Source organism: Chimaeribacter coloradensis, assembly GCF_002858715.1.
Lineage (GTDB): Bacteria > Pseudomonadota > Gammaproteobacteria > Enterobacterales > Enterobacteriaceae > Chimaeribacter > Chimaeribacter coloradensis.
Genome location: NZ_PJZH01000023.1, coordinates 1 through 54,040, shown reverse-complemented (window position 1 = coordinate 54,040; position 54,040 = coordinate 1). Strand labels below are relative to the sequence as shown.

65 protein-coding genes (1 of these 65 cut by a window edge) are annotated in these 54,040 nt (G+C 61.0%); 32 read left to right on the top strand and 33 right to left on the bottom strand.

Features of this window, described 5'->3' with window-relative positions; all coding sequences use genetic code 11:
- A protein-coding gene (locus CYR32_RS16995) for a PQQ-dependent sugar dehydrogenase (protein WP_241523851.1) crosses the window boundary here: on the top strand, positions 1–92 show its 3' end. It extends 1,009 nt beyond the left edge of the window; the window shows 92 of its 1,101 coding nt (coding positions 1,010–1,101); its start codon lies beyond the left edge, outside the window; the stop codon is at positions 90–92.
- Between the two features lie 260 nt (positions 93–352).
- Here CYR32_RS16995 and CYR32_RS16990 read toward each other — a convergent pair whose 3' ends face one another.
- The 4 genes from CYR32_RS16990 to CYR32_RS16975 form a co-directional block, all read right to left on the bottom strand.
- Positions 353–586, bottom strand: coding sequence for a hypothetical protein (locus CYR32_RS16990; RefSeq protein WP_101826336.1), 234 nt, complete (start codon positions 584–586; stop codon positions 353–355).
- A gap of 364 nt (positions 587–950) precedes the next feature.
- On the bottom strand, positions 951–1,658 hold the full coding sequence (locus tag CYR32_RS16985) for a phage antirepressor KilAC domain-containing protein (RefSeq protein ID WP_101826345.1): 708 nt from the start codon (positions 1,656–1,658) through the stop codon (positions 951–953).
- Between the two features lie 385 nt (positions 1,659–2,043).
- Positions 2,044–3,309 carry an MFS transporter gene (locus CYR32_RS16980; RefSeq protein ID WP_101826335.1) on the bottom strand — a complete coding sequence of 422 codons (1,266 nt, stop codon included), beginning with the start codon at positions 3,307–3,309 and terminating at the stop codon, positions 2,044–2,046.
- A complete protein-coding gene (locus CYR32_RS16975; protein WP_101826334.1) occupies positions 3,306–4,727 on the bottom strand; it encodes a M20 family metallopeptidase in 1,422 nt (473 codons plus the stop codon). The genes CYR32_RS16980 and CYR32_RS16975 overlap by 4 nt, the downstream gene beginning before the upstream one ends.
- 169 nt (positions 4,728–4,896) lie before the next feature.
- On the opposite strand from CYR32_RS16975, the gene CYR32_RS16970 reads away from it, so the two are divergent.
- Positions 4,897–5,823 carry a LysR family transcriptional regulator gene (locus CYR32_RS16970; RefSeq protein ID WP_101826333.1) on the top strand — a complete coding sequence of 309 codons (927 nt, stop codon included), beginning with the start codon at positions 4,897–4,899 and terminating at the stop codon, positions 5,821–5,823.
- Positions 5,824–5,826: 3 nt separating this feature from the next.
- On the opposite strand, the gene CYR32_RS16965 is transcribed toward CYR32_RS16970, so the two are convergent.
- Positions 5,827–6,480: an HAD family hydrolase gene (locus CYR32_RS16965; RefSeq protein ID WP_101826332.1), complete on the bottom strand. Its 654-nt coding sequence runs from the start codon at positions 6,478–6,480 to the stop codon at positions 5,827–5,829.
- A 109-nt stretch (positions 6,481–6,589) separates the two neighbouring features.
- The gene (locus CYR32_RS16960) at positions 6,590–6,934 is read right to left on the bottom strand and encodes a GlpM family protein (RefSeq protein ID WP_101826344.1); all 345 of its coding nucleotides are present in this window, start codon (positions 6,932–6,934) and stop codon (positions 6,590–6,592) included.
- A gap of 251 nt (positions 6,935–7,185) precedes the next feature.
- On the opposite strand from CYR32_RS16960, the gene CYR32_RS16955 reads away from it, so the two are divergent.
- Positions 7,186–8,406 (top strand): serine hydrolase, encoded by a 1,221-nt coding sequence (locus CYR32_RS16955; protein WP_101826331.1) that lies wholly within the window; start codon positions 7,186–7,188, stop codon positions 8,404–8,406.
- Positions 8,407–8,461: 55 nt separating this feature from the next.
- Here CYR32_RS16955 and CYR32_RS16950 read toward each other — a convergent pair whose 3' ends face one another.
- The 5 genes from CYR32_RS16950 to CYR32_RS16930 all read right to left on the bottom strand — a co-directional run bounded on the left by CYR32_RS16950 (position 8,462) and on the right by CYR32_RS16930 (position 14,399).
- Complete coding sequence (locus CYR32_RS16950) at positions 8,462–9,751, bottom strand: HAAAP family serine/threonine permease (RefSeq protein WP_101826330.1); 1,290 nt, start codon at positions 9,749–9,751, stop codon at positions 8,462–8,464.
- 453 nt (positions 9,752–10,204) lie between these two features.
- Positions 10,205–10,969 (bottom strand): DNA-binding transcriptional repressor DeoR, encoded by a 765-nt coding sequence (gene deoR, locus CYR32_RS16945; protein ID WP_101826329.1) that lies wholly within the window; start codon positions 10,967–10,969, stop codon positions 10,205–10,207.
- A 102-nt stretch (positions 10,970–11,071) separates the two neighbouring features.
- Positions 11,072–11,677, bottom strand: a complete 606-nt coding sequence (gene ybjG, locus CYR32_RS16940; protein ID WP_101826328.1) for an undecaprenyl-diphosphate phosphatase — start codon at positions 11,675–11,677, stop codon at positions 11,072–11,074.
- Positions 11,664–12,446, bottom strand: a complete 783-nt coding sequence (locus CYR32_RS16935; protein WP_101826327.1) for a phosphatase PAP2 family protein — start codon at positions 12,444–12,446, stop codon at positions 11,664–11,666. The genes ybjG and CYR32_RS16935 overlap by 14 nt, the downstream gene beginning before the upstream one ends.
- Positions 12,447–12,716: 270 nt before the next feature.
- Entirely contained in the window at positions 12,717–14,399 is a 1,683-nt protein-coding gene (locus CYR32_RS16930) for an aspartate:alanine antiporter (RefSeq protein WP_101826343.1), read from the bottom strand.
- A 331-nt stretch (positions 14,400–14,730) separates the two neighbouring features.
- Here CYR32_RS16930 and ybjM point away from each other — a divergent pair, with 331 nt between their 5' ends.
- Complete coding sequence (ybjM, locus tag CYR32_RS16925; protein ID WP_101826326.1) at positions 14,731–15,111, top strand: inner membrane protein YbjM; 381 nt, start codon at positions 14,731–14,733, stop codon at positions 15,109–15,111.
- A 75-nt stretch (positions 15,112–15,186) separates the two neighbouring features.
- Here ybjM and CYR32_RS16920 read toward each other — a convergent pair whose 3' ends face one another.
- Positions 15,187–15,450 (bottom strand): GrxA family glutaredoxin, encoded by a 264-nt coding sequence (locus CYR32_RS16920; RefSeq protein WP_101826325.1) that lies wholly within the window; start codon positions 15,448–15,450, stop codon positions 15,187–15,189.
- A gap of 251 nt (positions 15,451–15,701) precedes the next feature.
- Here CYR32_RS16920 and rimK point away from each other — a divergent pair, with 251 nt between their 5' ends.
- The 12 genes from rimK (at position 15,702) to CYR32_RS16860 (ending at position 25,707) form a co-directional block, all read left to right on the top strand.
- On the top strand, positions 15,702–16,604 hold the full coding sequence (rimK, locus tag CYR32_RS16915; protein WP_101826324.1) for a 30S ribosomal protein S6--L-glutamate ligase: 903 nt from the start codon (positions 15,702–15,704) through the stop codon (positions 16,602–16,604).
- 105 nt (positions 16,605–16,709) lie between these two features.
- A complete protein-coding gene (locus CYR32_RS16910; RefSeq protein ID WP_101826323.1) occupies positions 16,710–17,189 on the top strand; it encodes a YbjN domain-containing protein in 480 nt (159 codons plus the stop codon).
- A gap of 402 nt (positions 17,190–17,591) precedes the next feature.
- Positions 17,592–18,701, top strand: coding sequence for a spermidine/putrescine ABC transporter substrate-binding protein PotF (potF, locus tag CYR32_RS16905; protein ID WP_101826322.1), 1,110 nt, complete (start codon positions 17,592–17,594; stop codon positions 18,699–18,701).
- 176 nt (positions 18,702–18,877) lie between these two features.
- Positions 18,878–20,011, top strand: a complete 1,134-nt coding sequence (gene potG, locus CYR32_RS16900) for a putrescine ABC transporter ATP-binding subunit PotG (RefSeq protein WP_101826321.1) — start codon at positions 18,878–18,880, stop codon at positions 20,009–20,011.
- Between the two features lie 13 nt (positions 20,012–20,024).
- Positions 20,025–20,978 carry a putrescine ABC transporter permease PotH gene (gene potH / locus CYR32_RS16895; RefSeq protein ID WP_101826320.1) on the top strand — a complete coding sequence of 318 codons (954 nt, stop codon included), beginning with the start codon at positions 20,025–20,027 and terminating at the stop codon, positions 20,976–20,978.
- Entirely contained in the window at positions 20,975–21,820 is an 846-nt protein-coding gene (potI, locus tag CYR32_RS16890; protein ID WP_101826319.1) for a putrescine ABC transporter permease PotI, read from the top strand. The genes potH and potI overlap by 4 nt, the downstream gene beginning before the upstream one ends.
- 98 nt (positions 21,821–21,918) lie before the next feature.
- Complete coding sequence (locus CYR32_RS16885; protein WP_101826318.1) at positions 21,919–22,368, top strand: YbjO family protein; 450 nt, start codon at positions 21,919–21,921, stop codon at positions 22,366–22,368.
- An 83-nt stretch (positions 22,369–22,451) separates the two neighbouring features.
- A complete protein-coding gene (gene rlmC, locus CYR32_RS16880) occupies positions 22,452–23,579 on the top strand; it encodes a 23S rRNA (uracil(747)-C(5))-methyltransferase RlmC (RefSeq protein ID WP_101826317.1) in 1,128 nt (375 codons plus the stop codon).
- Between the two features lie 159 nt (positions 23,580–23,738).
- Positions 23,739–24,230 carry a type VI secretion system tube protein TssD gene (gene tssD, locus CYR32_RS16875; RefSeq protein WP_101826316.1) on the top strand — a complete coding sequence of 164 codons (492 nt, stop codon included), beginning with the start codon at positions 23,739–23,741 and terminating at the stop codon, positions 24,228–24,230.
- Between the two features lie 9 nt (positions 24,231–24,239).
- On the top strand, positions 24,240–24,599 hold the full coding sequence (locus CYR32_RS16870; protein WP_101826315.1) for a tlde1 domain-containing protein: 360 nt from the start codon (positions 24,240–24,242) through the stop codon (positions 24,597–24,599).
- Entirely contained in the window at positions 24,596–25,165 is a 570-nt protein-coding gene (locus CYR32_RS16865) for a hypothetical protein (protein WP_101826314.1), read from the top strand. The genes CYR32_RS16870 and CYR32_RS16865 overlap by 4 nt, the downstream gene beginning before the upstream one ends.
- Positions 25,156–25,707, top strand: coding sequence for a hypothetical protein (locus CYR32_RS16860; RefSeq protein ID WP_101826313.1), 552 nt, complete (start codon positions 25,156–25,158; stop codon positions 25,705–25,707). Before CYR32_RS16865 ends, CYR32_RS16860 begins: the two co-directional genes overlap by 10 nt.
- Before the next feature lie 38 nt (positions 25,708–25,745).
- Here CYR32_RS16860 and fliR read toward each other — a convergent pair whose 3' ends face one another.
- The 13 genes from fliR to fliF all read right to left on the bottom strand — a co-directional run bounded on the left by fliR (position 25,746) and on the right by fliF (position 36,748).
- Positions 25,746–26,528, bottom strand: a complete 783-nt coding sequence (gene fliR / locus CYR32_RS16855) for a flagellar biosynthetic protein FliR (RefSeq protein ID WP_101826312.1) — start codon at positions 26,526–26,528, stop codon at positions 25,746–25,748.
- 1 nt (position 26,529) lies between these two features.
- Complete coding sequence (gene fliQ / locus CYR32_RS16850) at positions 26,530–26,799, bottom strand: flagellar biosynthesis protein FliQ (RefSeq protein ID WP_101826311.1); 270 nt, start codon at positions 26,797–26,799, stop codon at positions 26,530–26,532.
- A 12-nt stretch (positions 26,800–26,811) separates the two neighbouring features.
- Positions 26,812–27,552: a flagellar type III secretion system pore protein FliP gene (gene fliP / locus CYR32_RS16845; protein WP_175578828.1), complete on the bottom strand. Its 741-nt coding sequence runs from the start codon at positions 27,550–27,552 to the stop codon at positions 26,812–26,814.
- Between the two features lie 14 nt (positions 27,553–27,566).
- Entirely contained in the window at positions 27,567–28,106 is a 540-nt protein-coding gene (gene fliO / locus CYR32_RS16840; RefSeq protein ID WP_420912849.1) for a flagellar biosynthetic protein FliO, read from the bottom strand.
- A gap of 17 nt (positions 28,107–28,123) precedes the next feature.
- On the bottom strand, positions 28,124–28,540 hold the full coding sequence (fliN, locus tag CYR32_RS16830) for a flagellar motor switch protein FliN (RefSeq protein ID WP_101826308.1): 417 nt from the start codon (positions 28,538–28,540) through the stop codon (positions 28,124–28,126).
- Positions 28,533–29,537: a flagellar motor switch protein FliM gene (gene fliM / locus CYR32_RS16825; RefSeq protein ID WP_101816003.1), complete on the bottom strand. Its 1,005-nt coding sequence runs from the start codon at positions 29,535–29,537 to the stop codon at positions 28,533–28,535. The genes fliN and fliM overlap by 8 nt, the downstream gene beginning before the upstream one ends.
- Positions 29,538–29,543: 6 nt before the next feature.
- On the bottom strand, positions 29,544–30,029 hold the full coding sequence (gene fliL / locus CYR32_RS16820; protein WP_101826307.1) for a flagellar basal body-associated protein FliL: 486 nt from the start codon (positions 30,027–30,029) through the stop codon (positions 29,544–29,546).
- Between the two features lie 156 nt (positions 30,030–30,185).
- Positions 30,186–31,511, bottom strand: coding sequence for a flagellar hook-length control protein FliK (locus CYR32_RS21910; RefSeq protein WP_241523849.1), 1,326 nt, complete (start codon positions 31,509–31,511; stop codon positions 30,186–30,188).
- Positions 31,508–31,954: a flagellar export protein FliJ gene (fliJ, locus tag CYR32_RS16810; protein ID WP_101826306.1), complete on the bottom strand. Its 447-nt coding sequence runs from the start codon at positions 31,952–31,954 to the stop codon at positions 31,508–31,510. Before fliJ ends, CYR32_RS21910 begins: the two co-directional genes overlap by 4 nt.
- A 31-nt stretch (positions 31,955–31,985) precedes the next feature.
- Positions 31,986–33,353, bottom strand: coding sequence for a flagellar protein export ATPase FliI (gene fliI, locus CYR32_RS16805; protein WP_101826305.1), 1,368 nt, complete (start codon positions 33,351–33,353; stop codon positions 31,986–31,988).
- A complete protein-coding gene (fliH, locus tag CYR32_RS16800; RefSeq protein WP_101826304.1) occupies positions 33,350–34,048 on the bottom strand; it encodes a flagellar assembly protein FliH in 699 nt (232 codons plus the stop codon). The genes fliI and fliH overlap by 4 nt, the downstream gene beginning before the upstream one ends.
- On the bottom strand, positions 34,041–35,033 hold the full coding sequence (gene fliG / locus CYR32_RS16795; RefSeq protein WP_101826303.1) for a flagellar motor switch protein FliG: 993 nt from the start codon (positions 35,031–35,033) through the stop codon (positions 34,041–34,043). Before fliG ends, fliH begins: the two co-directional genes overlap by 8 nt.
- Entirely contained in the window at positions 35,030–36,748 is a 1,719-nt protein-coding gene (gene fliF, locus CYR32_RS16790; protein WP_101826302.1) for a flagellar basal-body MS-ring/collar protein FliF, read from the bottom strand. The genes fliG and fliF overlap by 4 nt, the downstream gene beginning before the upstream one ends.
- Positions 36,749–37,044: 296 nt before the next feature.
- Between fliF and fliE the strand changes: the two genes are divergently transcribed.
- From fliE to CYR32_RS16765, 7 genes are all read left to right on the top strand, one after another.
- Positions 37,045–37,359: a flagellar hook-basal body complex protein FliE gene (gene fliE, locus CYR32_RS16785; protein WP_101826301.1), complete on the top strand. Its 315-nt coding sequence runs from the start codon at positions 37,045–37,047 to the stop codon at positions 37,357–37,359.
- Between the two features lie 292 nt (positions 37,360–37,651).
- Complete coding sequence (locus CYR32_RS21715; protein WP_165698265.1) at positions 37,652–37,807, top strand: hypothetical protein; 156 nt, start codon at positions 37,652–37,654, stop codon at positions 37,805–37,807.
- Positions 37,797–37,979: a hypothetical protein gene (locus tag CYR32_RS16780; protein WP_101826300.1), complete on the top strand. Its 183-nt coding sequence runs from the start codon at positions 37,797–37,799 to the stop codon at positions 37,977–37,979. Before CYR32_RS21715 ends, CYR32_RS16780 begins: the two co-directional genes overlap by 11 nt.
- Before the next feature lie 154 nt (positions 37,980–38,133).
- Positions 38,134–38,334, top strand: coding sequence for a hypothetical protein (locus CYR32_RS16775; protein ID WP_146000718.1), 201 nt, complete (start codon positions 38,134–38,136; stop codon positions 38,332–38,334).
- A 74-nt stretch (positions 38,335–38,408) separates the two neighbouring features.
- Positions 38,409–38,594 carry a hypothetical protein gene (locus tag CYR32_RS16770; RefSeq protein WP_101826298.1) on the top strand — a complete coding sequence of 62 codons (186 nt, stop codon included), beginning with the start codon at positions 38,409–38,411 and terminating at the stop codon, positions 38,592–38,594.
- Between the two features lie 175 nt (positions 38,595–38,769).
- Entirely contained in the window at positions 38,770–38,904 is a 135-nt protein-coding gene (locus tag CYR32_RS21905; protein ID WP_241523848.1) for a hypothetical protein, read from the top strand.
- Positions 38,905–39,023: 119 nt separating this feature from the next.
- Positions 39,024–39,227, top strand: a complete 204-nt coding sequence (locus CYR32_RS16765) for a hypothetical protein (RefSeq protein ID WP_241523847.1) — start codon at positions 39,024–39,026, stop codon at positions 39,225–39,227.
- A 54-nt stretch (positions 39,228–39,281) separates the two neighbouring features.
- On the opposite strand, the gene CYR32_RS16760 is transcribed toward CYR32_RS16765, so the two are convergent.
- Both CYR32_RS16760 and CYR32_RS16755 read right to left on the bottom strand, forming a co-directional pair.
- Positions 39,282–39,542 carry a biofilm/acid-resistance regulator YmgB/AriR gene (locus CYR32_RS16760; RefSeq protein WP_241523846.1) on the bottom strand — a complete coding sequence of 87 codons (261 nt, stop codon included), beginning with the start codon at positions 39,540–39,542 and terminating at the stop codon, positions 39,282–39,284.
- Positions 39,543–40,005: 463 nt separating this feature from the next.
- Positions 40,006–40,272: a sigma-S stabilization anti-adapter protein IraP gene (locus CYR32_RS16755; protein WP_101826296.1), complete on the bottom strand. Its 267-nt coding sequence runs from the start codon at positions 40,270–40,272 to the stop codon at positions 40,006–40,008.
- A 211-nt stretch (positions 40,273–40,483) separates the two neighbouring features.
- On the opposite strand from CYR32_RS16755, the gene CYR32_RS16750 reads away from it, so the two are divergent.
- Positions 40,484–40,708 (top strand): YgdI/YgdR family lipoprotein, encoded by a 225-nt coding sequence (locus CYR32_RS16750; RefSeq protein ID WP_101826295.1) that lies wholly within the window; start codon positions 40,484–40,486, stop codon positions 40,706–40,708.
- Positions 40,709–40,804: 96 nt separating this feature from the next.
- Here CYR32_RS16750 and CYR32_RS16745 read toward each other — a convergent pair whose 3' ends face one another.
- The 6 genes from CYR32_RS16745 to fliD all read right to left on the bottom strand — a co-directional run bounded on the left by CYR32_RS16745 (position 40,805) and on the right by fliD (position 47,021).
- Complete coding sequence (locus tag CYR32_RS16745) at positions 40,805–41,818, bottom strand: acyltransferase (RefSeq protein ID WP_165698264.1); 1,014 nt, start codon at positions 41,816–41,818, stop codon at positions 40,805–40,807.
- Between the two features lie 224 nt (positions 41,819–42,042).
- Positions 42,043–43,692, bottom strand: a complete 1,650-nt coding sequence (locus CYR32_RS16740; protein WP_101826293.1) for a glycosyltransferase family protein — start codon at positions 43,690–43,692, stop codon at positions 42,043–42,045.
- 160 nt (positions 43,693–43,852) lie between these two features.
- Positions 43,853–44,692 (bottom strand): helix-turn-helix transcriptional regulator, encoded by an 840-nt coding sequence (locus CYR32_RS16735; RefSeq protein ID WP_146000717.1) that lies wholly within the window; start codon positions 44,690–44,692, stop codon positions 43,853–43,855.
- A gap of 104 nt (positions 44,693–44,796) precedes the next feature.
- A complete protein-coding gene (fliT, locus tag CYR32_RS16730) occupies positions 44,797–45,165 on the bottom strand; it encodes a flagella biosynthesis regulatory protein FliT (protein WP_241523845.1) in 369 nt (122 codons plus the stop codon).
- Positions 45,162–45,572, bottom strand: coding sequence for a flagellar export chaperone FliS (gene fliS / locus CYR32_RS16725; RefSeq protein ID WP_101826291.1), 411 nt, complete (start codon positions 45,570–45,572; stop codon positions 45,162–45,164). Before fliS ends, fliT begins: the two co-directional genes overlap by 4 nt.
- A 9-nt stretch (positions 45,573–45,581) precedes the next feature.
- Entirely contained in the window at positions 45,582–47,021 is a 1,440-nt protein-coding gene (fliD, locus tag CYR32_RS16720; protein ID WP_101826290.1) for a flagellar filament capping protein FliD, read from the bottom strand.
- A 117-nt stretch (positions 47,022–47,138) separates the two neighbouring features.
- Here fliD and CYR32_RS21480 point away from each other — a divergent pair, with 117 nt between their 5' ends.
- The 8 genes from CYR32_RS21480 (at position 47,139) to tcyN (ending at position 53,594) form a co-directional block, all read left to right on the top strand.
- Positions 47,139–47,441 carry a hypothetical protein gene (locus CYR32_RS21480; RefSeq protein ID WP_146000716.1) on the top strand — a complete coding sequence of 101 codons (303 nt, stop codon included), beginning with the start codon at positions 47,139–47,141 and terminating at the stop codon, positions 47,439–47,441.
- A 109-nt stretch (positions 47,442–47,550) separates the two neighbouring features.
- The gene (locus CYR32_RS16715; RefSeq protein ID WP_101826289.1) at positions 47,551–48,375 is read left to right on the top strand and encodes a flagellin N-terminal helical domain-containing protein; all 825 of its coding nucleotides are present in this window, start codon (positions 47,551–47,553) and stop codon (positions 48,373–48,375) included.
- 281 nt (positions 48,376–48,656) lie between these two features.
- Positions 48,657–49,379 carry an RNA polymerase sigma factor FliA gene (locus CYR32_RS16710; RefSeq protein WP_072928539.1) on the top strand — a complete coding sequence of 241 codons (723 nt, stop codon included), beginning with the start codon at positions 48,657–48,659 and terminating at the stop codon, positions 49,377–49,379.
- A 75-nt stretch (positions 49,380–49,454) separates the two neighbouring features.
- Positions 49,455–49,967 carry a flagella biosynthesis regulatory protein FliZ gene (gene fliZ, locus CYR32_RS16705; protein ID WP_072928540.1) on the top strand — a complete coding sequence of 171 codons (513 nt, stop codon included), beginning with the start codon at positions 49,455–49,457 and terminating at the stop codon, positions 49,965–49,967.
- A 218-nt stretch (positions 49,968–50,185) separates the two neighbouring features.
- Positions 50,186–51,190 (top strand): D-cysteine desulfhydrase, encoded by a 1,005-nt coding sequence (locus CYR32_RS16700; protein WP_241523850.1) that lies wholly within the window; start codon positions 50,186–50,188, stop codon positions 51,188–51,190.
- A gap of 113 nt (positions 51,191–51,303) precedes the next feature.
- Positions 51,304–52,101: a cystine ABC transporter substrate-binding protein gene (gene tcyJ / locus CYR32_RS16695; protein ID WP_101826288.1), complete on the top strand. Its 798-nt coding sequence runs from the start codon at positions 51,304–51,306 to the stop codon at positions 52,099–52,101.
- A gap of 72 nt (positions 52,102–52,173) precedes the next feature.
- Entirely contained in the window at positions 52,174–52,836 is a 663-nt protein-coding gene (tcyL, locus tag CYR32_RS16690) for a cystine ABC transporter permease (protein ID WP_101826287.1), read from the top strand.
- Positions 52,837–52,838: 2 nt separating this feature from the next.
- Positions 52,839–53,594 carry an L-cystine ABC transporter ATP-binding protein TcyN gene (gene tcyN, locus CYR32_RS16685; RefSeq protein WP_101826286.1) on the top strand — a complete coding sequence of 252 codons (756 nt, stop codon included), beginning with the start codon at positions 52,839–52,841 and terminating at the stop codon, positions 53,592–53,594.
- Positions 53,595–54,040 lie beyond the last annotated feature (446 nt).

Below are 54,040 nucleotides of genomic sequence, written 5' to 3'. Positions count from 1 at the left end.
GTATCCGTGAGGTACGCCTGGGGCCGGACGGTTATCTCTATCTGTTAACCGATGCAGAGAACGGGAAATTGTTACGGGTCGGTGAGAAATAAAAAATAAAGGGCATCTATCCGGGATGCCCCCTCTTATTAACCGGGGTTATCCTTTTCCTGCGTTAATAAAAATAATAATTCAGGCGGCAATTTATAGGGGTAAAAATAACACCTTTCCGGATGCGTTTATCATTTTTTGGCCTCATTACTTTATTGGGGTTTCAATGCAAACCTATAACGCAAAGAGGGCCGTGGTGAGAGAAATAATCGCCATAAATAGGAAAGGCATTATTTCACGGCGTATTTTACGGTAAAAATAATCAGGACCGTAATTGTGGGTAGACCAGCAATTGCCAGCGCACCGGCACCGAGCCGTAGTGCTGGCGGTGGTTAAGCTCCGGCAGGCGCTGGCCGCTGCCGACGGCAATCTCATCCCCGCAGGAGGTGCAGCGGTAGATGCCGGGGTAGACCACGGTGGCACCCGGGTCGTAGATCATATCAAAGGCTGCAACACGGGACTGCCGCAAAAAATTTTCATATTTGTAGAGTGCCATAACAGAGCCTCGGGTTAACAGGCAACAGGACGGGACCCATAAAAAATAAAATAGGCGTAAAAACAAATAAACGGCGCAGGTAAGGAAGTGTGACTGCATTAACGTTTTAATTACGTGAAAATAACGCGGGGAATTAACAAGGAAAGGTGAATAATGCAGAAATATTGCTGGCTGGAAATAGATAAGCACCCAATTAACTCCCGCGGGGGATAAACGCGCATGGCTTATTTACAGCGCCATTAATCAATAGCGGGAAGGGGCGGGGAATAAAAGAGGGCATAAAGAAACAGGGCCGGCGGCGCGGAAAGGGGAGTCCGCGCCTGCCGGCCCTGTGCGGTTGCCTGTGTTGGTAAAGCCCTGCCGATCAGGCGGCGGCACCGCGCGCCGTCTGGGTCACTTTGTTTGCCCAGAGGTCAGCCACCCATTTCACGCCTTTCGACGTAAACAGCGCCTGCGAGAAGGCGTGGCTGTTTTCGCCGGTGCCGGAGTGCATCTCAAAACGGCCGGCATCAATGTGCTGCTGGTATGGCGTCAGGGCACCGGCCAGGCGGTACATGATCTGGCGCTCCAGCAGGAACTGGCGGAAATCGGTCTCTTTGACCTTCAGCAGCTTGCACACCTGGCGGAAGCCCAGCGTGCCCTCAACGGTGACATACCGGTCAAAAAAGTCTGCCTTCGGGGCGATGAGGGCGATCTGCTTTTCCATCGCCTGGCGGCGTTCGAACTCTTCCGCCCAGGCACGGGCTGCCACTGCCGGGTTGGTAAAGTCCGGCAGGTCGTGGGTCAGTTCACGTTCCTGCCAGCGATCCAGCACCACCGAGGTAAAGGCCGGCGACAGGCGGGCCACCACCATCAGTGAATCACGCTTGTTCAACAGGTACTCCTGAAAAGTTTCCCCATCGCGCTCATAATCCGCGGTGCGCAAAGGCTGCGACACACGCTGGGCCGTTTCCAGGCTTTTGATCAGGCGCTTTACCTCGCCATGCGAGGTTCCGGTCAGTTCAGCCAGTTCCCGGCTGCTCATTGAGACCGTTTGATGAAGGGCTTCAAAACCCGCTGCGGAAATCATCATCACTTTCACCACTCAATGTCAGAACGCTACGTCTCCCCACGGAGTTCAATAAATATACAGCATACCTGTGGATATATCCAGTGTTTTCTTTGCGCAACTAACAGTGCGAAAAATAAGCACATTTCCCGCAGCCCGCGCCACACAAGGGCTGGCGGTGATCAGTACTTTCCTGTCGCGGCGGAGACCAGGGGGTTATACAGGGGCGGCACAAGGTGTGCATAAGCTGGGGGCATTCGTAGTTACAACATACTTATTTCACCATGGATGCAGGAGGCGTTGCAGCCACCGGGAGGGGAAGGGCCGGGCAGGAAAAACTGCCCCTTGCGGGGCAGGAAACAGGCGGGAATATCGCCCTTGCGCGGCTGCGCGGCAGCGGGTCAGCGGGTCAGCGCGGCAGGCGTTGCGCCCGCAGCAGCGCCCAGGCGCTCAGCAGGCTGACCGCCATCAGGTAGTAGCTCGGGGCGAGCGGGGTGCCGGTCGAGGTGATCAGCAGCGTACAGATGAAAGGCGCAAAGCCGCCGAACACGGTCACCGCCACGTTATAGCTGATCGCCATGCCGCTGGCGCGGGTGGAGACCGGGAAGAGATCCGCCATCAGCGACGGCACCGTGGCAAAGTAAACCGACTTCAGCAGCGCCATCCAGCCTATCAGCAGGCAGAGCGACAGCGGCGACAGGTTGCGCGTCATCAGCCAGAAGCCGGGCCAGACGCTCACCAGCAGCAACAGCAGCGAGCCCCACATCAGCGGCAGGCGGCCGATGCGTTCCGCCCACAGCCCCATCAGCGGCGTCACCACCGTCAGGATGATCCCGGCAATCAGCGTCGCGCTGAAAGCGGCCTGACCCGGCAGGTGCAGGGTTTTGGTGGCGTAGGTCGGCACATAGTTCAGCAGGTAGTTCACCGCCGTTGACACCACCATCAGCCCGATGGCGATAAAGAAACGGCCCTTCTGCTCACGCGCCAGCGTCTTCACCGGCGAGGTGGTGCGCGGGGCGGCCTCCTGCGTCACCGGCTCATGCAGGTGGCGGCGGATGTACAGCCCCACAGGGCCGATCAGCAGGCCAAAGGCGAACGGCACCCGCCAGCCCCACGCCTGGATCTGCGCCTCGGTCAGCCAGGCGGCCAGCCCCAGCCCGAACAGGGAGGCGAGCAGGGTACTCGCCCCCTGGGTAGCGAACTGCCAGCTGGCGATAAAGGCACGCCGCTCCGGGAAGTGCTCGACCAGGAAGGCGGTGGAGCTGCCGAACTCACCTCCGGCGGAGAAGCCCTGGATCAGCCGCGCCAGCAGCACCAGCAGCGGGGCCGCCAGCCCGATGCTCTGGTAGGTCGGCATGACGACGATGATCAGCCCGCCCAGCATCATAAGGCTGATGGAGAGCAGCAGCGACGCCTTACGCCCGGCGCGGTCAGCATACGCGCCCAGCACCACCGCCCCCAGCGGGCGGATCAAGAAGGAGACGCCGAAACTGCCGAACGCCAGCAGCAGCGACACCGCCGGGTCAGCCGCCGGGAAAAAGGCGTGGGCGATGTAGGCGGCAAAAAAGCCGTAGACCGCGATGTCAAACCACTCCAGCGCATTGCCGATGCAGGTGGCAAACAGGGTTTTATAGAGGCTGGGGCGCGGGGTGCTGAGGGTCAGGGTAGCGCTCATGGCGTCGCCTCCTGTTCCAGTGCAGCAGCCCGGCGCAGCGGGTTTTCCGCCTCACCCAGCGCCCACAGCAGCTCCACCATGATCTGTAGCCCCTCGCGCGCCACCGGTTTCAGCAGGTGTTCATCGGCGGCGTGCTGGCCGCAGGCGGGGTAAGAGTGCGGGATCCAGAGCGTCGGCAGGCCGAGAATTTCTGCGAAGACCTCATTCGGCAGCGACCCGCCGAGGTTGGGCAGCAGGGCCGGTTTTTTGCCGCTGGCCTGCTGCATGATGCCGAGCGCCCAGCCCACCAGCGGGTCGGCCGGGTCGAGGCGGGTCGCCGGGGTGCCGCGGATCACCTCTACCTGCACATCCGGGAAGCCTGCGGCATCCAGGTGGGCGCGCAGGTGACCGGCCAGGTGCGTCCAGTCGGTCTCTACCACAAAACGCAACTGGCAGACGGCGGTGGCGTGCGCCGGGATGGCGTTCATCGGCTGTTGCGGGTTGCCGGTCAGGACACTGAGCACCTCCAGCGTGTTCCAGCCAAACAGCCGCTCGGCAGGCGTCAGCCCCGGTTCGCCCCAGTCAGCATCGATCGCCGGGTCGCCCGGCTGGCCGCCCGCCTCCAGCTCGCTGAGGATCGCCCGCAGCGCCGGGGTCAGGGCGGGCGGCTTCAGCGCCGCGACCTGCAGCGCACCGCGCGCATCCACCAGCGCGGCAATGGCGTTCGCCAGCCGGGTGCCGGGGTTGCTGAGCACGCCGCCCCAGTTGCCGGAGTGGTAGGCGCGTTCACGCGGTGCCACGCTCAGCCGGAAATTAACGCAGCCGCGCGAGCCGAGGAACAGCGTCGGCCGTTCGGCGCTCATGCGCGGCCCATCCGCGGCGATAAACAGATCGGCACGCAGCGCCTCCCGGTGGGTGCGGCAGAGGGCCGCCAGCCCCGGGGAGCTGATCTCTTCGCCCATCTCAAACAGCAGCTTACAGTTAAAGCCGAGCCGGCCGCCGCGCGCGGCGTAGACCTGCGCCAGCGCCGCCAGGTTGACGCTGTGCTGGCCTTTGTTGTCCGCGGTGCCGCGGCCATACCAGCGGTCGCCTTCCTCCACCAGCACCCAGGGCGTCAGGCCGCTGCGCCAGCCTTCGGCATCCCCGGTGACCACATCGCCGTGGCCGTAGCAGAGCAGGGTCGGCAGCGCCGGGTCTTCAATGCGGGCGGCGATCAGGAACGGCCGGTTGGCCGCTTCCGGGTTGTCGAGCCACGTCAGGGTGAAGCCCATCTCCGCCAGCGGCGGGGCGATCTCCTCCGTGAGATAGGCGGCGAGCACCGCGTCACGGTCATCCCGCTGGCTCTCGGTGGCGTAGGCCACCCGGCGGGCCAGGGTGTCGCGGAACGCGCCGCTGTCAAACCAGGCGAGCGCCTGGGCTACTGCTTGTTGTGCTGTCATCATGGTCCCTGTCTGCGTGAATTATTATGGGGGCGCTTTCTCTGTTGTGCCTCTCCATCTAAGCCAATCGCGAGGGTTGCCACAATAATAATAATTGCAAGCGCGCGTTGCTTTTACTATAAGGCTCGGGTGCCCGTTTTTGAGGCATGTACCATTTTGGGGCAAGCCTATGCACAGCACGGAAATCCGTTACTTTATCGCCGTGGCCAATACCGGCTCACTGGCGGCCGCCAGCCAGCAGCTTTTTGTGGCGGTCTCGGCCATCAGCCGCCAGATCCAGCGGCTGGAGGCGAAGGTCGGCGCGCCGCTGTTTGAGCGCCACGCACGCGGGATGGTATTGAACGATGCGGGGAAAATCCTGGAGAACCATGTGCGCAAAAGTATGCGCGATATGGACTACGCGGTGGCGGAGATCCAGGGGCTGCGGGCGGTGCGCCGCACGCTGATCCGGGTGGCCTGCACGGACGGCATGGCCTTCGACCTGCTGCCGGCGCTGTTGACCCGCTTCCGGGCGCAGACGCCGTCGGTGACCTTTCACCTGATGGTCAGCCCGGCGGTGGAGGTGTCGGAGGCGGTGCGCAGCGGCGGGGCGGATGTGGCGTTACAGTTCTGCCTGGCACCGGAGCGCGGCGTGGAGGTGGTGGCCGCCTTTCCGGCCCCGGTGCTGCTGGTGATGCGCCCGGACCACCCGCTGGCGCAGGGGGCGGTGGATCTCGCTGCCCTGCATCCCTATCCGCTGGCGCTGCCGGAGCCGGGCACCACCATCCGCCAGCTGTTCGATCTCTCCTGCCGCATGAGCGGCACCTTTCTGGAGCCGACGCTCAGCTGCAACAACTTCTCGGCGCTCTACCAGTTTATGCTGAACACGCCGCAGGCGATCACCGCCTGCAGCCACTTCTCGCTGCTGTTCCGCGCCCGGCAGGATGGCGTGCGGCTGCGCGATCTTCAGGTTGGCCAGCTCAGCCAGCGCACGCTGCAAATCCAGACGCAGGCGGGCACGCGCCAGTCGGCGGCGCTGAAGCTGTTTCTGGCCTTCCTGCGCGAGGAGGTCAGCCGGGAGAGTGACGCCTTCCGGCGTGATTTCAGCCTGGTGTAAGTTTCAGCGCTGCCAGGCGCGCACCTGCCAGCCGCTCTGGCTGGCCAGCGCATGCAGCTCCGGCGCGGGGTTGATCACGCTGGCGTGGTCGACCCGCTCCAGCAGCGCCCGGTCTGTGATCGAGTCACTGTAGCCGTGCAGCGCGCCAAACGGCTCGCCGTGCCAGCCCGCCAGCCAACTCTCCACCCGTTGGGCGTGGTCGTGGTGGGCGGTGGCCGGGCAGGGGGTGCCGGTAAAGCGGTCATCCTCGATGCCGGCGTCCGGGGCCAGCGCCTGCTGCGCCCCCAGCATCAGCGCAATCGGGTTCACCAGGTGGTTGCCGCTGGCAGACAGGATGATGATGTAGTCACCGCGTTCCCGGTGCCAGAGCAGCTGGCGGCGGGCGTCCGGGTAGATGCGCGGCAGGATGTCGCGCTGGATAAAGCGGTCAACCCAGCCGGAGACGGTACGGCGGCTCAGCCCGGCCAGCGGTGACAGTGTCACCAGCCGGTGATCCTCACCGGCCAGCGCCCCGCGCCGCGCCTTCTCCAGCAGGTCAGGCTGCCGGCGCACCAGCTCCGCCGGGGCGAACCCCTGGGAGACCAGCCAGCGCAGCCACAGGGCGGCGCTGTTTTCACACAGCAACGTCTCGTCAAGATCGAACAGGGCTAAGTCCATAGGTATCTCCGGGGTCAGCGTGGCTTCTCACAGCGTAGGCGGCATTCCCCGCTGCGTCAGGGAGCGCCAGACTAAATCAGAAAAGTGACACCCAGACGACAGCGCCGCGTCACGCCTGCCCGTGCCAGCGGTTCCAGCCCTGGATCAGCAGCCAGGCGGCCACCACCCAGCAGCCCACCGCCGCCGGCAGGGCCAGCGGCAGCCGCCAGAGCCCGACGAAAAACCACAGCGACACCAGATAGGCCAGGTAGGGGATCACCGCCCAGATGCCGAAAATGATGGTGGTGCGCAGCGCCTCAATCGATCGCTCACTGCCGACGATGTAGTGGGCAATCAGCGCAAAGGTGGGGAACAGCGGCACCAGCCCGGCGATGTAGTAATGTTTGCTCTTCGATAAGAGGCCGATCAGCACCACCACCAGCGCGCCGATGGCCGCTTTCAGAAACAATCCCATAACCTGTTCAATCCGCAGACAAAAGAGCCACACCATGCCGCAGCCGCCGGGCCGGGTCAATCCTCCTGCCGCTGCCCCGGCACAAGATCGCAGTAATTTGTGTTAATAAACGTGCGCAGGATGAAAACTTTACATAGAGAAGGTTTATCAGCGGGTAAAAAAAATGCTAGGTTTGCACCACACAGGTACAACACGATCTGATTGAAAGCGTGTGAATTTTCAATTGTCTGAATGGAAACGCTGATCCGCCGATGAACAACTCTCCCGTACTCTCCCTGCGCGCCGTCACCGGCTTCGGCACCGCGCTGCTGCTGCTGACCACCGCGCCCGCCGGTGCCGCGGATGCCCCGGTCGCCCCGCAAATCAACGCCAAAGCCTATGTGCTGATGGACTACAACAGCGGCAAGATCCTGGCCGAATCCAACCCCGACACCCGCCTCGACCCGGCCAGCCTGACGAAAATCATGTCCAGCTATGTGATTGGCCAGTCGATCAAGGCGAAGAAGATCACCCCGGATGACATGGTCACCGTGGGCAAAGATGCCTGGGCCACCGGCAACCCGGCGCTGCGCGGATCGTCGCTGATGTTCCTGAAGCCCGGCGACCGGGTGCCGGTCTCGGAGCTGAACAAAGGGATCGTGATCCAGTCCGGCAACGATGCCAGCATCGCGCTGGCGGACTACGTGGCCGGCAGCCAGGACGCCTTTGTGCGGCTGATGAACACCTACTCGCAGGCGCTGGGGTTGCAGAACACACACTTCCTGACGGTGCACGGGCTGGACGCAGAAGGGCAGTACAGCACCGCGCGTGACATGGCGCTGATCACCCAGGCGATGATCCGCGACACGCCGGATGAATACGCACTGCACAAAGAGAAAGAGTTCACTTTTAACCGCATCCGCCAGGTAAACCGCAACCGGCTGTTGTGGAGCACCAACCTGAACGTGGACGGCGTGAAAACCGGCTACACCTCGGGTGCCGGGTATAACCTGGTCTCCTCCGCCACCGACAACGGCATGCGGCTGATCTCCGTGGTGCTGGGCGCGCCGAGTGACAACATCCGCTTTAACGAGAGCCAGGCGCTGCTGACCTGGGGCTTCCGCTTCTACGAAACCGCCACGCCGATCAAGGCCGACGCGCCGTTCGTCAGCCAGCGGGTCTGGTTCGGGGATGCCAATGAGGTGCCGCTGGGCGTGGCGAAGGACGCTGCCATCACCATTCCGCGCGGGGAGATGAAGAACCTCAAAGCGAGCTTCAAGCTCAACCAGCCGCAACTGGAAGCGCCGCTGGCGAAAAACCAGGTGGTCGGCACCATTAACTTTGAGCTGAACGGTAAGGTGGTGGAGCAGCGGCCGCTGGTGGCGCTGACCGAGGTCAAAGAGGGGGGCTTTATCAGCCGCCTGTGGGACCGGGTGATGATGCAGCTCAGCAGCTGGTTCGGCGGCTGGTTCGGGGACAAAGACAAGGCCTGAGGGCTGCAATAAAAAAGAGCGCCGCGGCGCTCTTTTTTTTCGTTGCCCGGCGCGTTTAGCCGAACAGGCTGTAGAGGATGGCGGAGATCGCCACCAGCCCCATCAGCACCACAAACAGGTTGCTGGCCGCGCCGCTGTATTTGCGCATCGCCGGGACTTTCTGGATGGCGTACATCGGCATCAGGAACAGCAGCATGGCGATCACCGGGCCGCCCAGTGTTTCAATCATCCCCAGGATGCTGGGGTTCAGGGTCGCCACGATCCAGGTGGTCACCAGCATAAACAGCGCGGTGATGCGGTTCAGTTTGCTTACCGGCAGGCTTTTGCCCTTGCCGCGCAGGGATTTGATGATAAGCCCGTTGAAACCTTCCCGCGCGCCGAGGTAGTGGCCGAGGAACGATTTGGTGATGGCAACAAAGGCGATAAACGGTGCCAGGTACTCAATCATCGGGTTGTGGAAGTGGTTCGCCAGGTAGGAGAGGATCGAGATGTTCTGCGCCTTGGCCGCCAGCAGGTCTGCCGGGGTGAGGCTCAGCACGCAGCTGAACACGAAGAACATCACGGTGGCAACCATCATCAGGTGGCTGCGCGCCAGAATCGCGGCGCATTTGCGTTCCGCGCCCTCGCCATACTCATTACGCTTGGCCACCGCAAAGGCGGAGATGATCGGCGAGTGGTTAAAGGCAAACACCATCACCGGGATCGCCAGCCACAGGGTCATCAGCAGGCCGTTGCTGCCTTCGGCCGCCGAGAAGCTGACGTTCTGGAACAGCGCGGTGCTCCAGTTCGGGATCAGGTAGAGCGCCAGCAGCATCAGGATCGCCACAAACGGGAACACCAGGATGCTCATCGCCCGCACGATAAACTGCTCGCCGAAGCGCACAATGGTCATCAGCCCGGCAATCAGGATCAGCGCCAGCAGGGCGCGGGGCGGGGCCTGCATCTGCATCTGGTGGGTGATGAAGCTCTCCACGGTGTTGGTGATTGCCACGCTGTAGACCAGCAGAATCGGGTAGATGGCGAAGAAGTAGAGCAGGGTGATGAGCTTACCGGCCCCGGCCCCGAAATGCTCTTCCACCACTTCGGTGATGTCCTCGCCCGGGTTTTTGCCGGAGAGCACAAAACGGCACAGCCCGCGGTGGGCGTAGTAGGTCATCGGGAAGGCCAGCAGCGCCATGATCACCAGCGGGATCAGGCCGCCCGCCCCGGCATTGATCGGCAGGAACAGCACACCGGCCCCGATGGCGGTGCCGTACAGCCCGAGCATCCAGATGGTGTCGGTTTTGCGCCAGCCCGGCCCGCTGTCAGCAGGGGAAATAATCGTACCCGTTTGTGTAGTGTCCATAGTGCCTCCGCGTGAACACGTTGAGAGAAAGCCGGCTCCCCGGCGTCAGCCCGCCCGAACGCGCAACTGGTTAAAAAATATTCTTTTGCCAACCGGCAATTTTGCCCGTTTTTGTCCGGCATCATGCCGCCATCACCCGGCAGAGACAAGATGCGCGACCCAAATGCGATATTTTGTCCTGATATTCTTGCTGTCAGGGAATGGCAGCGCGCCACAATAGCGATCCTTGGTGAAAACATCCGTGATCGTTCTCGCAAATGCACCATAAGAGGTTTCTTAGGCCTGTCTGGCGAAATATTACGCTGACTGCATGCTTTTTAAGCAGATTAAACCGCTGCTGCGCCCGCCGGGCAGCAGCATAGCGTGCAACGCAATCGTTTGCTATAGCGGGCCGGGCCGTGGGCGTACTGTTTGCCGCGCTTTTAAACAGCCGGGCCGGGCGGGGAGGGGAGGTCAGCTCAACAGGGTGATCTGCTGCGCCTTGAAATAGCGGAGAAACGCGGGGTCGGGCGGGCGGTTGGTGATGACGGTGTCAAACAGGGTCAGGTCGCCGATGCGCGCCGGTTTCACCTGGCCGAACTTGGTGTGGTCACAGACCAGGATGCGCTGGCCGGCACCGCTCAGCGCGCGGTGTTTCATCTCAATCTCTTCGAAATTAAAGCAGCTGGCACCGTGCTCCAGATGCACCCCGGCCGCCGAGATAAAGGCTTTGTTGGGGCAGATGTTGTCCAGCAGGTTGTGGCCCGCCAGCGGGGTGAAGATGTAGCTGTCCGGCCGGAAAGTGCCGCCGCATAACACCACGTTGCACAGCGGCTTATCCTGCAAGGCCAGAAAGGTGTTCAGCGAATAACAGACCGCGGTAAACGGCAGGTCTTCATCAATCGCCTCGATGATATAGGGGATGGTGGTGCCGCAATCAAAAAACAGGGTGTCATTGGCGCTGACGCGCCTGGCCGCCAGCGCGCCGACGTGGCGCTTCTCCTCTACCTGCCTGGCCTGCTGGTCAGAGACAAAGTAGTTGGTGACGTTATTGATTTTCGGGTCGATCACCACATAGCCGCCCAGCAGCACCACACCCGCAGGCTGGGCGCTGAGATCGCGCCGGATGGTCATCTCCGACACCCCCAGCAGCACCGAGGCCTCTTTCAGGTGAATTTTGTCTGCCCGCTTCAGGGCCTGAACCAGCCGTTGTATCCGTTCTTCGCGTCGTGTTTCCATCCTGACCTCAACCATGTTGCAAGGCCTCCATACTAGCTTCAGATGAAAAAAAACGTGAGGGGGTAAGCAGAAAAAAGGCCTGCATAGAGGCCTTTTGTGCGATCAGTGCTTCGTCCAGCCTTTGCGGATCGGCAAGGCGAAGCAGAAACGGTAGAGGCGCGCCAGCTGCGGGGCGATGGCGGCACCGAACAGGTTCCACACCAGCTGGGCAAACAGGCAGCCGACGCCGCCCACCAGCAGGCCGCCCACCATGTCCAGCGGCCAGTGTACCCCGAGGTAGACGCGTGACCAGGCGATGCCGGTGGCGACCACCATCAGCACCAGCCCCGACCAGGTGCGGTGCCAGCAGAGAAAGGCCAGCGCAAAGGTGAAGATGGCGGTGCCGTGGTCGCTGGGGAAGGAGTCATCCGGCGCGTGGTGCAGGAAGGTGTAGCCAAAGCCCTCGACAAACGGCCGTACATGGGGGAACAGCATCGAGATGCTGGTGGTGGCGGCCATGGCGAAGCAGAGCGCAATCAGTGCCTTGCAGGCCAGCTCCCGTTGCAGGGTGATGCTGTCGGGCCGCCCCCAGAGCCACAGGCCGACAATCAGCAGCGGCACAATCATGATCAGGTCGCGTGCCAGAAAGGTGGCAAACGCCAGCAGCCAGGCCGGGGAATCCGGCGTGGCGTTGATCCAGCTGAACAGCTGGTGGTTAAGTTGTTCCATTACTCTTCCTTAATTTAATGCGGCGGTAACCGTCTACCCACCCAAAAACAGCCAATTGGCTAACCCACACCCACCACCCGGCCCACAGGTTGTGGGTGAAAAAATGCGCCCCGCGCATCACCTGCCCGTAGCCCATCACCAGCCCCAGCGCGATGCCCGCCCCCCAGCAGGCCCAGGCGAGCCGCTGCCGCTGCGGGTAAAACAGGAAAAACAGCGCCATCACACTAAAACCGCTGGAGGCGTGGCCGCCGGGAAAACAGCGCCCCGGCCCGGCGTTTTCCGGCACCGCCCCGAACAGCGGGAAATCGGCCGCCTTGCCGCCGAACAGCGTTAAGTCCCAGGGGCACGAGTGCGCGCTGGTGGCCTTGAGCAGCCCGACCACCAGCGGCCCCACGGCAAACATCAGCATCACCAGCACTACCCGCGGCTCACGCCGCACACCACCCCACAGCAGGCCCAGCAGCGCCCCGGCGATCACCCCCTGTTTCAGCAGCCGGTGGTTGATCAGATCCAGCCAGACGTTCTCCTGCAACGGAAAATGGCCGCTGAGCGGATCGAACCAGATCCGGCTGAGGGCCAGGTCAAACTGCGCATGGCGTGAGAGCCAGACAAACAGCAACCCACTGATCAACAGGCCAAAAACCTGGAAACAGTAAAAGCGGCGGCTCAGGGAGTAAAGCGGGAAAATCTTAATCACAGGGGCCGTTGAGGCCCGATTTAGGTCAACAGCGCGGGAGAGAAGCGATTTCACAGCACCTTCCGGTGACATTCTGGTTGATTTGTCATGAAACGGTAACCGGATTGGCTTAAGAGAACCTTAAGTCAGCGTGGGGCGGGCAGGGAAACGCAGGCAAGAAAAAACCCGGTAGTCTTGAACCTGTAATCAGGCGGGACTATCGGGCTCTCCAAAGTGGGGACATCAAAGAAAAGCAGTGGCACTTATTCAGACTGCCCGGCCTGACAGAAGTTCGCGCACGGCCACGCTTTTTTAAAAAAATTATTGCAATTTTAAAACCTGTTTATCCGTCAGGGTATTACGTCAGGTTCCGGGCCAGATAATGACGATCAGCGTCCCGGCCAGCGTCAGCAGCACGTTGGCGATGGCGTAAGTGCCGGCATAGCCCAGCGCCGGGATGTTGCTGCGGGCGGTGTCGCTGATGATCTCCATCGCCGGGGCGCAGGTGCGCGCACCCATCAGCGCGCCGAACAGCAGGGCGCGGTTCATGCGCAGCACGTAGGCACCGAACAGGAAGCAGAGCACCACCGGCAGCAGGCTCACCACCAGCCCGGCCAGCAGCATCTGCCCGCCCACCGCGCCCAGCCCGTGCGTGATGCCGCTGCCCGCGCTGAGGCCGACCCCGGCCATAAACACCATCAGGCCGAACTCTTTCACCATATTCAGCGCCCCCTGCGGGATGTAGCCGAAAGTCGGGTGGTTGGCCCGCAGGAACCCGAGCAGGATGCCGGCGAACAGCAGCCCGGCGGCGTTACCGATGCCGAATGAGAAGCTTTTGAACTGGAAGGTGATCATCCCGATCATCAGCCCGATGATAAAGAAGGCGCAGAATGCCAGCAGGTCGGTGACCTGGCTGTGGATGGAGATAAAGCCGATCCGCTCCGCCACGCCCTTCACCCGGCGCGCGTCGCCGCTGACCTGCAACACATCGCCTTTGTTCAGCACCGTGCTGTCGTCGATCGGCATCTCAATCTGGCTGCGGATCACCCGGTTGAGGAAGCAGCCGTGGTCGGTGAGCTGGATCTGGCTCAGCCGCTTGCCCACCGCGTTGTTGTTCTTCACCACGATCTCTTCGGTGACGATGCGCATGTCGAGCAGGTCGCGGTCAAACACCTCTTTGCCGTTGCGGAAGCTCGGGTCGAGCCGGGCGTGGGCGTCCGGGTAGCCCACCAGCGCGATCTCATCGCCTACCTGCAACACCGCGTCGCCGTCCGGCGTGGCGAGGATGCCGTTACGGCGGATGCGTTCGATGTAGCAGCCGGTCTGGCGGTAGATGCCCAGCTCGCGCAGGTTTTTGCCGTCCGCCCAGGCGACCAGCTCCTGGCCGACGCGGTAGGCGCGGATCACCGGCAGGTAGACCTTGCGCTGGCTGTCCGTGTCCAGCCCGCGCTCGCGGGCGATCTGCTGGGCGCTGGTGGGCAGGTCCTGGTGCTGGAGTTTCGGCAGGTAGCGCGCGCCGAAAATCAGGCTCACCAGGCCGATCAGGTAGGTCAGGGCGTAGCCGAGGCTGAGGTTGTTCTGCGCGGCCTCAAGCTGCGGGCCGCTGCCGAGCGTGTTGCGCAGGGTGTCGCCCGCGCCGACCAGCACCGGGGTGGAGGTCATGGAGCCGGCCAGCATCCCGGCGGTGAGGCCGATGTCCCAGCCAAACAGCCTGCCCAGCCCCAGCGCGATCAGCATCGCGCTGAACACCATCACCAGCGCCAGCATTAAATAATTCTTACCGTCGCGGAAGAAAATCGAAAAGAAGTTCGGCCCGGCTTCCACGCCGACGCAAAAAATGAACAGCATAAAGCCGAGGCTCAGCGCTTCGGTATTGATGGCGAAATGCTGCTGCCCGAGGATCAGGGAAACCACTAATACGCCGATAGAATTCCCGAGCTGTACCGAGCCAAGCCGAAGCTTGCCCAGGCATAAACCGAGCGCCAGCACCACGAAGAGCAACAGGACATAATTGCCGTTTAACAAATTAGAGACGTTTATGTTCACGTAGGTTAACTTATTGTTTACCAACAAATTCTTGATATGAAGGGGTTAACGGGATAAATTCAGCAGCATTATATTTGAAGCGGACAGCAAAATCGCCAGGGGATCGGTTCCCTCCGTGACAACGCGATGATGCGCGACATTTTAGCGTCAAGCCCGCCTTTCAGCCAGATAAAAGCCGGTAAAATCCGGCCCTTCAGATGTTTTATCTTGTGGTCATGCCACGTCATTCGTTACAGGGAAAAGTAATTACCTGCCCCCGCCCGGTGCGGGCACCCACGCGCTCAGGCGCGCGGCACCGCCGGGGGCGTCCGTGTTTTATGGAGGATGCGGTATGACGCATATTCACGAAAAATATGGCGCAGCGCTCTGTTGCCTGCTGTTTCTCGCCATCTTTGTTATGTTGAAAACCGAGCTGGTGGTGGTGCGCACCTTTGCGCCCGGCCCGGAGTATGGGCTGCTGCTGTTTATGCTGCCGGGGATGGTGACCGCCTCCGTGGTAGGGCGCAACGGCATCTCGGCGGCCTTTTTCGGCGCGGTGCTGGCGATCCCGTGCTGTTACCTGATCCGGGTGCTGTTTTTCGTGCGGGTGCGCACGCTGTTCCAGGAGATGGCCTACGCCGCCAGCGCCATTTTCTGGTGTGTGCTGGGCGCGCTGTGCCTGATGCTGGTGCAGTCGCTGTGGCGCGCCTGGCAGCGGCGGGGCGCGCAATAACCGGGTAACCCGCAGAAAAAGCCCATAAAAAAAGCGCTCAATGAGCGCTTTTTTTTGCCGTCATAGCCGGAGCGATTACTGGAACAGGGCCAGGTGCTCTTTGGCGTAGGCTTCGAAGTCAGTGCAGCCGCCGATGTGTTTCTGGTCGAGGAAGATCTGCGGGACGGTTTCTACCGGTTTGCCCACGGTCTTCTCCAGGTCGGCTTTGGTAATGCCTTCCGCGTGGATGTCGACGTAGCGGAAGTTGAAATCATCACGTTCTTCGGTGAGTTTTTCAGCCAGCTCTTTAGCACGGACACAATACGGACAGCCCGGACGCCCAAAAATCACTGCAAACATGGAAACTCCTTGGTTAACGTGCCTGTAAAGGACTTGAGAATAAACCATCACCCCTGTGCCGGACTGCGCAGCCTGAAAATGAAACAGCGCGGCGTTGCATAAAAAGTGTTACCCGGCGCAAGGCATTTTGTTGTTGCCGCTACTATGCCGGGCACGCGCCGGAAACAAAAGCAGGAATTACCTGTTAATCTGATTAACCCAGCCTATCGGAACCTGGTGCCGCGGATGGCGGCACCCACAGGGAGCACGTTGTGAAGATTGCCATTCTCTCGCGCGATGCCGCGCTCTACTCCAGCCGTCGCCTGCAAGAGGCGGCACAGCGCCGCGGCCATGAGGCAGAGGTCATCGACCCGATGTCCTGCAACATGAACATCAACCCCGCCGCACCGGCCCTGCACTACCAGGGGCGGCAACTGACGCATTTTGAGGCGGTGATCCCGCGGATCGGCCCGGCGACCACCTTTTACGGCATGGCGGTGCTGCGCCAGTTTGAGATGCTGGGCAGCTTCCCGCTCAATGAGTCGGTGGCGATCACCCGTGCGCGGGACAAACTGCGCTCCCTGCAGCTGCTGGCGCGGCAGGGCATCGACCTGCCGGTTACCGGTTTTGCCCATTCACCGGACGATACCCATGACTTGATCGCGTTAGTCGGCGGCGCGCCGCTGGTGGTTAAATTGGTAGAGGGCACGCAGGGCATCGGCGTGGTGCTGGCTGAAACCCGGCAGGCGGCGGAGAGCGTGATCGACGCCTTCCGCGGCCTCAATGCCCATATCCTGGTGCAGGAGTATATCCGCGAGGCGCAGGGGTGTGACATCCGCTGCCTGGTGGTCGGCCGCAAAGTGGTGGCCGCGATGGCCCGGCAGGCGCGCCCGGGGGAGTTCCGCTCCAACCTGCACCGCGGCGGCACCGCCGGCCCGGTAACCCTGACCGCCGCCGAGCGCGCCATTGCCGTGAAAGCCGCCGCCACCCTGGGGCTGGACGTGGCCGGGGTCGACATCCTGCGCGCTGACCGCGGCCCGCTGGTGCTGGAGGTCAACGCCTCGCCGGGGCTGGAGGGCATCGAGGCCATCACCGGCCTCGACATCGCCGGCATGATGATCGCCTATATTGAGCAGCGCCTCCGCCGCGGCCACCGGCTGAAAACCGGAGGGTAAATCTGAAACCCATTGTCCGCAGTGTGATTGTGCATGGCGTTGCGCCGGAATATTCCGTAAGCTATGCCCCTTTTCCATCCCTGTAACCCGTGAGGCAGACTAATTATGGATTCACTCACCATCCCCGATCTGGCGCAACTGCGCCGCTGGCTGGATCAATTGGGGATATCGTTCTTTGAGTGCGATTCCTGTCAGGCTCTCCATCTGCCGCATATGCAGAATTTTGATGGCGTTTTTGATGCCAAGATCGATTTGGTGGATAACGTGATTTTGTTCTCAGCGTTGGCCGAGGTGAAGCCGACCGCCCTGATCCCGCTGTTCGCGGATCTGAGCCAGATTAACGCCAGCTCGCTCTCCGCCAAGGCGTTTATCGACATTCAGGATGACAACCTGCCGAAGCTGATTGTATGCCAGTCACTGAGCGTGCTGGTGGGCGTGACGCTGGAGCAGTTCGGCAGCTTTATGCAGCAGAGCGAAGAGCAGGTGTCGATGATCATCCTCGAAGCGCGTGCCAATGACCTGCTGTTTTTGGGCGACGATGACGACAACGCCCCACCGGTTGAGATCCTCCACCGCCTGCACTGATCCCCCCGATCGTTTTGCCGCTCTCGCGGCGGCAAACCCTCCCGCGTCTTTGTGACGTAATGCTTTATTCTGCGTTTTGCCCTCTATTGCCGGATATTTCGCGCTGTTTATCGCGCAGCCGACGTATCACATAGACAAAAAGTGCATAAAAAATCGATAAAAGGCGTTTTTTACGCTGGGCTATGGTGTGCCGCGGCAACAGCGGTTATGCTTCTGGTTCTGTGTAGGGCCTGCGATACCCCTGAAAAACCAAGCGGTTAATCCCGTGATGGGCAACCCCCCGGCGCATGCATGGCTATGCAGCGGCGGGGTCGGCAACGGCGCTAAGTCAGGAAAGGTGTTGTATCTCCGTGAGATACATATTTATTTTGATGGTTCACCCTGTTCTGGAGGGAGTTACGGATGGTTATCCCGCGTAAAAACTGGTTCTCAGGCCTGGTTGCCGGCCTGCTGATGGCGGCCTCCGTTACCGCTGCGGCGGAAGAAAAAACGCTGCATGTGTACAACTGGTCGGACTATATCGCGCCCGACACCTTAGCCAATTTCCAGAAAGAGACCGGCATCAAAGTGGTGTATGACGTCTTTGACTCTAATGAGGTACTGGAAGGCAAACTCATGGCCGGCAGCACCGGCTTCGACCTGGTGGTGCCGTCCGCCAGCTTCCTGGAGCGCCAGCTCAGCGCGGGCGTGTTCCAGCCGCTCGACAAGAGCAAGCTGCCGAACTACAAAAACCTCGACCCGGAGCTGCTGAAGCTGGTGGCGAAGCACGACCCGGACAACAAATACGCTATCCCGTACCTGTGGGCCACCACCGGCATCGGCTATAACGTGGAGAAAGTCAAAGCCGCGTTGGGCGCTGACGCGCCGGTCAACAGCTGGGATCTGGTGCTGAAGCCGGAAAACCTGGAGAAGCTGAAAAGCTGCGGCGTCTCCTTCTTGGACGCCCCGGAGGAGATCTTCGCCACGGTGCTGAACTACCTCGGCAAAGACCCGAACAGCAGCGCCGCCTCGGACTACAGCGGCCCGGCCACCGACCTGCTGCTGAAGCTGCGGCCGAACATCCGCTACTTCCACTCCTCGCAGTACATCAACGACCTGGCGAACGGTGACATCTGCGTCGCAGTCGGCTGGGCAGGGGATGTGATGCAGGCGGCCAACCGCGCCAAAGAGGCGAAAAACGGCGTGAACGTGGCCTACAGCATCCCGAAAGAGGGGGCGCTGGCCTTCTTTGACGTCTTCGCCATGCCGGCGGACGCCAAGAATAAGGAGGAGGCGTACCAGTTCCTCAACTACCTGATGAAGCCGGACGTCATGGCCAACATCAGTAACACCGTCTACTACGCCAGCGGCAACCTGGCGGCCACCCCGCTGGTGAACGCGGACGTGCGCAACAACCCGGGCATCTACCCGCCGGAAGAGGTGCGCGCTAAGATGTTTACCCTGAAGGTGCAGGAGCCGAAGATTGACCGCGTGCGTACCCGTGCCTGGACCAAGGTAAAGAGCGGTAAATAAGCCGCCGCCTGATGCCCCGTTCCCGGGGCATCACCCCCCGACCCTGATGCGACAGGCGGTTTTACGACCGCCTGTTATTCTTATTGTTGACAGTAACCTTATTGTTGACAGTGACAATGAACAGCGCTGCATACACAGCTGCAGCATTGACCCGCTTTTGCCGGAGAGCACACTGAGTGAATGACGCGATTCCCCGCCCTCAGCCCAAGTCCCAGAAGGTGTTCACACCGCTGCTGGAGATCCGTAACCTGACCAAATCCTTCGACGGCCAGACCGCCGTGGATGATGTCAGCCTGACGATTTATAAAGGTGAGATTTTTGCCCTGCTGGGTGCCTCCGGCTGCGGGAAGTCCACGCTGCTGCGGATGCTGGCCGGTTTTGAGGCCCCGACCCACGGCCAGATCGTGCTGGATGGGCAGGATCTCTCCCACGTGCCGCCCTACCAGCGGCCGATCAATATGATGTTCCAGTCCTACGCGCTGTTCCCGCACATGACGGTGGAGCAGAACATCGCCTTCGGCCTCAAGCAGGACAAGCTGCCCGGCGCGGAGATCAAGGCGCGCGTCGCCGAGATGCTGACGCTGGTGCATATGGAAGAGTACGCCAAACGCAAGCCGCACCAGCTCTCCGGCGGCCAGCGCCAGCGCGTTGCCCTGGCGCGCAGCCTGGCAAAACGGCCGAAACTGCTGCTGCTCGACGAGCCGATGGGCGCCCTCGACAAAAAACTGCGTGACCGCATGCAGCTGGAAGTGGTCGACATCCTGGAGCGCGTCGGCGCGACCTGCGTGATGGTGACCCACGACCAGGAAGAGGCGATGACCATGGCCGGGCGTATCGCCATCATGAACCGCGGCAAATTTGTGCAGATCGGCGAGCCGGAAGAGATCTACGAGCACCCGAACACCCGCTTCAGCGCCGAGTTCATCGGCTCGGTCAACGTGTTCGAAGGGCTGTTGCAGGAGCGTCGAGACGATGCGCTGGTGCTCAGCAGCCCCGGCCTGCGTCACCCGCTGTTGGTTGACCCGGACGCCTCGGTGGTGGACGGCGTGCCGGTGTTTGTCGCCCTGCGCCCGGAGAAGATCGCCCTGTGCGACGAGGTGCCGGCCAACGGCTGCAACTTCGCGGTGGGGGAGGTGGTGAACATCGCCTACCTCGGCGATTTGTCGATCTACCATGTCCGGCTGCTCAGCGGCCAGATGATCACCGCCCAATTGCAAAACGATCACCGCTACCGCAAAGGGATGCCTACCTGGGGCGACGAAGTGCGCCTCTGCTGGGATGCGGACAGCTGTGTTGTGCTCACGGCCTGATCAGGAGAGCGCCATGACCCTGTTAACCGAACGCCCCCCGGCCGCCCCGGCGCGGCCCCTGAAAACCTGGTTTGCCCGCCAGAAGATGCGCCACGGGCGCAAACTGGTGATCGCGCTGCCGTTTATCTGGCTGCTGCTGCTGTTCCTGCTGCCGTTTCTGATTGTGTTCAAAATCAGCCTGGCGGAGATGGCCCGCGCCATCCCGCCTTATACCGACCTGGTGAGCTGGGCGGACGGCACGCTGGAGATCGTGCTGAACCTCAACAACTACCTGTCGCTGACGGACGACCCGCTCTACATTGACGCCTACCTCCAGTCGCTGCGCGTGGCGGCGGTCTCGACGCTCTGCTGCCTGGCGATTGGCTACCCGCTCGCCTGGGCGGTGGCGCACAGCAAGCCCTCGACCCGCAACATCCTGCTGCTGCTGGTGATCCTGCCGTCGTGGACATCGTTTTTGATCCGCGTCTACGCCTGGATGGGCATCCTGAAAAACAACGGCGTGCTGAACAACGTGCTGATGTGGGCCGGGGTGATCGACCAGCCGCTGGTGATCCTGCACACCAACCTCGCGGTTTACATCGGCGTGGTCTACTCCTACCTGCCGTTTATGGTGCTGCCGATCTACACCGCGCTGTCACGCATCGACTACTCGCTGGTGGAGGCGTCACTCGACCTCGGCGCGCGGCCGCTGAAAACCTTCTTCCAGGTGATCGTGCCGCTGACCAAAGGCGGGATTATCGCCGGCTCGATGCTGGTGTTTATCCCGGCGGTGGGGGAGTACGTGATCCCGGAGCTGCTCGGCGGGCCGGACAGCATCATGATCGGCCGCGTGCTGTGGCAGGAGTTCTTCAATAACCGGGACTGGCCGGTGGCCTCGTCGGTGGCGATTGTGATGCTGCTGCTGCTGATTGTGCCGATCCTCTGGTTCCATAAACATCAGAACAAAAGCCTGGGAGACGGGGAATGAGTAACTTACCGGTGGTGCGCTCGCCGTGGCGCATCCTGATTCTGGTGCTGGCCTTCACCTTCCTCTATGCGCCGATGCTGATGCTGGTGATCTATTCGTTCAACAGCTCCAAGCTGGTGACGGTGTGGGCCGGCTGGTCGGTGCGCTGGTACGGGCAGCTGTTCCACGACGCCGCGATGATGAGCGCCGTGGGCCTCAGCCTGACCATTGCCGCCTGCGCGGCCACGGCGGCAGTGATCCTCGGCACGCTGGCGGCGGTGGTGATGGTGCGCTTCGGCCGTTTCCGCGGCGCCACCGGCTTCGCCTTTATGCTGACTGCGCCGCTGGTGATGCCGGACGTGATCACCGGGCTGTCGCTGCTGCTGCTGTTTGTGGCGCTCGGCCACGCCATCGGCTGGCCGCAGGAGCGCGGCATGTTCACCATCTTCCTGGCGCACGTCACCTTCTGTACCGCCTATGTGGCGGTGGTGATCGGCTCCCGGCTGCGTGAGCTGGACCGCTCCATCGAAGAGGCGGCGATGGATCTCGGTGCCGCGCCGCTCAAGGTCTTTTTCGTCATCACCGTGCCGATGATCGCCCCGGCGATTGTCTCCGGCTGGCTGCTGGCGTTTACCCTGTCGCTGGATGACCTGGTAATCGCCAGCTTCGTCTCCGGGCCGGGGGCGACCACGCTGCCGATGCTGGTCTTCTCCAGCGTGCGCCTGGGGGTGAACCCGGAGATCAACGCGCTGGCGTCGCTGATCCTGCTGGTGGTGGGGGTGATTGGCCTTATCGCCTGGTGGTTTATGGCCCGCGCAGAAAAGCAGCGGGTGCGCGATTTACAACGGGCCGCGCGTGGCTGATTCAGCCTAAAGCTGTTACGCTTTTCTTGCCGACGCCGCCGCTTCAGGCGGCGTCTTTTTTTCACAATGATGTGGCAGGCAGGAGAGCATTCAGATCAATGAGTCGTCTGGCATTTATTCCCGTTCCCGTAATGATCGGCGCAAGCGCCATTATCGCCACCCGGCTGCTCGGTTTTCTGCTGCTGTTTGATGAACTGGGGCTGGCGGGCGTAGGGGATTTTGTGCGTGCCAGCACGGAGAACTGGCTCAATACGCTGCTGCTGCTCTGCAGCCTGGTGATCATCCTGGTGGAGGCGCACTGCGCCTACGCGGTGATGCGCGCCCGCAACTGGGGGCGCTGGCTCTACTTCGGCTGCCAGCTGCTGGTGGTGGGGTATATGTTGCTGGCCTCTTTCGAGTGGTTCGGGCCGAAAATTTTCCGCATCGAAAGCGCCGACCCCGCCGAGGCGGTGAATGCGCTGATGATGCAGAAACTGCCCGATGCGCTGGTGCTGATCCTGCTGTTCCTGCCGCCCTCCAGCCGCCGCTTTTTCTCACGCCGCCGCTGACGCGCCCGCTGGCATTGGCCGGGCGCATACAGTACACTTTGCGCCCTTGATTTTTGCCCCTCCCGCATCCGACCAGGTAACTTATGCATTGCGCACAGTATGACGCCGGCACCTGCCGATCCTGCCAGTGGCTGGCCCTGCCTTACGACCGGCAGCTGGAACAGAAACAGCAGCAGTTACAGCAATTGCTGGCCGGGCGGCCGGTGGCCGCGTGGCTGCCGCCGGTCACCGGGCCGGAGCAGGCGTTCCGCAACAAAGCCAAAATGGTGGTCAGCGGCAGCGTGGAGCGCCCGCTGCTCGGGATGCTGCACCGCGACGGCACCCCGGTGGACCTCACCGCCTGCCCGCTTTACCCGGCCTCGTTTGAGCCGGTCTTCGCGGTGCTGAAAACCTTTATCGCCCGCGCCGGGCTGACGCCCTACCACGTGGCGCGCAAGCGCGGCGAGCTGAAGTTTATTCTGCTGACGGAGAGCACGCTGGACGGCGGGCTGATGCTGCGTTTTGTGCTGCGCTCGGAAACGAAACTGGCGCAGCTGCGCGCCGCGCTGCCGTGGCTGCAACAGCAGCTGCCGCAGCTGCGGGTGATCTCGGTGAACCTCCAGCCGGTACATATGGCGATTCTGGAAGGTGACACCGAAATCATGCTGACGGACGGCCAGATGCTGGCGGAGCAGTTCAACCAGGTGCCGCTCTACCTGCGCCCGCGCAGCTTTTTCCAGACCAACCCGCAGGTGGCGGCGTCGCTCTACGCCACTGCCCGCGACTGGGTGCGGGCGCTGCCGGTCAGGGCGATGTGGGATCTCTTCTGCGGCGTCGGCGGGTTTGGCCTGCACTGCGCCACGCCGGAGATGGCCCTGACCGGGATTGAGATCAGCGCCGAGGCGATCGCCTGCGCGCGCCGTTCCGCCGATCAGCTTGGGCTGGAGAAGGTGAACTTCCAGGCGCTGGACTCCACCGGCTTCGCCACCCATGAGGCGCAGGTGCCCGATCTGGTGCTGGTCAACCCGCCGCGCCGCGGCATCGGCACAGAATTGTGTGACTACCTGAGCCGCATGGCGCCGCCCTATATCCTCTACTCCAGCTGCAACGCCGAGAGCATGGCGCGCGACCTGGCCAGCCTGCCGGACTACGCCTGCGAGAAAATCCAGCTGTTCGACATGTTCCCCCACACCGCGCACTACGAAGTCCTGACCCTGCTGACCCGCCGCTGATCGCCCCCGCCACGGCCACCCGGCCGTGGCGCTGCGTTGCCTCTACTAAACCTCTGAAAATCTCCGTCCATCACAAAATGGTGATCGCGCTCACTCCACTACCGGTTGGCTACGACGTATAACACTTGCGTTTTATAGGGTTATATCAAGGAGAGAACAATGCCGATCCCGGTGTATTTATGGCTGAAAGATGATGCCGGTAATGACATCAAAGGCTCTGTTGACGTGCGCGGGCGTGAGAACAGTATTGAAGTCAGTTTTTTCAGTCATGATATTTCGCTGCCGACGGATAACCATACCGGCAGGATTACTCGTGTCCGTGAACATATGCCTATCTTATTTGAAAAAGAAATAGATGCTTCAAGCACCTATTTATATAAAGCATTAACCAGTGGGCAGAAGCTGCAATCTGCAGAATTCATTTTTTACCGGATTAATTACGCCGGGCAGGAGGAAGCGTATTTTACAGTCCGACTGGAAAATGTACATGTGGCCGCTATAGGCCCAGGAATGTATGACACAAAATCCAGCTATGGAGAGCAGCGTAATCATCTTGAGTTTGTCGAACTCCATTATGAAAAAATCATCTGGCGCTATCTGGATGGGAATATTACCCATGCAGATAGCTGGAATAATCGAGAAACTGTGTAAGGAGGCACTATGGGATGGGTATATCATCAAAGCACCGGTGAGCTTTATTATAACGGTGAAAAAGTAGGGAAAGGTTATGCCGGGCGCATGACGAATAAAAACAATCCTGATCGTCAGCAGGTAAAAGGGTTGGGGCCATTGCCAAGAGGAAAATACCTTATCAAAGGAGTAACACATTCAAAAGGGCCTTTAACTATTGTACTGGAACAGAAAACAGGCGAAACGTTTGGACGTAATAATTTCAGGATTCATGGTGAGCGGAAAAAAGAACCTGCAGGCTGGGCGTCTGAAGGATGCATTATCATGGGGCAGGATGTAAGAAAAAGAGTGGCAAAATCCATCGGTGGATATTTAGAGGTAGTCAGATGAAATGGGCTGCGCTCTTTATTCTCTCTCCGTTCCTTATTTTCTCCTCTGGGAAATCATGGGGAACCGTTACGCCGGAGAATATTACCTATGCCGTCAGTGAATTTGGCGCAGATAAGATGATGGAGGTGCTCAGGAAAAGTGATACACAATGGTATACCGTAATAGCAGGTATTGCCCGCGGCGAGGAGCCATGGCTTAACCTGGTGCCGTTAATAGGGGCAGAGGCGGATGAAAAACAGACCGGCGATGTCATGACTGCGTTAAGTTTTGCGTTGGTTTCTAACCCGCTGACCACACTGCAGATAGCCAAACGTCTCGATGCCAGGGCAGAGCAGGGTATTTATGCATTAGGCCGTTTTGGTACAGAAATCGTGTGTGGGGTGCCGATGACGCTGGACTATACGCGCGCGTCTACCCTGAAATATTATTCTCAGGTCAGGCAGTCACTGGAAAAAACAGGCGACAAGGGTGCGGCCTGTCTGGCGCTAATCACATCCTCCATGGAAGAGATCGAGTCAGAAGAGCGCCGCGAAAATATGACCTGGGGAGCCAAAACATGGCCATAAAAACCTCTCTTATTGCGCTGTCTCTGTTTTCTCATATGTCATGGGCTTCACTGACACCCGACGCCCTGCGCCATGTCGCTGAAACCGGAGGTGCTGACCAGGCCTGGGTAACGCTTAAGCAACCTGACGCGTGGCAGTTGCTGCTTTCCGGTGTCGCCAGGGGTGAACCGGCATGGTTAACGACCTTACCGCTGTTTGCCGCAAAAGCTAATCAAACGCAGCGGCATGAGTTACTGGACTCCCTGGCCCTTTCCCTGACGACCAACCCGGCAGCAACGCTCGATATATTGCCGGACATCGGTAAAACGATCGATAAGTCAGAGATCAACCTGTATGACTGGCAATATCTTTGCCCTGGTTTCATCAGTCTCGATTACACCAAAGAGTCAGTAGTACGCTATTACGACAGCGCAACCGAGGCGCTGCGTAAAATTGGCGATAAAGGCAAAGCGTGTATGACGTTGATGTATGAGGGACGTGATGAGCTGAAAGAGGAGGAATTCCGCGGAAAAGTCACCTGGGGAACCAAAACCTGGCCGTAAGCGTCAGGATCTCATCAGCGGCCTGCCGGGCCGCCTTGTCAGCCGGCGATACCGCCGAGGATCGCGGCCAGCCGGTCGAAGATCTCGCCGAACAGGTGCTCGCAGAAGGGGGCCATCAGCGGCATCATCATACTCAGGGTCAGCATGCCGATGGTCATGGTGACCGGAAAACCGATCACAAACACCGAGAGCTGCGGCGTCATGCGGTTCAGCAGGCCCAGCGCCATGTTCAGCGTCAGCAGCAGGGTGATGATCGGCAGTGCCAGCATCAGCCCGCTGCTGAAAATCAGGCTGCCCGCCTGGGCCAGCGCCATAAAGCCATTGCCCTGCAACGGGTCGCTGCGCACCGGCAGGGTGTGGAAGCTGTCCGCCAGCATCGAAATCAGCCACAGGTGGCCGTTGAAGCTTAAAAACAGCAGCACCGCCAGCAGGTTCATGATGCGCGCCAGCACCGGGGTGTTCGGGCCGCCCGACGGGTCAAAGAAGGTGGCGAACGACAGGCCCATCTGCAAACCGATAATCTCACCGGCCATGCGCACCGCGCCGAAGGCCAGCTGCATCGTCAGCCCCAGCGCCACGCCAATCATGATCTGCTGGATCGCCAGCCAGGCGGCGGCAGCGGAGAAAAGCGGGGTATCGTTGGCCGGCAGGCCGGGGGCGACAAGCAGGGTAATCAGCAGCCCCAGCCCCAGTTTCACCCGCGGCGGGATCTGCTTCTCACCAAACAGCGGGGCGCTGCTCAGCAGCGCCAGAATGCGCAGCAGCGGCCAGAAATAGAGGCTCAGCCAGTGGCCGAGCTGGGTGGTGTCCAGCGTGACCATATCAGCCGATAATCGTCGGCAGGCTGCTGAACAGCGTGCGCATATAGTCCAGCAACAGGTTCAGCATCCACGGCCCGGCCACCACCATCGTCGCCACCACCGCCAGGATCTTCGGGATAAAGGAGAGGGTCATCTCGTTGATCTGGGTGGCGGCCTGCAACAGGCTCACCACCAGGCCGGTCACCAGCGACACCAGCAACAGCGGGGCGGCCAGCAGCAGGGCGACTTTCATCGCCTCGCTGCCCATCGCCATAATCGATTCAGGGGTCATGGTCGCTCCGGGTTAACTGTAGAAACTTTGCGCCAGCGAGCCAAGCAGCAGCTGCCAGCCATCTACCAGCACAAACAGCATCAGCTTGAACGGCAGGGAGATGGTGGCGGGCGGCACCATCATCATCCCCAGCGCCATCAGCACGCTGGCCACCACCAGGTCAATAATCAAAAACGGGATAAACACCGTAAAGCCGATCTGGAAAGCGGTTTTCAGCTCACTGGTGACGTAAGCGGGCAGCAGAATGCGCATCGGCACCGCTTCCGGCCCCTGCAACGGCGGCAGGTTCGCCAGCCGGGCGTAGAGCGCGAGATCCGTTTCCCGCGTCTGGCGCAGCATAAATTCACGCAGCGGTTGCGCGCCGCGGTCCATCGCGGTCTCCATGCTGATCTTGTCCTGGCTGAACGGCTGGTAGGCCTCGCTGTAGATCTTGTCGAACACCGGGGCCATCACAAAGAAGGTCAGAAACAGCGCCAGCCCGAGCATCACCTGGTTCGGCGGGGCGGTCGGGGTGCCGAGGGCGTTACGCAGCAGCCCAAGCACGATGATGATGCGGGTAAAGCTGGTCATCATCAGCAGGCCGGCGGGCAGCAGCGTCAGGGTGGTGATAAACACCAGCGTCTGCACCGGCAGTGACCAGCTCTGGCCGCCGTTGGCCAACGGCTGGCTGACAAAGCCCGGCACCTGGGCAAAAACGGCCGGGGCCGCGAGCAACAGCAGGGCCGGTAACCCCAGGGTCAGGGCGCGGCGCAGGAAAAGGGTAGCGGTCATGCCGATTTATCCGGACGGTGAAGCACAGTGTTCAGTAACTGGCGGAACGGGTCAGCGGGGGCAGACGCCGCTGCTGCCGGTTCCGCCGGGGGGGCGCTCAGGGTATGGAGCGGGGTGATCTGGGTCGGCGTGACGCCGAGCACCAGCCAGGTGTTGTCCACCTCGACCACCACCACCCGCTCACGCTGGCCAACCTGGCAACTGGCCGTCACCTTCAGCAGCGCGCTGTTGCGGCGCTGCGGGGCGAAGCCCAGACGTTTGACCACCCAGCCCGCCAGCAGGATCAGCAGCAGAATGCCGCCCAGCCCGGAGCCGACCTGCGTCACCAGCGAGCCGGTGGAGATCGCCGGGGCGGCCGGCACCACCGCCACATGGGCCGGTGCCGCCGCCGGTGGCGTGGCAACCGGCTGTGTGACGACCGGTTGTGCCGTGGCCGGTTGCGCCGCAGCAGCGGCAGGCGTTGCCGCAACAGCAGCGGCCGGTGCGGCGGCCGCCACCGGGGCATCAGCCGGGGCAGCAGGGTGGTCAGCGTACAGGTTGGTCAGTGTGGTCATCAGCGGCTCAGGCGGCGCATCCGCTCAGAAGGGGTAATGATGTCAGTGATGCGTACGCCGAACTTGTCAGCGACCACCACCACTTCACCCTGGGCAATCAGGTAACCGTTGATCAGGATGTCCAGCGGCTCACCTGCCAGGCCGTCCAGCGCCACCACCGAGCCTTGCGACAGGCGCAGCAGCTCTTTGATGGTCATCTTGGTGCGGCCGAGTTCCACCGTGAGCTTGACCGGGATGTCGAGGATCATGTCGATATCCTGCAAATTGCCCAGCCCTTCGTGCGGCTCAAGGGATTTGAACACCCCTTCGGTGGTCGGCACCGGTTTTTCGGCGGCCTGCTGCTGTTCGTTGAACGCATCAGCCCATAAGTCGTCCACGGATCCGGTTGCGTCAGTCGGCTGGTTGGCGTCAGTCATTGGGCTGTTCCTCATTCAGCGAATTCAAAATAGGGTTAATCAGGTGTTCCACGCGCAGCGCGTACTGGCCGTTCAGCGTGCCGTACTGACTGGTCAGCACCGGTACGCCATCAACATGGGCAATCAGGCGATCGGCTTTCTCAATCGGCAGCACGTCACCCGGTTGTAATTTCATAATCTGTGACAACCGCAGCGGGATCTCAGCGAAATTCGCCACCAGCTCCAGCTCCGAGTGCTGCACCTGGTGAACCAGCGTATCGCGCCAGTTGTTGTCCTCCTGGCGGGAGTTCTCCAGCGGCGGGTTGGTCAGCAGCTCGCGCAGCGGTTCAATCATCGCGAACGGGATACAGATGTTGAAATCCCCGCTCAGCGCGCCGATCTCAACGTGGAACGGCGTGGTCACCACGATGTCGTTCGGCGAGGTGGTGATGTTGGTGAACTTCACCTGCATCTCGGCACGCACATACTCGATGTCGATTTTGTAAATCGCACTCCAGGCGTCACCGTAGGCATCCAGCGCCAGCCGCAGCATCCGCTTGATCACCCGTTGTTCCGTGTGGGTAAACTCACGCCCCTCGACCTTGGTCGGGAAACGGCCGTCGCCGCCAAACAGGTTATCCACGGCGATGAACACCAGGCTCGGCTCAAACACGAACAGGGCAGTGCCGCGCAACGGCTTCAGCTGCACCAGGTTCAGGTTGGTCGGCACCGGCAGGTTGCGCGCAAACTCATGGTAGGGCTGGATCTTGATGCCGCCCACCGTGATGTCCGGGCTGCGCCGCAACAGGTTAAACAGCCCCATGCGGAAGTGCCGCGCAAAACGCTCGTTGATAATCTCCAGCGCCTGCAGGCGTTCCCGCACAACGCGGCGTTGGGTGGTCGGGTCATACGGCCGGACGTCATTTTCACTGCCGGTGGCGGCAACAGGTTCGTCACTGTTGCTGTCACCGTTCAGCAGCGCGTCAATCTCAGCCTGAGAAAGGATGCTATCGCCCATAACCGGTCACCGTAAGATAAAGGCGGTGAACAGGACGTCGGTCACCTTCTGGTCCGGCTGGCCCGGGACCATAGACGGGCGGAGCACGTCTTTGATCTGGCCGATAAGTTGTTGCTTGCCCGCTTCACTTGCCAGCTGGTCCGGCGTCTGGCGCGACAGCAGCAACAGCAGGCGGCTGCGCACTTCCGGCAGGTAGCCGGAGAGGGTGGTGCGGGTCTCTTCATCCGGCAGACGCAGGGTCAGGCCGATATACAGCACGCGGTCCGGGTCGTTGGTCGGCGTCTGGAGGTTGACGGTAAAGGTGTCCAGCGGCATAAACACCGGGGCGGCAGGCGGCTTAGGTTTCTCGCTGACGGTACCCTCGGTATGGTTATGCATTCTCCACCAGCTGTAGCCCGCTGCTGCGCAGGCGGCAAGGGCGACCACGATGAGAATGATCATCCAGGGGAAGCGTTTACCTTTACCTTTGGCTGTGATGGCTTGTTCAGACATGGATAAGTCAGGTTCCTGTACGTTAACGCCCGGCACGCAATGCCTGCCGGACTAGAAGTTGCGATGATTATCGCGTTTATCGGCCCGGACAATAGGCGGAATAGGCATGGAAAACCGCCTTACCTCATCCGTTTGTGGGGGCAGGGGGAAAAAGCGTCAGGCGAAGATGTCCACGCCGCTGCCGCCGCCCAGGCGTGACGCCAGGCTGGCCGGCACCGCCAGCGGTTCCGCGGCGGCGCGGGCGTCAGTGGCGTTCCAGCTGCCCGGCGTGCTGCGGCTGCCCTGCTGCTGGGCGCTCTGCTGCGGGTTCTGCCAGGCGCTGCCGTCACTGCCGACGCTGCTCTGGCCAAGGCTGATGCCGCTCTCTGCCAGCGCGGTGCGCAGGTGCGGCATGGCGGCTTCCACCGCGGCGCGGACCTGCTGGTGCGGTGAGGCGAAGTGCAGCTGTGCCTGGTTGTTGTCAATCTTCAGGCTTATCTGCAACGCCCCGAGATCTTCCGGGTGCAGCCGCAGCTCGGCGCTCTGCTGGCCCTGGCGGGTAAACATCATCACCTGCTGGCCCAGCGCCTGCTGCCACTCCGGGCTGGCGAGCGGGCTGCTGAGCACCGGGGCCGAGGCCACGGCCGGGGCGGCAACAGCCGGGGCCGCTGCTGCGGTGGCGGCGGCCACCGGCATCGCCAGCGCCTGCACCGTCGGCTGCGGCGCGCTGTCCGGGGAGGTGACGGCGGCCTCTTTCTGCGGCTGGGCAGAGGAGAGCAGCATGGCTGCGCTCTCCAGGCTCTCTGCCGGGGCCACGGCCGGGGCGGCTGCGGCGGAGGTTTCCGCGTCAGCCTGAAGGGCGGGTGCGCCCGAAGCCGCAGGCGTGGCCGCCGCCGGGGCGGAGGCGGTCAGCGCCGTGGTCAGGCCGGCGGCGCGGGTCAGGGCGGCGTCACCGCCGGTGGCTTCCGCCGTCACGGTGGCGGCGTTCGCCGCCTGTGCCGGGGCGATCACCGGCGCGGGCAGGCCGAGCATGGCGAACAGGGACTGGATCGCCTGCTGGTCATCCTCTTTTTCCGCGTTAACGGCGGTGTCGCTTTTCTCCACGCGCGCATCACGGCTGGCCAGCGCAGCCGGGGCGGTGCCGGGCTGGGTCAGTTTTTCCACGGCAGCAGCCAGCTGGCTCACCAGATCGGCAGCCTGCGTTTTACCCGCCGTGGTTTTGCCGGTGGCAGTGGCCGCGACCAGCGCCGCTTTGCCGTCAGCCGTCAGCGCGGTCACACCTTTGCCTTTTGGCTCACCTGCCGCTGTCAGGGCGCTGCCCGGCAGGCCGGCGGCCAGCTGGCTGAGCTGGGCGTCGAGCTGGCCGGCAAAGTCGAGGCCGCTCTCTTCCGGCAGCAGCCCGTCGGCCAGGCCGTTGGCGGTGGCCGCAGGGGAGATCGCGGTGGCGGCGGTGGCCGTGGTGGCCTCGGCCGCCGGGGCGAGGTTCAACAGAGTCAGATTCATTGTTCGCGGTTCCTGTAGGTGCTTCGTTGCGCAAATTCGTCCATGCGTTTCTGGTCCAGCCGCCCCTCCACCACCCGCTGCTGTAGCTGGGCGCGGTCGGCCAGCGTCTGGTAGGCGTTCAGCCGCTGCTGCTTGTCCTGCCAGTGGCTCACCGCCTGGTCCAGGCGCTGGCTCCACTGCGCCAGCTGGCGGCGGTGCTGCTCAATCGCCTTGTCCAGCGTCTGGATAAACTGCTGGTAGTTCTGCCAGCTCAGGGCATCGATACCGCCGTTCAGCGTGCTGTTGAGCTGCTGGCGGTACTCATCCTGGTAACTGAGCAACATCGTGAGCTGCTGTTCGGCGTTAAGGTGCGACTGGCGCACCTGCCCAAGCTGGGTCACGGCCTGGTCCAGCGCTTTTTGCGCCAGATCGCGCAGGGTACCCATCGGGGAGAGAGTGTTCATCCGGGCCTCACAGGGAAAAACGGGTTGCCGGTCAGTTCGGCAACAGAGTCGTCAGGTGGTCGCAGGCGGCGGTGAAGTCGCTCTGCTCATGGATGCCCTGCTGCAACAGCGCCTCCATCTGCGGGTAGAGGCGGATGGCGCGGTCGAGCAGCGGGTCACTGCCGGCGGCATAGGCCCCGACGCTGACCAGATCGCGGTTGCGCTGGTAGCTCGCCAGCATCTGTTTGAACTGGCGCACCCGGCGGTAGTGGGTGTCATCAATCAGCGAGGTCATCGCCCGGCTGATAGAGGCCTCAATGTCGATCGCCGGGTAGTGGCCCGACTCCGCCAGGCGGCGCGACAGCACCACATGGCCGTCGAGGATGGCGCGTGCCGAGTCGGCGATCGGGTCCTGCTGGTCATCGCCTTCGGTCAGTACGGTATAGAAGGCGGTGATCGAGCCGCCGCCGTCCACGCCGTTACCGGCACGCTCCACCAGTGCGGGCAGCTTGGCGAAGACGGAAGGCGGGTAGCCTTTGGTGGCGGGCGGCTCGCCGATCGCCAGGGCGATTTCACGCTGCGCCATCGCGTAGCGGGTCAGGGAGTCCATGATCAGCAGCACATGCTGGCCGCGGTCGCGGAAATCTTCAGCGATGCGGGTGGCGTAAGCCGCGCCCTGCATCCGCAGCAGCGGCGAGACGTCAGCCGGGGCGGCGATCACCACCGAGCGGGCGCGGCCTTCCGCCCCGAGGATGTTTTCAATGAAATCTTTGACTTCGCGGCCACGCTCGCCAATCAGCCCGACCACGATCACATCGGCCTGGGTGTAGCGCGCCATCATGCCGAGCAGCACGCTTTTGCCGACGCCGGAACCGGCGAACAGGCCCATGCGCTGGCCGCGCCCCACGGTGAGCAGGGCGTTGATGGCGCGCACGCCGACGTCCAGCACCTGCTCAATCGGGGTACGCAGCAGCGGGTTGACCGGGGCGGTCATCAGCGGCGCGCGGAAGCCGGTCTCCGGCGGCGGCAGGCCGTCCAGCGGTTTGGCCGCGCCGTCCAGCACCCGGCCGAGCAGCTGCGGGCCGAGCGGCAACTGCTTGCCGCTGCTCTGGCCGTCCGGCGTCAGGCGGGCGTAAACGCGTGCGCCGGGCAGGATGCCTTCGACCTCTTCCAGCGGCATCAGGAACAGGCGCTGCCCCTGAAAGCCCACCACTTCGCTCTCCACTTCCTGCACCTGATGGTTGGCGTCGGTGCGCTCAATAATGCAGGTGGCACCCAGCGGCAGCTGGAGGCCGGTCGCCTCCAGCACCAGCCCGGTCGCCCGGGTCAGGCGGCCGTAACGGCGCAGGGCGGGGGTGCGGGTAATGCGCTGTTCGGCATCATCCAGCGCGTGCAGCAGGCGGCCTAAGCGGGCAGTCATACTTCCCCCGGTGCCGCCAGGCGGCAGAGTTCCTGCCAGCGCGTGGCGAGCGAGGCGTCGAGGTCACCATCTTCGGCACTGACTTTGCAGCCGCCGCGGTGGATCTGCGGGTCAGCCACCAGCCGCCAGCCGTTGAGGCTCAGCGTCACGCCGAGCTGCTGCTCGACGCGGTCATAATCCTGCGGGCTGACCCGCAGCTGCGGTTTGCCGCTGAACATCGGCTCCTGCTGGATCAGCTGCTGGATCTGGCTGAGCAGGGCGGCACCGTCGCACTGCGGTGCCTGGCCGAGGATCTGCTTCGCCGCGGTCAGCGCCAGCTGCATCAGGCGCGAGGCGATCACGCTGTCCAGCGAGTCCAGCGTCTGCTGGAAGTCGGTGACCATCGCCTGCCACTGGTCGGTCAGCGGCTGCTGCTGCGCCTGGGCCGCCTCCAGCCCCTGCTGCTGCCCGGCCTGATAACCGGCCTGGAAGCCAGCGTCATAGCCCTGCTGTTTGCCCTGCTGGAAGCCGAGCTGGTGCCCTTCCTGCTGCGCCTGCTGGCGCAACCCGGCCAGTTCGTGCTGGCGGGCGTGCTCCTCGTGCTCCGCCAGCACATCGTAGGCGGCCTGGAAGGCCGGCTCCATGCGCTTCGGGGCAGGGGAGAGATCGTTTAATTTCCACGGTTGCCACGGCAGCCGGTTCAGCGCATCAGACATAGGTATCCTCGCCACCACCAATCATCATTTCGCCGGTTTCCGCCAGACGGCGGACAATCAGCAGGATCGCTTTCTGCTCGGCCTCGACCTGCGACATACGCATCGGGCCGCGGTTGGCCAGGTCGTCGCGCAGGATATCGGCCGCACGCTGCGACATATTGTTGAGGAACTTGTCGCGCAGCGGCTGTTCGGCACCTTTCAGTGCCACCAGCAGCGACTCGTTGTCCACTTCCTGCAACAGGCGCTGGATGCTGCGGTCGTCGACCTGCACCAGGTTTTCGAACAGGAACATCTCGTCGACAATTTTCTGGGCCAGCTCGCCGTCGTAGCCGCGCATCGCGTCCATGACCGCCTCTTCCTGCTGGGTTTTCATCAGGTTGATGATCTCGGCCGCGGTACGCACGCCGCCCAGCTTGCTGCGCTTGAGGTTCTGGCCGTCGAGCAGGTTGTTCAGCACTTCCGTCAGCTCCGCCAGCGCCGCCGGCTGCACGCCGCCGAAAGTGGCGATACGCAGCATCACATCGTTGCGCAGGCGTTCGTCGAACTGCGCCAGGATGTCGGCCGCCTGGCCGCGCTTCAGGTGCACCATAATGGTGGCGATGATCTGCGGGTGTTCGTCGCGGATCAGGTCGGCCGCCATCAGCGGTTCCATATAGTTGAGCGTCTCCATGCCGGTGGTGGTCTCACGCGACTCGAGGATGTCCTCGAGCAGGCTGGAGGCACGCTCTTCGCCCAGCGCCTTGATCAGCACCGAGCGCAGGTAGTCATTGGTGTTGATGCTCAGGGCGGCGTACTGCTCGGCGTCCACCTCAAATTCGTTGAGCACTTCCGCCAGCACCTTGGTGGAGATGTGGTGGGTGTTCGCCATCGCGCTGCTCAGCTGCTGTACCTCGCGCGAGGAGAGGTGCTTGAACACCTCCGCCGCGCGGTCTTCACCCAGCGTCATCAACAGCACGGCGCTCTTTTCGGTTCCGGACAAACTCATAGCTCAGTACTCATCCATTGGCGGATCACCAGGGCGACCACGCGGGGTTCTTTATCGGCCAGCTCCTGGACGCGCTGGGTCTGGACTTCCACGCTGACGCGTTGCTGGGAGCGCTTGCGCTGCGCCAGCTCATCACTGCTCGGTTTGGCCGTCGGGGCACTTTCGGCAGCGGAGGTGGCCTGGGCAGCAGCGGCAGCGGCCACGGCGGCTTCCTGAGCCTGCTGCTGTTTACGCAGTTGCGGGCGGACCAGCTTGCGCCACAGGATCCAGGCGACAATCAGAATCAGCAGGTAACGGCCGGCGTTAAGCAACTGCTCGAAGAACGACTGCTGTTTCCAGAACGGCAGCTCGGCCGGGAGATCCTGTGTGTCGTTAAACGGCGTGTTGACCACGTTCAGGCTGTCGCCGCGCTCGGCGGAGTAGCCCATCGCCTCACGCACCAGATCGTTGATCTGCTTGAGCTGGGCGTCGGTCAGCGCTTTCTGCTTGCCGTCGGCACCGGTGGCGTAGTTCACCACCACCGCCACGGAGAGGCGCTGCACGCCGCCCGCGCTTTCGGTGGTGTGGCGGATGGTGCGGTCCAGCTCGTAGTTGGTGGTCTCATCATGGCGGCTGCTGCCCGGGACGCTGCCGCGCGCCGTGGTGGCGGTGCTGCGGGTCGCGGTGTCAGCAGGTTTGTTGGCCGCCGCATTCTTGCCGTTGGCCGCCGTCTTGGCTGCCGGGGTCTCAATCGGTGCGGTGGTGGCCGGGGCCGGCTGGTTGGAGAGCGCGCCCGGCACGCCGCCCACTGCGGAGCCGACCTGATCGTTGGTGCTCAGCTGGCGGGAACGGATGGCGGCGTCGTCGGCGTTGCCGTTCGGCTTGTACTGCTCATCCGTCTGCTCGCGCGCGGCGAAGTCGATCTGCGCGGTCACCTGCGCATGGACGTTGGCCGCCCCCACCATCGGGGCCAGGATGTTCTCAATACGGCGCTGGAAGCGGGACTCCAGCTCATTGGTGAATTTCAGTTGGGTGGCGTTCAGGAAACGCTCACTGCCTTCGGTCTGGGTCAGCAGGTGGCCGCTCTGGTCCACCACGGTCACGCTGGCCGGCGGCAGGCCGGAGACGCTGCTGGAGACCATATAAACGATGGCGTTGATCTGGCCGTCATCCAGCGCGCGGCCGGGTTGCAGCGCCAGCGTCACCGAGGCGGACGGGGATTTCTGCTCGCGCACGAACAGCGAAGGCTTCGGCATCGCCAGATGCACGCGTGCGCTCTGCACCGGGCCGAGGGTCTCAATGGTGCGCGACAGCTCGCCCTCCAGGCCACGCTGGTAGTTGAGCTGCTCGCTGAACTGGCTGATGCCGAACTTCTCCTGATCCATCAGTTCAAAGCCGACCGCGCCGCCCTTGGGCAGCCCGGCCTGCGCCAGGCGCAGGCGCGTCTCATAGACGCTCTCTGCCGGCACCAGCAGCGCGCCGCCATTGTCGGCGAAGCGGTAAGGGATGTTCATCTGCGTCAGCTGGGTGACGATGGCACCGCCATCCTTGTCATTCAGGTTACTGAACAGGACGCGGTAATCCGGGCTGCGCGCCCAGAGCATCATGGCGACGACAATCGCCACGGCGGCCGCGGCAGCAACCAGCAACGGAATTTTTGGATTGGCGCGCAGGCGGGTAAACAGCGCGTTCAGGCCGTTTTCACGGTTATCGCCGGTCGCGGTCGCGGCATTCATAAAGCCACCTCGCTACACTGCAAACGGATGTGAGTAATGGTATAGAGTTGCAAAACGGACTCCCTGGCGGTTTGCGTTGACGCGTCAAAAGGCACTGGATCGGGTAATAGGAAATGTCCCAATTTTCAGGTGGGCCATTATTTGCTGTTGACAGAAATTTCGATGGCTGAATAAGCCGTGTTTTTTGCAGCTATTTAGACGCTTTAGCCGAAAAACCCTGTGATAGGGTGTCAGCCATCAAAAAGCATAGCGTTCCGCCTGCCCACCCGGTGCGGGCGGACACCAGAGAGAAACGTATGGCAATCCAGGGTATTCAAAGCGTCCTGCAGCAGATGCAGGCCACGGCACTTCAGGCCACCGGCCCGGCCGCGGCGTCGCCGTTGCAGCAGGCGGGCTTCGCCAGCGAGCTGAAAGCCGCCGTGGGCAAAATCAGTGACATCCAGAACAGCGCCCGCATCCAGTCGGAGAAGTTCGAGCTGGGCGTGCCCGGCGTCGGCCTCAATGACGTAATGGTGGATCTGCAAAAGGCCTCTGTGTCGCTGCAACTTGGCGTACAGGTACGTAACAAACTGGTCTCCGCCTACCAGGAAGTGATGAACATGCAGATGTAACGGCGCGCGGCCGCGCAGGCCGCCGCACCGTCCCCCTCCTTTTTCCAGGCTTATCTTCCTGAATGGCCTGAATTTTCATCAATATTGTCAATCTGGGTACGGTTACCGGCCCGGCTGCCGATAATGTGTTCAGTTCAATGTTGAGAGAAGGTGAGGGTATGCATACCGAGGCAGGTAACAGAGACGCGATGATCCGGGATGATGTCGACGCAGGGTATTCAGACGGCGGGGCCGGCGCGGTGGAACGCGCAGGGGCGCGCTGCCGCCAGGGATGCACTGACCCGGAGAGACAATGATGCACTACTTTCTGGCCGCACTCGGCGCGCTGATCACCGGCAGCGCCATGGTTTCTGAAAATGGCATCGCATTAATTTGCGGCACAATCTGGCTGAGCACGGCCTGTGTCTGCATGGCAATTCAAAAGTTAGGAGAGAAAGATGGCCGCTGAAATCATCCCGTTTAAAAAGCCCCTGCACCCGCTGACCCAGGCCCAGCAACACCTCTGTGAAGCGCTGAAACTGGTCCGCGACGGCGGCCACCAGCCGATGGCGGTGGACCTGCTGCTGAGCCGGGCGCACGAGCTGATGTACGACTACGTGGAGGTGGCCGGCAGGCGCTGACCGCATCGCGGCGGCATGCGGCGGCATGTGCATTCAGGTTGAACTGCCGGAAAAAAATGCTGTCTGTTACACTCCCGGCGCCCGGGCCTATGCAATAATGCACGGCGTTCAGCATGGAGCGACGGGTAATACTGACAGAGTGAGGAGTAGCGGAGTGGCAAAAATGCGTGTTAAACAGGGAGTAAGCTGGTGGTTTTTCCCCTACCTCCGGCTGGTGTGCTGGGTCTATGCCCTGCGTGGGCGGGAACTGAGTGACCAGCAACTGGAGCAGCGGGTAATGCGCCACCTGCACCCCCAGGCACGCGCGCGGCGTAAAAATAACGTGGTACTCAATAAGCTGCGTGAAAAAGGCTGACGGGCCACGGCGGGCTGAATCTGCAGACCTCTTCTATACTTAACGGACAACTACGTGAGTCAATGGAGAGCACCATGTCTGAACATCCCGATCATAACGCGCCATTCCCCAACAAACACCACGGCTTGCCGGAAGACGCGCCCAGTTCGCCCAATCCCTATGAAGAGGATGATCTGGTGAACAAAGAGGGCGAGATCCCGAGAAAGCGTGACGACAGCACCGATGATGAAGAAGATCCTTATGAATCAGACTCTAAATAGCGTCGGGTTCTGCTGTATAAAAGCCGCCTGCGGGCGGTTTTTTTGTGGCCGCCGCACCCGCAGGCGGAGTGGTTAGCCCGGCTGAAGAATAGTTCACCAGGATGTGATGTACACCCGATCGGCCGCCGGCAGGTTGCCTATACTTCCTATGCCCATGTCGGGCCTGGAGGTAGTTATGTCCGAACGTCCTGATGAAATTGATCCCCTGCCGGATGATGATATGGTTCCTGAAACGCCTGATGAAATTCCCTATGAGGATGATCCTTTAGGCGATGATGAGGATGTGCCTGAAACCCCGGAAGACGTCTAGCCCTTCTCTGTATAAAACCGCCTGCGGGCGGTTTTTTGCTGCCCGGTTCCGGCCGGGCTTTTTCATCTGCCGGCCGCAATGCGTCTGCTATCTTTAAGGGTAACGCCACAAGGAGAACCATGATGTCATTAGAGATTGAGAAAAAAAGCGAGGCACCGGGCGACTACCGGTATGCCGCCACCTGCCGGGAAACGGGCTATGCGTTTGAGGTCACCGGCAAGGGTGCCACGGCCACGGAAGCAGACGCCGACCTGAGGAAGAATATCCGCGAGATGGCCCAGCGGCTGGATGAACTGATGCAGATGAGCAAAGTCTCAGCCTGACGGCCGCAACAGGCAGAGGGATAACGGGCGGCCGTGATGGCCGCCCGTTCTGATTCAGGCGTAGGTCTCCTCCGGGGCTTTCAGGATCATCGCCTCCAGCGCATGGCGGTAGACATCCAGCTTGACCACGTCATGCTCGGTTTCCAGCTTCTCAATCAGGCTGGCAATGATCGCCTTATTCGTCACAAACTCATGGCTTTTCAATAATTCCGCCACAATCATGTTGATGACCTCAGACTCCGCCGCTGTCATGGCCGGCGGGGCGTTAAAGTATTGGGCAATTTCATTTTCCGCAGAGATAGGTTGTTTATTCATTTTTGTTCCCTTACATGGTGTTATGCATAGTGCGGTGCATGATGCTGTGCGCCTGCTGCCCGTTCCGTCATGCGGAACCGGGGGGCGGCGCATCATGGTGTGGTGTAAACGGGTGCCAAAATAAAAAAAGACCTCTGAAAGTGAAAACCCCACCGTCAGAGGCAAAACATGCATCCGTAATCGTTATGACAGGCAAGCGTTCCCTGCTCCCCGATAAACTTATACAACGCTGGAGATTTTGCGTAACTTTGGGCTGAGTTTTTTGTGTGGTATGAGGTGTATTTCAAAGGCAGCTTTTCGGGCGGCGGCCCGGGCGGCTTTCCGGAGGCAAAAAACGGGGCGGGAAAAGGGGGGTAAGAACCGGGAGGAACCCTTTCCGGCACCGCCCTGAACGCGGGGCCGGAAAGGGGGAGATCGTGTGGCGACCACTACGCCCGGCCCCTGGCAGAAAGGCAGGCGGCTGTCATGGATCGATGCGCGGCTGGTCAATCAGTTCATAGAGGCAGGCGCGCAATTTAATCAGATCGTCCGGGTTGGTGCCGGAATCTTCAGACGCGAGATCCAGCGCTTTATTGACCTGTTTTGAGATCGTCGCCCGGGTCTGCGCATCCAGCGCGTTCATCAGTGCGGTAACCGCAATCTGCAATGCCTCTACCTGAATCAGCGTCTCTTTTGAGGCCACATCATTTTCCGCCAGTTTAACAAGCAGTTCCGCTATTAACGCTTTCATAATGTCTCCACACAATAAGGGATCGTTAGCGCGCTCATAGTAATGCGGGAATTCCTAAAGGCGATAGTGAAATTTTAATCAATTGATGTGTTTATCCTCACAAATCGCAAAAGGCTGCCAAAGCACAGGGAAGTAGCCAAAAATGCGGTCCACTTGCTGACAGGATGATTTGCACTATTCTTGAAATGTTCTTAACAAAAAGGAGTGAGTTATGAAAAAAGTCATTGTGGCTTCTGCGGTTATTCTTTCTGCTCTGCTGTCCGGCTGTGCCAGCAGCAATTACGCCATCCACACCATTGATGGCCGCACCATCGTCAGCGACGGTAAACCCAAAACCGATACGTCAACCGGCATGATCAGCTATAAGGATGCCTGGGGCAACAAACAGCAAATTAACCAGAATACCGTGAAGCAGATGCAGGAAATTAAAAACTGACATCGACTGCCTCCATAAAAACCCTGTGCAAACAGGGTTTTTCAGTGGAGCAGAAAGTCAACCCCGCTGATGCGGGGTTTTTTATTGCCTGCCGGTTTATAACAGCGCCCGGATATAGGGCAGGGTACGTAAATAGCGCACGGCCAGATAAGTGACGGCAAACATCACCCCGGAGAACAGCAGGGAGGCGAAGGGCCAGATTAATTTCTCGTTGACGTTAATCAGCCGCGCGATCGCCATATAGACCACCATATGCGCCAGGTAGATGCCGAATGAGCACCCGGCGACTGACGTCAGCCCGCGTTTTACCCGGTCACTGAAGGTAAGGCGCATATTCAGCATCAGGTAGAAAAGTGCGGCAGAGGCCACCACCGTCGGCGGGTAGGTGTAGGCGTAATAGGTTTCGCGCGCGGCATGGGCCGCCAGTGACATGGAGCGGGTGCCGGTAAACATCACGATGACCGCCAGCATAAACAGGCCCGCGGCCAGCCAGCCCCGCGACGGCGTAAAGCGGATATCTTTAATCAACAGCGGCAGGAACAGGAATATCACGAAGGCATTAAAATTATTCAGCGCCATATTGCCGACAAAACTGATATTGATGTTGTAGGCCGCACTGAGAAACGGAAAGGTGCAGGAGAACAAAAACGTTAACAGGGCATAGAACAGGCAGAAGGCGCGGCCGCCTTTATAGTAGATCAGGGAGATCAGCGGCATTAGCAGGTAGAGGCCGATCAACGCATATAAAAACCACAGCGGCACCAACGCATAATGGTTAATGACCACATCCACCAGCCAGTGCCGGCTAAAAATATCCTCTCCGTTAAGCAGCCCGTAAATAATGCTCCAGGCCAGCAGCGGCAGGGCAATCCTTGCCAGGCGGCGGCGAACAAAGGTGCCGATATCCATATTCTCTTTGATCAACAGAAAGGCGGAAATCATAAAAAACAGCGGCACACAAAAGCGGGAGAGCGAATAACAGAGGTTAGTGATATTCCAGGCGACGCTGTCAACCGGGGCCATGTAAAAGGTATTCATTGAGCCATGAATCAGGACCACCGCACCAATGGCGACAGCGCGCATCACATTAAGGTTAAAGTTTCTCTCCATACGTCCTTGCATGACCTGATGATAAGGGTGATTAACATCATCTTTACAATATGGAAATATTATTATCAACAAATTTACGTTAGGGCGACGTGAAAAGCTGATCGCTGTTAACAGCCGGCCATTCCCATGCTGTATCTGACGGCAGTAAATCATAACAAGGCGGGATGAGGCCTGCCGCCCTGAGTGAATAAGCGAAGGCGATCCTCCCCAGACCGCCTGCTGCCTTATTCCGGCAGGTGCCCCGGCGGGCGCATAAAGAACAGCGGCCGGTGCAGCCGTTTGCGCAGCCAGAGGCAGACCATCACCAGCAGGGTCGAGAGCGAGATCAGCGCCGGGACGATCACAATCAGCGTCTGGTAGCTGAGCGTCACCGTATGTTCACCCGGCAACAGGCGCACGCCCATAAAGCCGTCGTCCAGCGGCACCGGGGCGACGCTCTGGCCGTCCACGATCAGGGTGTACCCGGCGTACATCACATAGGGCAGGGTGTAGAGCGCCGGGGCCGGGGCGGAGACATGGAACGTCGGGTAGCCGTTGAGGTAGCCGCCCGGCGTCTGCAGCAGGTGGTCGCGCGCCGTCGGCGGCAACGTCTGCGCGGCCAGCAGGTCATAGGTATTGCCCTGCATGGCGCGGGTATTGAGGTAATCCGCATAGAGGCGCGTGGTCTGGAATTCAGGCAGCGGCTGGTCAAGGGCACTTTTTACCGGCAACCCGGCGGCAGCCAGCAGGGCGGCCAGCATCAGCGCTGCCGCCCCGCGCCGGTGGGCCAGCAGCCACTGCAACGGCACCACCGCATAGAGCGCCAGCAGCGCACAGGCGCACATCAGCAGCCGCCAGGAGAACTGCATGATGTTGATAAGCGGGGTATGGGCGGGCAGCCAGTTCCAGTTCACCAGGTTGGTGGTCAGCAGCACCATCACCAGCCCACACAGCAGCAGGGTTTTGCCGCGGCGGGCCACCGGCATCAGCAGCGCCGCCAGGCTAAGCAGCAGCAGCGGCAGGCCGGGGGCGGAGTAGGTGCCGTGCTGGGTCAGCCCGTAGTGGCTGGGCACGCCGAGCAGCGTCTGCAGCAGGTCGCTTTTGTAGCGGTCCATATGCCGGTAGCTGAACAGCATCCCCTTAAAGGCGTACACCTCAGAATAGAGCATATGGTAGAGCAGCGGCCCCCAGTAGAGGCAGGTCAGCGCCAGGATCAGCAGCACCGAGCGCGCCAGGAACAGCAGGTTCCGGCGGGTGAACAGCGCCCGGGCATTCAGCGCGGCGAACAGCAGGAAAAAGATCAGACTGACAATCACGCTGGGAATGTTGGAGAGCAGGATCAGGGAGGCAGCAAGCGGGATCAGCCGGCTGTCACGCCGGTCACTGATAAGCGAGCTGCAGCCGCGCACAAACAGCGGCATCACCGCCATTGCCAGGCACTCGCCCACGGCGAAGCGCACATAGAGATTATTGAGGAAATAGGCGGAAGTGATGAACAGCAGCCCGCACAGCAGGCCTGCGCGGAGGCTGTTGTGCTCGCGTTTCCCGGCGTAGCAGGCGCTGCCGAAGCCAATTGCCAGGATAAAGGCGAACACCAGTTTCATCTGTAAGATGTCGGAGGCGAGGCCGAAAGTCAGCCCGCGCGCCAGCAAAAACAGCAGTGAACTCAGCGGCGGGTAGAACATCTGCCAGGAGTAGCCGTACTGGTTGGGGTTCCAGTAGTCGAACAGCGGGGGGAACTGGCCGTGGGCCAGCGCCTGGTTCAGTGAGGTCATGCGCAGCAGGTGCGCTTCCCAGTCATGCCCGTACCAGATCCCCGCGCTGAACAGCGGCAGCAGCACAATGATTGCCATCACCGCCAGTGCGGTGCGGCGCAGACCCTTTTCTGTACCCATGATGTTGCCCTTTCTCACGCCGGATGCCGCTGCCTGCGGTGCCTGCCCGCTGCGCTGTGTCAGGCCGGGCGGATAAACGATAAGGGCTTTTGCTGTCCTGCGCTATGGGGGCAGGGGCACATATTCTTATTTTGTGCAGTGCATTCCATCCCCGGCGTGATCAGCCGGTCAGGCCGCAGGCGGGAAAGGTGATCTGCCGCTGGTGGCCGCGGATGGCGGTGGGCAGAAAGCCGAAGCGTTTGCGGAAACGTTCGGCAAAGCGCGAACCGCTCTCGTAGCCCACACTCTGCGCAATCACGGCAATGGCGGCGTCGGTGTTTTGCAACAGGTGCAGGGCGTGGGTCATGCGGGTATCGGCGATGATATTGCGCAACACTTCCGCTTCTGCCGCCAGCCGGCGGCGCAGCATCACCTCATTCATCTCCAGCCGCTCTGCCACCGTGGCGGCCGGCCAGGCGTGGGCGATGTCGGTGAGCAGCAGTTCGCGCACCTGCTGGCTGAGCGTCTCCGGGGGTTTGGTGTGCAGGCGCACGCCGTGCTGCGCCAGCCAGAGGATCTGCTCCTGCATGCGGTGGCGGGCGATGGCAGCCGGCAGCGGCGGTGCCTCGGTCAGCGCATCGAAGAAGGTGTCAAACGCCCGGGTAAACTGGCCGGCCGGATCGGGGATCACTGCCGCCGCGTCCACCAGGGGCAGCAGCGGGGTGTGCGCCCGGCCGAAATCCGCCAGCAGCGCCGGGTCACAGGCGATCGCCTTGCTGGCATAGACCCCTTTCTCATCGAGGCCGTTGTAGACGTCCATCGTCTGGCCGCCGTTCAGCGCCAGCATCTCCCCCTCCCGGACCAGCAACTCACGCCCCTGGAGGCGCAACACGTTATAGCCCTGCGTGACATAGATCACACAGGGGCGGCTGACGTAAATGCCCGGCACACACAGGGCGCTGTGCTGAATAAGATGCCCGGCCATACCGACGCCGGGGTAAGAGTGAATTGTCCGTTCCATAAATGTTCAGAGTGGGGCTGTGGGCGGCCGCATCCGGCACAGGGGGCCGGCAAGCGTTGCCGGCACGCGGGAAAACGTCCGCCTGCCGGGGCAGGTCGGGCAGTTTACTGCGGGTCACCCTGGAGCATGGTGCGTCGCCCGTCAAATTTGCCGTAGGCGTGGTGCAGATCTTTTTTGCGGCCGGTGTTGCCGATAAGCTCGGCCAGTTTATCCATGCGGGCGTTGAGCAGCTGTTTGACCTGGCCCTCGTTGTCGAGAATGCGCGCCAGCATGCTGCGGATCGTCTCCTGCACCTGATCAGGCACGCCGTCATTCACGGGCAGGGCGGCGGTGTATTCAACCGCCTTGGCGTAACTGATCTCCAGCTCAACGAGTTCCTGCCACTGCTCCTGGCGGGCCAGGACGAGCATCTGCCCGCTGAGGGTCAGAATCTGTTGGTATGCGGTAATAAGGTGCGGGTGACGATCCATCATTTCACGTCCTGAGAGGGTTGATAGTGGGGGCCAATCTGGCGCCAGGCATCGGCGATGTTATCCAACAGCGCGGAAACCTCTTCGAGAGCCTGCAGGTCATTATTCAGGTTCGCCTGTAACAGGCGGCGGCTCATGTATTCATAGAGGTTGTCCAGATTATCAACCAGCTCGCCGTTCTGCTCACGGTCAAGCCCGGCGCGCAGGCCGCTGTCAATAATGTTGATCGCCTTGGAGATCGCATTGCCTTTGTTGGCGATGTCCCCCTGCTCCATGAAAATCTTTGCCCTGACCAGGGCGCTTTGCGCCCCGTCAAACAGCATGACCACTAACTGGTGCGGGCTGGCACTCATGACGCCGCTTTCCAGGCTGACCTGCTGGTAAGTGTGCGCTCCCGAACGAGGATACATAGATCGTCCTTATGAACTTGACGTGCTGAACTGCTGCGTCAGGTAACTGGCTGTGTTGTTAAGTTTGGAAATAAGGGTATCCAGTTGGGTGAACTGGGCCTTATAGCGCGCCATGGTGGCATCAATGCTGTCACTCATGTCGTCATAACGCTGGCTCAGGGTCTTCAGCGTGCTGTTGATGCCGTCGGTGGCGTTCTTGATCACGCCCTCTTTGCCGGTGGCTGTGCTCAGCATGTCCGTCAGGGTATTGTTCATCACCGTGGCGAAACCGGTGGTTTTGCCGTCGCCGATGAAGTAATCGGTCACGCCCTGCGGGTTGTTGGCCAGCGCGGCGGTGAGTTTGGTGTCATCGACCAGCAGGTTGCCGGTGGAGCCGTCAGAGCCGATGGACGGGTCCTGGGTAATGCCGAGCTGCGCCATGATCGCCAGGCTGCCGCTCTGGACGGTAGTCAGCTGGCTGCGCAACTGGGACTGGATGCTGCGCACGTTGCTGTCGCCGAGCAGGGCACCGTTGCTGGTGGACTGGTCTTCACCGGTCTCTACTTTGGTGTATTTGGTGACGGTGGCGATGGTGCTCTGCAGCGAGTTATAGGCTTTCACCCAGGCGTTGATGGCGGCTTTGGTGTCGTCCGTCGCACGGGTGACCTCCAGCTGTTCAGAGGCACCGGAAACACTGGCGGCTTTCAGCTGCAACGTCACGCCTGTCGGCGCATCGGTAATGGTATTGCTGCTGCGCTCAATCGCCACGCCGTTGACCGTCAGCTTGGCGTTCTGCGACTGCACCTGCTGGGTCATGCCGTTGCTGCTGCCGCCTGCGGTATAGCCGATCACCGCCTGCAGGGCATCATCACCGCTGACGCTGACCGTCATGTCGTAGTCAGTGCCGGTGGATTTGGAGCTGAGCATCAGGCGGTAGTCGCCGTCGTTCGCTTTGATGATGCTGGCGGAGACGTCGCCGCCGCTTTTGTTAATCGCGTTGGCGATGCCGGTCAGGCTGGTGTCCGCGTCAGCGAGGCTGATGCTCAGCGGTGTGTCGTTGCCCGCCTGGGTGATGGTCAGGGTACGGGTGGCACCGCTGGTGCCGAGCTGCGCGGTGTTGCTGCTCACCGAGCCGGAGAGCAGGGACTGCGCCTTGGCGATCTGCGTCACCGAGACCGAATAGCTGCCGGTGTTGGCGGTGCTGTCGGTGGTGGCGGTAAACGCGGTATTGGTGCTGCTGACGGTGGTGCTGTTAAAGGCGGTGGTTTTGGTCAACGCCGCGGTGGCTGTCTGCAGGCTGGTCATCGAACTTTGCAGCTTGCCGTAGGCACTGAGCTGGCTGTTGTAGCTGCTCTGCTGGGTAGTGATGGTGGTCAGCTTCGATTGCTCAGCGGTTTCAAGGGACGTATATAAGGTGCTGAGGTCGAGGCCCGATCCTACCCCCAGGTTACTGATCGTCGTAGACGACATAGTGATTCCTTAATGTTGAGTATGTACCTGAAAGCAGGTATCGGCCCGGATGCATAAAAGTTTACGGAAAGGCAAAAAAAATAATGCGTGGAATAGGGCGGGAGAATAGGGGGTATTGTGACGATAGTCTCAGCCTGCGCAGGTGCGGCACGCTGCGCCGCTGCATGGGCTGGGATAATGTGGCGTTATAACGGAAGCAGGGAAAAGAAGGAAGCGGATAATGCGGGGGCAGGGAGAAACATAAGAAAAGAGAGAGAGAGGCGTAAAGAGAGAAGAAAAGGAAAACCAAAGCGAAGAAATCAGGGAAGGGAAATAAAGAAGCCGGCTGATTTTCAGCCATTACCCCGCTGTTTTACTCCGCCAGAAAGAGAGTTTAAAATTACTTTCCCTTTAATATCAAAATCTTACTCTATTTTTTAAATTTCTTTTAAAGTTCCCCCATAACGCGCCGATAAATTTTAGGACGGTGAGAGACGCCGTGAGCAACACGCTCAAACCTAAACCTAATTTGCGATTAAGGAATACCACTATGTCAGTTATCAATACTAACCTGATGTCCCTGACTACTCAGAACAACCTGAACAAATCTCAGGCCGCTCTGGGCACCGCTATCGAGCGTCTGTCATCTGGTCTGCGTATCAACAGTGCAAAAGACGATGCAGCAGGTCAAGCAATCTCCAACCGCTTCACCTCTAACATCAAAGGCCTGACCCAGGCTGCCCGTAACGCCAACGACGGCATCTCCATGGCGCAGACCGCTGAAGGCGCGCTGAACGAGATCAACACCAACTTGCAGCGTGTTCGTGAACTGACCGTACAGGCAGCGAACGGCACCAACAGCGACAGCGACCTGGCTTCCCTGCAGGATGAAGTGACTGCACGTCTGTCTGAAATCAACCGCGTTGCCAGCCAGACCTCTTTCAACGGCACCAACCTGCTGGACGGCACCGCCGGTACTGCTGGCGTGGTAAAAATCCAGGTTGGCGCTGACGACGGCCAGACCATCGACCTGGACCTGAGCGGTGCAAAAGCTGACACCACTACCCTGGGCGTAGCGTCCATCGACCTGAAAAACCTGGGCGGCACCGAGCTGGCTACCATCGACACCGCGATCAGCACCGTCGACAAAGCACGTAGCGGCCTGGGTGCGGTTCAGAACCGTTTCGAGTCCACTGTTAACAACATCAACAACACCGTGACCAACCTGAGCGCCGCTCAGTCCCGTATTCAGGATGCTGACTACGCGACCGAAGTGTCCAACATGAGCCGCGCACAGATCCTGCAGCAGGCTGGTACGTCTGTTCTGTCCCAGGCGAACCAGGTTCCTCAGGGCGTTCTGTCCCTGCTGCGTTAATCCCGCATCCTGGTCAGTCCCGAACCCCGCTCCGGCGGGGTTTATTTTAGCCAGTGGTAATACTTAAGTTAAATTTTTCGTTGGTTCAGGTTGTTTGGCAGTACAACGGCGTGAATGTCGTGTAAAGTATCGGCCGCGATTCGGATTTATCTTAGGGAAAAAAAGAAAAAGCCTGGCCGACATAAAACAAATAGCCACCCTTTTTACGGTTTGTTCTGCCGATTACTTCGCCTGGGTCCGGGGATAATAGCGTTAACCCCATCCCATGCCAGGTTTTGACAGTGAGCGATTTGTATAACGCCGAAGGCGTCATCGACAAGAATACTCTGTGGCAGCGTTATGTTCCGCTTGTCCGCCATGAAGCCCTGCGCCTCCAGGTGCGGCTGCCCGCCAGCGTTGAGCTGGATGACCTGCTCCAGGCAGGGGGCATTGGGCTGCTGAATGCGGTTGACCGCTACGATGCGCTACAGGGAACGGCTTTTACCACCTACGCGGTGCAACGCATCCGTGGGGCCATGTTGGATGAACTGCGCAGCCGCGACTGGGCACCCCGCAGCGTGCGCCGCAATGCGCGCGAAGTGTCGGTGGCCATGCAGCAGGCTGAACAGCTGCTCGGCCGCCCGCCCACGGAGAGTGAAGTGGCGCAGACGCTGGCCATCCCGCTGGAGGAGTACCGTCAGATCCTGATGGACACCAACAATAGCCAGCTGTTTTCGTATGACGAGTGGCGTGAAGAGCACGGCGACAGTGCGGAGACACTGACAGAAGGCCACGAAGAGAGCAACCCATTGCACCATCTGCTGGAGGGCAGCCTCCGCCAACGGGTGATGGATGCGATCGAGGCACTGCCCGAACGCGAAAAAATGGTGTTAACACTGTATTACCAGGAAGAGCTGAACCTGAAGGAGATCGGGGCCGTGCTTGAGGTGGGGGAATCCCGCGTCAGCCAGCTGCACAGTCAGGCTATCAAGCGCTTGCGAGCCAGACTTAATGCCGATCACTAATAGCGTGCCTGCCCGGCAGGCACCCTCTTCAGAGTTCCGCCCCTTAATAAAAAATCACATTAGCGGAATTTTTATATGCCAGGCACATCTGTAAAAAAACGGCCGCTGAGCCGCTATCTTAAAGATTACAAACACAGCCAGACTCACTGTTCCCAATGCACCAAGCAGCTTGACCGCATGGCGCTGGTGTTCCGTGGGCAAATTATTAATAAAGAGGCCATTGCGGGCATGGATCAGCTGATCGACGATCAGGTCTGGCTGAAGCTGCAAAATGAGCTGATGGCGCTGTGCCGTTTTTGCAGTGAGATCTCCTGCAACAGCAACCCTGAGTATTTTGACATCAAAGCGTTCAAGCAATACCTGTTTGAGCAGACCGAGATGAGCCACAGCACGGTGCGTGAGTACGTGGTGCGCCTGCGCCGCCTGGATGAGATGCTGAGCGCCTGCAACTACCCGCGTGACCGCATCAAAGGCAACAGCATCCACCAGCGGATCATTGAGGATCTGCCGGACGCGGGCCATAACAACTACCGCATCGCCCTGCGGAAATATGACCAGTACCTGGCCTGGCAAAGCCAGCCGCGCTGAGCAGGCCGATGCCCACCGATAACCGGATGCGCCCCCGTCACCTTGTGACCGGGGCGCATTTTTGTTTTTATGCGCCTTAATTTCCCCTGCCGCACGCGATCCTGGCGTGCAATTGATGAATCTCCCATAAACATCTGCTAGATCTATAGGTTGAATCTCTGCGCCTTCCTGAGGGGAATTAGGTGAGCCAACAACCGAATACACCATCTTACCGTTACCTGACCGAGCAGCTGGCCGCGGTGCCGCGCCTCGATCTGGTCGGTTCCGCCACGCCGCTGGAGCGGCTCGACCGTCTCTCCGACTATCTCGGCCATGAGATTTACATGAAAAGGGATGACCTCACGCCGCTGGCGCTGGGCGGCAACAAGCTGCGCAAGCTGGAGTTCCTGGCGGCGGAGGCGTTGCGCCAGGGGGCGGACACCCTGGTCACCGCCGGGGCGATCCAGTCCAACCATGTGCGCCAGACGGCGGCGGTGGCCGCCCGGCTCGGGCTGCACTGTGTGGCGCTGCTGGAAAGCCCGTTCGGCGCGGCCGCCGCCGCTGACCATTACCACCCCGGCGACAACTACCAGCACAACGGCAACCGCCTGCTGCTCGATCTGTTCAATACCGAAGTGGTGATGTGCGACGCGCTGCACGACCCGCAGGCCCAGCTGCGCGAGCAGGCGGAGAGGCTTGAGGCGCAGGGCTTCCGGCCCTATGTGATCCCGGTGGGCGGCTCCAATGGCCTGGGGGCGCTGGGGTATATCCAGTGCGCGCTGGAGATTGCCCAGCAGGCGCAGCAGGTGGCGTTCAGCAGCGTAGTGGTGGCCTCCGGCAGCGCCGGCACCCATGCCGGGCTGGCCGTGGGTTTGCAGCAACTGCTGCCGGAGAGCGCGCTGATCGGCGTAACGGTGTCGCGCAAGGCAGAGGAGCAGCAGCCGAAAGTGGCCGCGCTGCAACAGGAGGTCGCGGCGCTGCTGTCGCTGGGCGAGGCCCCCGCGCCGGTGACCCTCTGGGATGACTACTTCGGCCCGCGTTACGGCGTGCCGAGCGAAGAGGGGATGGACGCCATCAAACTGCTGGCGGCGCAGGAGGGCATTCTGCTTGACCCGGTCTACACCGGCAAAGCGATGGCCGGGTTGATCGACGGGCTGGAGCGCAAACGCTTTGCGCCGGGGCCGATCCTGTTCGTGCATACCGGCGGTGCCCCGGCGCTGTTTGCCTATCCGCCGCAAATGTGACAGGCTTGGCTATAACTTTTCAGTCTATCGATAGGATTATCTATTCCTGTTAACCGGTGTACTGAGTGATAACATTCTGACATCAAAAAAGTGAACAATAAGAAGGGGTATGTATGGGCGTTTCCGTATTTCGTCGTCATTTACTGATGGGCATGATGGCCGTTTCCCTGACCGGCGGGGTGGTCAGCAACACCTTCGCCGCCGACCAGCTTGACCAGGTCAAACAGCGCGGCACGCTGGTGGTGGGCCTGGAAGGCACCTATCCGCCGTTCAGCTTCCAGGGGGAAGACGGCAAACTCACCGGCTTTGAAGTGGAGTTTGCCGAGGCGCTGGCCCAGCACCTGGGCGTGAAAGCCAAACTGTCACCCACCAAGTGGGACGGGATGCTCGCCTCGCTGGATTCCAAACGCATCGACGTGGTAATCAACCAGGTGACGATCTCCGATGAGCGCAAGAAGAAGTATGACTTCTCCACCCCGTACACCGTGTCCGGTATTCAGGCGCTGACCAAAAAGGGTAACGAGGGCAGCATCACCAAGCCGGATGACCTCTCCGGCAAGAAAGTGGGCGTCGGCCTCGGCACCAACTACGAGCAGTGGGTGCGTGAGAACGTGAAAGGCGTGGACGTCCGCACCTATGACGACGACCCGACCAAATACCAGGATCTGCGCTTCGGCCGCGTGGATGCGATTCTGGTCGACCGCCTGGCGGCGCTGGATCTGGTGAAGAAAACCGGTGACGCGATGGCCGTGGCCGGCCCGGCCTTCTCCCACCAGGAGGCGGGTGTGGCGCTGCGCAAAGGCAACCCGCAGATGCTGGCCGCGGTAGACAAGGCGATTGCCGACATGCAGCAGGATGGCTCGCTGAAGAAAATCTCTGAAAAATGGTTCGGTGCTGACGTCACCAAATAACCCCTCGCGCCGGTGGGCATCCCCACCGGCCCATTTTCACCTCCGGCGCGGTGCGCCGACAGGGTTCGACAGATGCAAGAAAGTATTCAACTGGTGCTGGATTCAGCACCCTTTTTATTGAAGGGTACCCTGTTTACCCTTCAGCTCAGTATTGGCGGTATGGCCTTTGGCCTGTTCCTGGGGTTTGTGCTGGCGCTGATGCGCCTTTCGCGTTTCTGGCCGCTGGCCTGGCTCTCCCGGATTTATGTCTCCATTTTCCGCGGCACACCGCTGATCGCCCAGCTGTTTATGATCTATTACGGCCTGCCGCAGTTCGGCATTGAGCTGGACCCGATGCCCGCGGCGCTGATTGGCCTGTCGCTGAATACCGCGGCCTATACCTCAGAGACGCTGCGCGCGGCAATTTCATCGATTGAAAAAGGGCAGTGGGAGGCCGCGGCCAGTATCGGTATGACACCGTGGCAGACGCTGCGCCGGGTGATCCTGCCGCAGGCGGCGCGGACGGCGCTGCCGCCGCTGGGCAACAGTTTTATCAGCCTGGTGAAAGACACGTCGCTGGCGGCGACCATTCAGGTGCCGGAGCTGTTCCGCCAGGCGCAGCTGATCACCTCGCGCACGTTTGAGGTGTTTACCATGTATCTGGCCGCCTCGCTGGTGTACTGGGTACTGGCGACGGTGTTGTCGGCGTTGCAAAACCGCCTTGAAGCCCGTGTTAACCGACAGGATCAGGAGTAAGTATGAGTACCATTGACGTAAAAAACCTGACCAAAGCCTTTAAGGGCAATACGGTGCTGCACGGGATTGACCTGTCGGTGAATGCCGGCGAGGTGGTGGCGATTATCGGGCCGAGCGGTTCCGGTAAGACGACGCTGTTGCGCAGTATCAACCTGCTGGAGGTGCCGGACGGCGGCACCATCAGCGTGGGGAAGATCACCATTGACGGCAGCCAGCCGCTGAGCCGGCAGAAGCAGAAGGTGCGCGCGCTGCGCCAGCAGGTCGGCTTCGTGTTCCAGAACTTTAATCTGTTCCCGCACCGTTCGGTGCTGGAGAATATTATTGAGGGGCCGGTGTTTGTGAAGGGCGAGAAGCGCGCCGAGGCGGAGCAGCGCGCCCGCGAGCTGCTGGCGAAGGTAGGGCTGAGCGGTAAGGAGAACGCCTACCCGCGCCGCCTCTCCGGCGGCCAGCAGCAGCGTGTGGCGATCGCCCGCGCGCTGGCGATGCGCCCGGAGGTGATCCTGTTCGACGAACCGACCTCCGCCCTCGACCCGGAGCTGGTCGGCGAGGTGCTGAGCACCATCCGCGCGCTGGCGCAGGAGCACCGCACGATGGTGATCGTCACCCACGAGATGAGCTTCGCCCGCGACGTCGCCGACCGCGCCATCTTTATGGACAACGGCCGCATTGTCGAACAGGGCCCGGCCAAAGCGCTGTTCACCAACCCCCAGCACGCCCGTACCCGCCAGTTCCTGGACAAATTCCTGAACCAGGCCTGACCCCAAAAGGTGCGGTCACCCCGCACCTTTATTCTTCTTTGCGTTTTCTTCTCAAATTTTCTGCCTCCCTAATAACGTGCAGCCAGACAGGGCATAAACATCCTTGCTGAGCGAAGTCGCAGGGCAACATCGATCCATCGACCCATCATAAAAATGCCCCCACCATTTCCTTACATACCCGCAGGCTTGCAGAGGAGATGGAAGCGTAAAAATTATTGCCGAATAGAGCCGCAGGGCCGGGCGAGCACACAGGGCATACAAATATCCCCATCTATTCTTTCCTTACATACCTGATGATTTGCAGAAGTGGTAGGGGCGTAAAAATCATTGCCGAATGGAGCCGCAGGGCCGGGTGAGCGGACAGGACGTCCGCGAGAGGTACAGCCACGCTGGGAGCGTGTCTGTACCGGCCCGAAAAGCCCGGAGGCGCAATGAGGGTCACCCGC

Coding starts and splice junctions, on each gene's coding strand:
- fliT (WP_241523845.1), bottom strand. CDS start 45,165: ATGATGGATCGTCACCCGCACCTTATTACCGCATACCAACAGATTCTG.
- CYR32_RS16955 (WP_101826331.1), top strand. CDS start 7,186: ATGAACAACTCTCCCGTACTCTCCCTGCGCGCCGTCACCGGCTTCGGC.
- CYR32_RS16910 (WP_101826323.1), top strand. CDS start 16,710: ATGGATTCACTCACCATCCCCGATCTGGCGCAACTGCGCCGCTGGCTG.
- fliR (WP_101826312.1), bottom strand. CDS start 26,528: ATGGTCACGCTGGACACCACCCAGCTCGGCCACTGGCTGAGCCTCTAT.
- potI (WP_101826319.1), top strand. CDS start 20,975: ATGAGTAACTTACCGGTGGTGCGCTCGCCGTGGCGCATCCTGATTCTG.
- potF (WP_101826322.1), top strand. CDS start 17,592: ATGGTTATCCCGCGTAAAAACTGGTTCTCAGGCCTGGTTGCCGGCCTG.
- CYR32_RS16885 (WP_101826318.1), top strand. CDS start 21,919: ATGAGTCGTCTGGCATTTATTCCCGTTCCCGTAATGATCGGCGCAAGC.
- fliL (WP_101826307.1), bottom strand. CDS start 30,029: ATGTCTGAACAAGCCATCACAGCCAAAGGTAAAGGTAAACGCTTCCCC.
- fliN (WP_101826308.1), bottom strand. CDS start 28,540: ATGACTGACGCCAACCAGCCGACTGACGCAACCGGATCCGTGGACGAC.
- rlmC (WP_101826317.1), top strand. CDS start 22,452: ATGCATTGCGCACAGTATGACGCCGGCACCTGCCGATCCTGCCAGTGG.
- CYR32_RS16735 (WP_146000717.1), bottom strand. CDS start 44,692: ATGGAACGGACAATTCACTCTTACCCCGGCGTCGGTATGGCCGGGCAT.
- fliG (WP_101826303.1), bottom strand. CDS start 35,033: ATGAGTTTGTCCGGAACCGAAAAGAGCGCCGTGCTGTTGATGACGCTG.
- CYR32_RS16865 (WP_101826314.1), top strand. CDS start 24,596: ATGAAATGGGCTGCGCTCTTTATTCTCTCTCCGTTCCTTATTTTCTCC.
- potH (WP_101826320.1), top strand. CDS start 20,025: ATGACCCTGTTAACCGAACGCCCCCCGGCCGCCCCGGCGCGGCCCCTG.
- CYR32_RS16920 (WP_101826325.1), bottom strand. CDS start 15,450: ATGTTTGCAGTGATTTTTGGGCGTCCGGGCTGTCCGTATTGTGTCCGT.
- fliJ (WP_101826306.1), bottom strand. CDS start 31,954: ATGAACACTCTCTCCCCGATGGGTACCCTGCGCGATCTGGCGCAAAAA.
- CYR32_RS16975 (WP_101826334.1), bottom strand. CDS start 4,727: ATGACAGCACAACAAGCAGTAGCCCAGGCGCTCGCCTGGTTTGACAGC.
- tcyL (WP_101826287.1), top strand. CDS start 52,174: ATGCAAGAAAGTATTCAACTGGTGCTGGATTCAGCACCCTTTTTATTG.
- CYR32_RS21910 (WP_241523849.1), bottom strand. CDS start 31,511: ATGAATCTGACTCTGTTGAACCTCGCCCCGGCGGCCGAGGCCACCACG.
- ybjG (WP_101826328.1), bottom strand. CDS start 11,677: ATGGAACAACTTAACCACCAGCTGTTCAGCTGGATCAACGCCACGCCG.
- deoR (WP_101826329.1), bottom strand. CDS start 10,969: ATGGAAACACGACGCGAAGAACGGATACAACGGCTGGTTCAGGCCCTG.
- CYR32_RS16950 (WP_101826330.1), bottom strand. CDS start 9,751: ATGGACACTACACAAACGGGTACGATTATTTCCCCTGCTGACAGCGGG.
- tcyN (WP_101826286.1), top strand. CDS start 52,839: ATGAGTACCATTGACGTAAAAAACCTGACCAAAGCCTTTAAGGGCAAT.
- CYR32_RS16870 (WP_101826315.1), top strand. CDS start 24,240: ATGGGATGGGTATATCATCAAAGCACCGGTGAGCTTTATTATAACGGT.
- CYR32_RS16740 (WP_101826293.1), bottom strand. CDS start 43,692: ATGGGTACAGAAAAGGGTCTGCGCCGCACCGCACTGGCGGTGATGGCA.
- tcyJ (WP_101826288.1), top strand. CDS start 51,304: ATGGGCGTTTCCGTATTTCGTCGTCATTTACTGATGGGCATGATGGCC.
- ybjM (WP_101826326.1), top strand. CDS start 14,731: ATGACGCATATTCACGAAAAATATGGCGCAGCGCTCTGTTGCCTGCTG.
- CYR32_RS21905 (WP_241523848.1), top strand. CDS start 38,770: ATGTCCGAACGTCCTGATGAAATTGATCCCCTGCCGGATGATGATATG.
- CYR32_RS16715 (WP_101826289.1), top strand. CDS start 47,551: ATGTCAGTTATCAATACTAACCTGATGTCCCTGACTACTCAGAACAAC.
- CYR32_RS16760 (WP_241523846.1), bottom strand. CDS start 39,542: ATGAATAAACAACCTATCTCTGCGGAAAATGAAATTGCCCAATACTTT.
- CYR32_RS16780 (WP_101826300.1), top strand. CDS start 37,797: ATGGCCGCTGAAATCATCCCGTTTAAAAAGCCCCTGCACCCGCTGACC.
- CYR32_RS16970 (WP_101826333.1), top strand. CDS start 4,897: ATGCACAGCACGGAAATCCGTTACTTTATCGCCGTGGCCAATACCGGC.
- CYR32_RS21715 (WP_165698265.1), top strand. CDS start 37,652: ATGATGCACTACTTTCTGGCCGCACTCGGCGCGCTGATCACCGGCAGC.
- CYR32_RS16965 (WP_101826332.1), bottom strand. CDS start 6,480: ATGGACTTAGCCCTGTTCGATCTTGACGAGACGTTGCTGTGTGAAAAC.
- CYR32_RS16770 (WP_101826298.1), top strand. CDS start 38,409: ATGTCTGAACATCCCGATCATAACGCGCCATTCCCCAACAAACACCAC.
- CYR32_RS16860 (WP_101826313.1), top strand. CDS start 25,156: ATGGCCATAAAAACCTCTCTTATTGCGCTGTCTCTGTTTTCTCATATG.
- CYR32_RS16765 (WP_241523847.1), top strand. CDS start 39,024: ATGATGTCATTAGAGATTGAGAAAAAAAGCGAGGCACCGGGCGACTAC.
- tssD (WP_101826316.1), top strand. CDS start 23,739: ATGCCGATCCCGGTGTATTTATGGCTGAAAGATGATGCCGGTAATGAC.
- CYR32_RS16935 (WP_101826327.1), bottom strand. CDS start 12,446: ATGTCACCGGAAGGTGCTGTGAAATCGCTTCTCTCCCGCGCTGTTGAC.
- fliZ (WP_072928540.1), top strand. CDS start 49,455: ATGCCAGGCACATCTGTAAAAAAACGGCCGCTGAGCCGCTATCTTAAA.
- CYR32_RS16745 (WP_165698264.1), bottom strand. CDS start 41,818: ATGGAGAGAAACTTTAACCTTAATGTGATGCGCGCTGTCGCCATTGGT.
- CYR32_RS16755 (WP_101826296.1), bottom strand. CDS start 40,272: ATGAAAGCGTTAATAGCGGAACTGCTTGTTAAACTGGCGGAAAATGAT.
- CYR32_RS16980 (WP_101826335.1), bottom strand. CDS start 3,309: ATGAGCGCTACCCTGACCCTCAGCACCCCGCGCCCCAGCCTCTATAAA.
- fliD (WP_101826290.1), bottom strand. CDS start 47,021: ATGTCGTCTACGACGATCAGTAACCTGGGGGTAGGATCGGGCCTCGAC.
- CYR32_RS16985 (WP_101826345.1), bottom strand. CDS start 1,658: ATGATGATTTCCGCAGCGGGTTTTGAAGCCCTTCATCAAACGGTCTCA.
- fliE (WP_101826301.1), top strand. CDS start 37,045: ATGGCAATCCAGGGTATTCAAAGCGTCCTGCAGCAGATGCAGGCCACG.
- CYR32_RS16990 (WP_101826336.1), bottom strand. CDS start 586: ATGGCACTCTACAAATATGAAAATTTTTTGCGGCAGTCCCGTGTTGCA.
- CYR32_RS16960 (WP_101826344.1), bottom strand. CDS start 6,934: ATGGGATTGTTTCTGAAAGCGGCCATCGGCGCGCTGGTGGTGGTGCTG.
- fliS (WP_101826291.1), bottom strand. CDS start 45,572: ATGTATCCTCGTTCGGGAGCGCACACTTACCAGCAGGTCAGCCTGGAA.
- fliH (WP_101826304.1), bottom strand. CDS start 34,048: ATGTCTGATGCGCTGAACCGGCTGCCGTGGCAACCGTGGAAATTAAAC.
- fliQ (WP_101826311.1), bottom strand. CDS start 26,799: ATGACCCCTGAATCGATTATGGCGATGGGCAGCGAGGCGATGAAAGTC.
- CYR32_RS16750 (WP_101826295.1), top strand. CDS start 40,484: ATGAAAAAAGTCATTGTGGCTTCTGCGGTTATTCTTTCTGCTCTGCTG.
- fliF (WP_101826302.1), bottom strand. CDS start 36,748: ATGAATGCCGCGACCGCGACCGGCGATAACCGTGAAAACGGCCTGAAC.
- fliM (WP_101816003.1), bottom strand. CDS start 29,537: ATGGGCGATAGCATCCTTTCTCAGGCTGAGATTGACGCGCTGCTGAAC.
- fliI (WP_101826305.1), bottom strand. CDS start 33,353: ATGACTGCCCGCTTAGGCCGCCTGCTGCACGCGCTGGATGATGCCGAA.